Consider the following 56,639-nt stretch of genomic DNA (forward strand, 5'->3'; position numbering starts at 1 on the left):
GATATGTGCTCTCGCATACAAGAACCCTCCCGATGCTTGATGAGCCCATTTTCAAGCAGCAGGAGGGCAAACACCATGTGGGTTTGGTTTGACGCTTACGCGCGAATGACCTCGATATGCCATATCAGCACCAAAAGGCGACCCGTGCGCTTGGGCAGGGTCGCCATCCGTGTATCGTGTACGAAGAGGTTGCGAGACAAGAGTTTGCGAGACGGAATTTAGCGAGACGGCGATGGTGGCGGCACGGCGCGGGTCAAACCGCACCGCAGTTCAGGCCGCCTGCGCTTGGGCCTCGCGCTTCAGCAACGTGACCATCGCGGCTCCAACAGCCGCGCCCACCAGAATGGCGACGGCAAACAGAGCCCAGTGCCCGATTAGCGGGAACACGAAGATGCCTCCATGGGGCGCAGGGTTTGTGACGTGAAACAGCATGCACAGGGCGCCCGTGACCGCCGAACCCACCATGATGGACGGGATCACGCGCAGGGGATCTCGCGTCGCAAACGGAATCGCGCCTTCCGTGATGAAGCACGCCCCCAGAATGACGGCAGCCTTGGCCGCGTCTCGTTCCTCGGGCGAGTACTTGCGAGGAGCAAAAAACGCCGAGAGCGCCATGGCGATGGGCGGCACCATGCCCGCGCCCATGACCGCTGCCATGATGGTCTCCGCCTCCGGCGTTTTTGTCGCCAACAGGCCCACGGCGAAGAAATAGGCGACCTTGTTGAAGGGGCCTCCCATGTCAAAGGCCATCATCAGGCCAAGCAGGGCGCCAAGGCCCAACGAAGCGCTGGCCCCGATGTGCATGAGTCCGTTGGACAATGCGCTCATCAGCGCCGCCACCGGATGGCCGAGCACGTAAATCATCAACAGACCGACGATGCCGACAGAAAGAACCGGAAGAATGAGGACGGTCTTGATGCCTTCCAGAGATCGGGGCACCCGAATCCACTTGCGCAGCGCGAGCGTGATATACCCGGCGAGAAAACCTGCAATGATGCCTCCCAAGTAACCGGCGCTCGCGTTCGGTCCCGCGTGATACATCGGGCCTTGTGTACCAATCCAGCCGCCGACAAGTCCCGCGGCAAACGCCGCTCGGTCGGCGATGGACTGCGCGATGAACGCCGAAAGGATGGGCACAAACAGTTTGAACGCCGATCCGCCGCCGATATTGTCGAACGCTTCAGCGAGCGACGCTTTGCCATTGATATCGATGGCGGTGGAGAGCGCGATGAAGATGCCTCCAGCGATGACCAACGGCAACATGTGCGACACGCCGTTCATCAAGTGGCGATAGACCGCGGGCATGCCCTGATTGCGATTTTGTTTGACCGTTTGAATTTCGTCGTAGGCGCCGTTGGCTTTTGCCGGCTGGAACACCGGTGCCTGCAAGGCCTCCTGCATGAGCTTCTCCGGCTCCTTGATGGCTGCGCTTACGGACGTTTGCAACAAACGCTTTCCTTGAAACCTGTCGAGATCGACTTGCTTGTCCGCCGCGATGATCACAGCGTCTGCCGCCCGAATCTCTTCGTCGGTCAACGTATCCTCGGCGCCCGTCGCGCCCTGCGTCTCGACTCGCACGTCATGCCCCAGTTTCTTGCCCGCTTGCAACAGGGCCTCCTGTGCCATGAACGTGTGCGCGATGCCCGTCGGGCATGCTGTCACGGCTACGAATTTGGCCATGCTTCATCCCTCCATGGTTTCAATCTGAACCTGCGCCACGAACGACAGGACTTGTTCGAGCGTCGGAAACTCCCCCGGTGCCATGCACACCTTGCGGGCCGACATCGCGGCCGCAAACACAAGGCCGTCTTCCAGCGACATGCCGCGCGTCAGCGCGTACACGAGGCCAGCCACCATGCTGTCTCCTGCGCCCACGGGACAAACGGCATCGACGTTCGGCACCCGAATGCGCCAAGCTTTTTCTCCCGTGACGGCCAAAGCGCCGTCGCTGCCGAGCGACACCACGACGAGCGATGCCCAGTCCGCCATGCGGCGCGCACAAGCCAGGGCTTCCCTCACTGAGGAAATTGGCTCGCCCGCCCATTCGGCCAACTCCCTCAAATTGGGCTTGACGAACCACGGCCGTGCCTGAAGCGCCACATGAAATGCCTCGCCGCTTGAGTCCAGCGCCACACGCGCCCCTCGTTCGGCAGCCAACCGGATCCATTGCCGATATCCGTCAGCCGGACAGCCCGCGGGCAACTGACCTCCGACGATGAGCCACGCGCCCGACGTCAGCGCATGCGACAGGCGATCTGTGAGCACCCGCCACATCTCCTCGCCGATGTCCGGCGCAGATCCGTTCAGTTCGGTCAATCGCCCGGCTGGTTCCAGGAGTTTGACGTTCACGCGCGTCTCTCCCGGAATCGGAATCCATTCCGCGCGGAAGCCCTCCTGTTGGGCGGCGAGCCATCGGCCGCGCTGACCTCCGGCAAACCCCAGGGCCACGCTCGGCTGCCCCAGTCGCGCGAGCGCCCTCGACACATTCAGCCCCTTCCCGCCGGGGACCATCACCTGTTCGTCCGCGCGATGCAGTTCGCCGGGGATCAGCGCCTGCACGCGCATATACAGGTCAACGGACGGATTGACGGTCACGGTGACAATGTCCGGATGGTCGTCGCGCTGATCTCGCATTTGTGTCATGACTCATGGACCTCCCGCCGGCTTCTCCCAGATGTACTCCACGCCGTGCCTTTCCCGCCAGGCTTGCCAGTCGCCGTCCGGCAGAGGGCCGTCGCTCACCCAGGCGTCGATCTCGTCCCACGTCGCCACACGCACAAAGCTGGTGCGATTCACCTTGCTTGTGTCCGCCAGAAGCACCACGCGGTCCGCAGAGGACGCCATGGCGCGTTTCACCGCGGCCTCTTGCGGATTGGGTGTGGTGATGCCGCGAAGATCGACGCCGTTTGCGCCGAGAAACGCGAGATCGACATGAAGGTCGGCGAGCATCCGCTCCGTGAAGGGCCCCACAAACGCGCCCGTCTTGGGCCGCAATTCGCCGCCCAGCATGACCAGGTCCACTCCACGATGGGTGGCAAGTTCCGCGGCGATATCGAGGCTGTTGGTGACCACCGTCACGCCTTCATGCCGCCATTGCCGAGCCATTTCGTAGGTCGTGGTTCCGGCGTCGAGCAGCACGACGTGCCCGGGCCGGACGAGATCGAGCGCGAGGGCAGCGATGTGCATCTTGGCTTCCTGATTTTGAACCCGCTTCTCGCTCCACGTGGGCTCAAACGCGGCCACCTCTTTCGCCACCGCGCCCCCGTGCGTGCGATGCAAAACGCCCTGTTCCTCGAGTTCCTGAAGATCCCTTCGAATGGTCGATTCCGAGGTCTGGAACAGTTGGGCAAGCTCGCTGACCGTGGCCCTTTTGTGCGCCAGCACGTGTTGTGCGATGCGCGCCTTCCGCTCGTCCGCAAACACGCTCCCCCACCTCCTTCCCTGGACCACCGCTTTCGATCATAAACGAGCGATTGAATATGCTCATTTGTGATTGATGTTGAACATTGTATGGTGTAGGATAAAGGCTGTCAACGGGGAGGTTTTTCGCGGCGTGAAAACGCTTGTTGCCGCGCTGCGGATGCCAGATGGCAAGTGCGGACATGCGACGAAGGAGGATGTTCAAAGGTGACGGTTCTGATTCGCGAGCATGTGTGTTGGCTGGACGCGTCGGTTGCGAGCCGCGGGGAGGTCATACGGAGGCTGGTGGAGACGGCTCACGCGACGGGCCACGTGGACCTTGTCGATGAAGTGATCCATGCCGTCGAACAGCGCGAAGCGGAAGGCACGACCGGCTTTGGCAAGGGAATCGCCATCCCGCACGGAAAATCGAGCGCAGTGCGCAAACCAGCGCTTCTCTTTGCAAAACTGGCGCAACCGGTGGACTGGAACAGCCTGGACGGCAAACCGGTGAATATGGTGTTCATGATCCTCGTGCCTGAAGGCGCAAATGACGACCACTTGCGGCTGTTGTCGGCGCTTGCTCGGAAGCTGATGCATGACGATTTCGTCGAAGGCCTTCGGGCCGCGCAGGATGAAGAACAACTCGCGTCGTTCGTCAACGGCGCGCTGTCCTGAGCGCGACGGAAAACGCGCAAAGTCCGCCAAAAAGGGCCAGGCGCCGAGCGGCGACTGGCCCTTGGGTTTGCCGTTTGCTCCTTATTGCATCGCGCCGTAGTAGCCCAGATCCTGTTGGATGTGCTGGCGGACCAACTGGGGATCGGTGCCGTACTGCGCAAATGCGCCGCGCGAGGCATGCGACTGCGGACCATAGCCGTACGAGGCTTGCATGGGCTGCTGCATGTGCACCATCTGCTGATACGGCGTGTGGGCTTGAGACGCCGTCATGCCGGACATGGGGCCATAGCCATACCCCATGGGGGACATGCCGTAACCGCCGCCTTGAAGCTGACCGGCCGATTGTTGATACGCCTGACGCCCTTGCATCGAAACAGCGTGTGCCTGCTGTTCCACGCCGTAGCCGGCGTGTCCAGCGCCCTGATACATCCCGATGGGCGCCTGTCCTATCGGCTGCCCGCCGTAGGTCTGCAGATCCTGTTGGATGTGTTGCCGCACCATCTGAGGATTCGATCCAAACTGGCTCAGCATGCTCTGCCCCATGCCCGGCGCGCCCAGCGGAGCGTACCCGTAGGATGGCTGTGCATATTGAGCGTCCTGTTGCATGTGCTGATGAACCGTTTCGGCCGGAGTGGCGAACTGGCGCATCTGCTGGTACACCTGCGCGTTGTAGCCCATCCCCTGGCTCTGCCCTTGGGCACCATACGTCGGTTGCATCGGCTGCATCTAGGCGTCACTCCCTCTGTCAAATGGGTGTTTCGCCTGAAGTATGCGCCAGCGTCATCCCCGACATGCAGACCGCACCGAAGCCACAAACGCCGCCCAGTCCGTCAAGCGTTGAGGGAGACCGACCAGTCGTGCGCCGCCTGTCCCTCCAAAAATTTCTCCGCGTCCATCGCAGCTTTGCATCCCGATCCGGCCGCCGTGATGGCCTGGCGATACCGGGAGTCCATCACGTCCCCACAGGCGAACACGCCCTCCACGCTCGTCTCGGACGTGTTGCCCTTGGTCACGATGTACCCGATGTCGTCGAGTTCGATCTGGCCGCGCAAGAAGTCCGTGTTCGGCTTGTGTCCGATGGCGACGAACACGCCGTCGGCTTCCAGCACCTTTGTCTCTCCCGTCCGGTTGTCCACGACTTCGAGCCCCGTCACCTTGTTCCCGTCCGAGAGCACGCGCTTCGACTGGACGTTCATGACGAATCGAATCTTGGGATTCGCCTTGGCCCGCTCCTGCATGATCTTCGACGCGCGGAACTCTTCGCGGCGATGGACAATGGTCACCTCCGACGCAAACTTGGTCAGGAAGGTCGCCTCTTCCATCGCGGAGTCGCCGCCGCCGACGACAATGACGCGCTTGTTCCGGAAGAAAAATCCGTCGCACGTCGCGCACGTCGAGACGCCCCGGCCAATCATTTCGCTCTCGCCTTCAATGCCGAGCAGCTTGGCCGAGGCGCCCGTCGCCACAATGAGCGCATCCGCCGTGTACTCGGTCTCCTTGTCGATCACGACCTTGAACGGCCGCTGCGACAGATCCACGCCCGTCGCGATGCCTGATTTGAATTCCGCGCCGAACTTTTCCGCCTGCTTCTTCATGGCCTCCATCAGTTCCGGGCCCATGACGCCATCCGGAAAACCAGGAAAGTTTTCAACTTCCGTGGTCATCGTCAACTGACCGCCCGCTTGATCGCCCTCGAAGACGAGCGGCTGCAGATTGGCTCGGGCCGCGTAGATGGCGGCCGTATAACCGGCCGGACCTGTCCCTAGGATGATGAGCCTCCTGTGTTCCATGGCAAGGCCTCCCCTCTTGCATGCTATGTTACCCGTTGCGACGCGCGACTTCCACTCGCCCCGCGACACACACGGCGCGATCGCCCGCGATGACGAAATACAGGTCGGCCTCCGCAATCTCGGGGACATCCTCGACCCACTGCGACATCCGGATCATCGCGTCCATCACGATGTCTTCATGCGGCTTCATCCGCGAAGAGGCGCTGTTGACCAAAGCGTCGCTCCAAAGTTCCCGCGCGTCGGCGTCCGTGAGCGGCAACAGCCGAACTGCGGGCAGCGTCTTGGCGGAACGTCGAAGCGCCGCGGCGCCGCGCTCCTCCGACGAAAGGTACAGGCGCAAAAGCGGGCCAAACAGCGGATCGGTCTCGACCACGATGTTGAAGGTCGCCTGTTCCTCGGCCTGCTCGTTCGGCGCATCTGCCGCGTCGAGGCCGATGGCGGCGAGAACCTCGCGAACGGCCGGCCAATCCAGCGTCACGAGCCCTTGCACATCTTCCTCGCCGCGGTACGATGTCGCTGAAATCTCCTGAAACATGCGGGCTCTCGCCAAATCGGTGTCGATCCCGTCGACAAAGGGAATCACACCCGGATCCTTCTCGCGGTACTCGTGGTAAGCGACCACCTTCGCGAGCGCCCGAACCGCCTGTTCCGGAAACGGATAGATGGGAATCTGACGCTCCGAATCCACCTCGAGCGTCCGCACGCGGTAATCGCCCGTGGTCAGAAAGTTGGCCACGACCGGTTTCTCGTAAGGATGGCGGACGCCGGGGACGGGCGGATCGTTCGCCACTTCGCACAGCGCCGCCGAAATGGCCACGCGCACGGCTTCCTCATTGGAAGGGCCCACGGGGGTGAACAGCACAATGACGGAATCGACGCTTGGGTCTCGCAAGACCTGCGGCAACACCTCGCGGTAGCTCTCGGCCAGCGTCTCGAACCCGACATTGATGACAGGCCCCACGAATTCGAGCCCCTCCCGGACAATGCGGTCGACGGTCATCACGGCGCCTCCGGCCGTATTGGTGACCACCGCCACGCGGCGGCCGCCGCGCGTGGGGCCCGCCTTCAGCAGGATGGCGACGTCAAACAACTCCTGCAGCGTATCCACGCGGATGACGCCCGCCTGCTGAAACATCGCTTCCACGGTGGCGTCCTCCGCCGCCACGGACACCGTGCGCGAATTGGCGACATCATGGCCCACGGGCGTGCGCGCGCTCTTGACGGCCAGAATGGGCTTTTGTCGGGTGATGCGCCGGGCAAGCCTGGAGAAGTTCCGCGGATTGCCAAACGACTCAAGGTACAAAAGGATCATTTCGATGGCCGGATCGTCGCCCCAATACTGAAGCAAATCGTTGCCAGAGACGTCGGCGCGGTTCCCGAGGCTGACGAAGCTCGCGACGCCGAGGCCGATGTACGCGGCGTAGTCCAGAATGGTGATGCCGAGCGCGCCAGAATGGGATGCGATGGCGACGTGCCCGTATTCAGGCACCTTGGGCGCGAAACTTGCATTCAGCCGCGTCTCGCTGTCCATCTGGATGAGGCCGAGGCTGTTGGGGCCGATGAGCCGGCAGCCCGCCGCGCGAAGTTTCTCCGAAATCTCGCGCTCCAGTTCTTCCCCAGGCTTATCCATATCCGAAAACCCAGACGACAGGATCATCACGTGCTTGATGCCCGCGGCGATCACGTCGTCAATCACGGACAACACCTGGGTGGCGGGCACGACGAGCACCGCGAGATCGACCGGTTCCGGAACGTCGCGCAGGCTGGGGTAGGCGCGCACGGCGGCCACGGATTGCGCGGCCGGATTGACAGGATACACCGTCCCGCGAAAATCGCTGTTCAAAATGTGACGAAACAGGACGTGGCCGAGTCGGTCCTTGTTCCTCGACGCGCCCACGACGGCGACCACTTTGGGATGAAAGAAGTGGTGCAACGACGTCATACCGCTCTCTGCCCCTCTCCTGACGCGAACGGCCGCAGGGACGGTGTGCCCGCGGCCGTCATGGCACAAATCAGGCATACGCTTGGTCCAGGAAGGTCTCCACCTGCTCCTTGGACTTGGCATCGCGACTGAACAGCCGCTTCACCTCGCGGCCCTGGTCATAAACGAGGAAGGTCGGAATTCCGAGAATCTGCAACTCTTCAGCCAGGTCCGGTACTTCATCCCGGTTCACCCGAACCATGGCGAACTGGTCACGGTACTTTTCCTCCCATTCCCCGAGATATGGCTCAATGCGACGGCAATCGGGGCACCACGTCGCATAGAATTCCACGACCACGCGGCCAGATTGCACGGCTTGCCGGTACGCTTCACTCGTGCGGATCTCCTGCACGGCTCTCACCCTTTCCGCCTTCATTATACTGCGGAACGGCGCCAAAACCACTCGCGCGCGGAGTTCTGGTTGAGGGCACAAAAAAGAAGACGGATCCATCGATCCGTCCAAGAGAAGGAGTGGCGTGGACAGCCTGAAGCGACCGGCGCGTGGGCCGGGGGCGGCTCCCGCCCGTCTCAGGACGAGAGCCGGCGAAAGGTGACGATCAACTGATCCCGATACCGCCGAATGTCGACGACGCGGATTTGGCTCCGTTCCACCGCTTCCTTGAGCTCCCGCATCATCAACTCGTTGCGCGCCTCATCGGCCTGCGTGAAGATGACCGTTTCGAATGGCGGTTCCATCGAGATCGACCCTCCGCGAGAGAATGCGGACCAGGGCGTGCCCTGTTGTCTGTAGCGTAGCTCATCGGCCGGGGTCGATCAACGCTTTTTGTAAGGATACCTAACAAAATGTGCGGCTTTTTTATCTTCACGTCATGTTTTTTAACGAGAAGGGTGAACCCGCTTGGGCAGGAAGTCTCGCCATTTCCCCGCGGACCAGCGCTCCCCGCACGGATCACACAGGACGATCTCGGCGTCCTCCGCCCCAGCGTGCGCCGTGATGAAATAGCGATCCGCGGCCGCCATCGCGCAGAGCAACGGGCGCGCAAGCCCTAGGGCGCGCTTGCCGCTCACGCCCGGACGCATTGCGTTCAGCGGGTGCCACCGTTCGACCGTCAGCTCAAACATGTGCTCGTTCACCCACGCGCCCACGGCCACGGCGCCTCCGAGCCGTCCGCGCGCTCGGCGAGCCCACGCGGCGACGTCTTCCCCGCATCCAATCCACACCTGATATCTGCCGCCGCGCGGCAGGCGAATGGCGGCGAGTGTCCGCCCGCGCATCGGGCCGTCCGGAAACGCCCCTGGAAGAAAGATGGTTCGCACGCGCCGCAGATGGTTCCGATGGACCGTCGTCATCCTGCATCCTCCACCCCATTCAGCCATTCGCCCATCTGTATGCGGGCAACGGCGCGCGGGTGCCAGAACGCACGCAGGCCCGGCGCACGCCGGGCCCCGCCAACCTATGCATCACTTCGGCGCCTGGGCGAGATCGGCCTGAATTCGCCGCAACAGCGCCTCACACCCGAGCCGGACAAGCCGGTACACCTCTTCGAAACGGCCGTCGTAATACGGATCGGGAACCTCGTCCGGCTCTTCCGGGACGAGATCGAGCAGCCGGAAGACGCGCTCGGACCGCTTGGCGCCGAGGCGCTCCAGGGCGCGCATATTGGACTCGTCCATCGCCACGATGTAATCAAACTGCTCGAGATCCTCTCGGCGGATTTGCCGGCTGACAATCCCCGCGTAGTCGATGCCCTTTTGCTCCAGAACGCGCCGCGTCCCGTGGTGCGGAGGTTCCCCGGCGTGCCAGTCGCCGATCCCGGCGGAATCGATCTCGATCTGGTCCTCGAGCCCCGCCTTGCGCACCATGTCGCGAAATACGGCCTCCGCCATCGGCGAACGGCATATATTCCCAAGACACACAAACAGCACGCGGATCATGCCATACCTCCTCAATCGTCCAACCGGTAGATCCAGTACCGTTCCGTGGCCAGGAGGCGCATCACCTCTTCCCGCGCCTCGCCGCCAGCCGCGAGCGCTTCTTCCACGCGCGCGAAGATGCCCGAAAACTGCGATCGGTGCGCCTTCATCGCCGCGAGCTTCTGCTCCAGGACGCTCGACACGTCGATCACGAAGTCGGGATCGCCGAGGATCTTCTCCGGCTCGTGGACCACCGCCGATCCCCAGATGACCGGCCGTTCCTCCTTGGGCAACCGCTTCACCGCGATCACGGCCGCATTCGACATCGCGTCGTGATCAGGATGAACCCCGAGCTTCGGATAATAGGTCATCAGAATCGAAGGCTTGACCTCGCGGATGACCGCCTCGATCCGATCCGCGATGCGCTCGGGATCCTCGAATTCGATCGTCTTGTCGCGCAGGCCGAGCAGACGGAGATCGCGAATGCCGAGGATCTCGCACGCCTGCTCGAGCTCCTTGCGCCGAATCTTGGGCAGCGTCTCGCGGTTGGCGATAGGCGGGTTCCCCATATTTCGCCCGAGCTCCCCGAGCGTGCCGCAGATGAGGGTGGCCGGCGTGCCTGCGCGAGTGAACAGGATCACGGTCCCCGCCTTGCCGAACGACTCGTCGTCCGGATGGGGATACACGAGCAACAGGTGGCGAGTCTTTTCCACTTGTGCCATCGATCACGCCTCCTCCTCAATCGCGCTCATGGGCCAGGGCGTGCGCGAGAGCTGCAACGCGACCGCGAGCCGCCCTTCATCATCGTGTCCCGCGAGCAGCAACCTGCCCTTCTCGTCCACCTCGTAATCGGTGAGCCCCTCGGCGTAGACCCACCCCTGATCCATTTTCAGCCCGACGCGATAGGGCCGATTCCCTGCAATGGCCGCCCGCTCAAACCGGATCCGACCATTTCGGATGTATGCACAAACCGCCATGGGCTGGCCGAACCGGTGTGCGGCATACGCGCCGTTGGTGGTCTCCAGGTGCAAATACACGTCGTCTCCGACGAAACGGTTCAACGCCGCCTGTACGGCCTGCACGTCGATAGGTTTCACAGCGCAGCACCTGACCTTCTCTCGAGTTTGGCACTTGTGCGATAATCGTTGCGAAACAAACGCCGTCCTCTATCGTGCCAAAACATCGGACGCGATTCAAATCGGCGACACCCGTCATCCCGTGTCGCGACAGGACAAGGAGGTCTCCCGTGCATCCCTCTATCGAGGCTCGCTCCTGGATCGAGCGCCTGCAGCTCGCACCGCACCCGGAAGGCGGCTATTACCGAGAAATCTACCATTCTCCGCGCTATCTCCGCGATCCCGACATCCTCGCGACGCACGGCGGCCCTCGCCGCAGCGCGACCAGCATCTACTTTCTGCTGCCCGAAGGCGATGTCTCCCGCCTGCACCAATTGTTATCCGACGAGATCTGGTATCACCACTTCGGGCGGGCCGTGAGAGTGCACCTGTTTCACCCGGATGGGCGGTATGAAGCTCGCGAACTGGGCCTCCCGGACATCGCCGACAGAGAACCGCAGCTTCTCGTCCCGGCTGGAACAGTGTTTGGCGCGGAACTTGTCCCGGGGGAAGGCGTCGATTTCGCCTTGGTGGGCTGCATGGTGACTCCGGGCTTTGACTTCCGGGACTTTGCGCTCGTCTCTCGCGACGAACTCGTTCCCCGGTTTCCGAATCAACAGGACGTGATCGAGCGCCTCACGTGAGCAGCTTGTGCATGCGCACGTGCGGGATGCCCGCATCGTCGAACACGTCGTCGGACGCGCGCCTGTACCCGAGCCTTTCGTAAAACGGCTCGGCGTGCAGCTGCGCGTCGAGCACAATCTCCCGAAATCCTGCCTCGCGAACGAGCGCCTCCACAGCCTCCATGATGCGCCGACCCAACCCAAGCCCGCGAAGGTGCGCGAGAACCGCCACGCGCTGTACCTTGGCCGTGCGCGCGTCTCCGGGATCGTACGGCCGGAACCGGGCTGTGGCAACGGCCGCGCCGTCGTCGTCGTACAGGACGACGTGCACCGCCCGATCCGGATGGTCGAACTCGTCCACCTCAAGTTCTTCGGGAACGCCCTGCTCCTCGATGAAGACCTTTCGCCGGATGGACAAGCAATCGTGCAACTGATCCGCATCCGTAACCCTCACCGCGCGCATCCTAACACCTCCAACGATTTGGACGATATCTTTCGAGAAGCGTATAATTCATCCGGAGCAAGCAAGGAGGAAGAGGCATGTCCACACCATCGCTGTCGAGCGGAGAGCCGCGCGGGGGGCGGCGCGCCCTCTTCTTGATGACCATCGCGCTCGGGGTGTTGCTCAATCCGCTCAACTCGTCCATGATCTCCGTCGCCATGGCGAAGTTCGAACACGTGTTTCGCATCCATTTTACCACGGCGTCTTGGCTCATCTCCTCCTATTACCTCGCCAGTGCCGTGGCCCAGCCGATCATGGGCAAGGTGGCCGATCTCGTCGGGCGAAAGCCGCTGTTTCTCATCGGCCTCGCGCTCGTCACGCTTTCCTGCGCACTGGCGCCGTTTGCGCCGTCGTTCACGTGGCTGGTGGTCTTTCGACTGATCCAGTCGCTTGGAAGTGGGGCCATTTATCCTGCCGGCATGGGGATCGTGCGGAACGTCATCACGAATCGCCAGGCGCAGGCCCTCGCGTTCCTGTCCATCTTTACGTCCGGCGCGGCTGCATTTGGCCCGTCCATCGGCGGCGTGATCATGCGGTACCTGGATTGGCAGGGCATTTTTCTGGTGAATTTCCCGTTTGTGATCGCGAGCTTTCTCCTCGCCGTCTTCGTCCTGCCCAATCCCCGGCGCGGCGAGCGCCAGAGCGCCCGCGACGTGCTGCGCGAGATCGACCTGCCGGGCATCGGGCTGTTCATCCTCGCCATCGTCACGTCGCTCGTGTTCCTGCTATCCCTCGCCAGCCGGCCCGCTTGGTGGGCGGCAGTTCTCGGGCTCTTGAGCTTTGCGGCGTTCGGTTGGCGAGAACACGCGGCGCGGAGCCCGTTCTTGAGCCTTCGCTTTTTCAAGCGTTACACGTCGCTCACCTGGGTGTTGGTGCAGTTCACCACGGTGAATATCATCTTTTATTCCATCTTCTTCGGCATGCCGACGTATCTGCAGGAAGTCCGAGGCTTCAACTCGCAGGAGACGGGGCTCATCATGCTCGCCGTCGCCGGGTTCAGCCTGATCACGGCTCCCATCACCGGACGCTGGGTGGCGCGTAGCGGCTCCCGGCCGCCCCTCGTGCTCGCCGCCGTGTTCATGACGGCGGGGAGCCTGCTCATGTTGACTCTTCACACGGCGTCTCCCGTGTGGTGGCTCTGCGTGGTCCTGTCAGTCCTCGGCCTCTCCAATGGATTCAACAACGTCGGACTGCAGACAGCGCTGTTTGCGGCGAGCCCTCGGGAGGTCATCAGCACCGCCTCCGGGCTCTTTCAGATGTCGCGCTATATGGGTACCATTCTGTCCACGGTCGTGCTCGGTCTGTTGTTCGGCGCGCGCCTCACGACCTCGGAGCTTCACGTGCTCGCCATCGTGCTCGCCTGCCTCGGCGCGTTGGTTCTCGTCATGAGCCTCCGCCTTCCCCGCCAGGCCTGATCCGTACACAGAAACGGCCACCCGATGAGCCAGTTGCCTGGCGGCTCGGGCGGCCGATGACACTTCGGAATTACGATGGACGCGAGTCCTCTTGCTTGAATCCGCGAGCCTGGCGTATGGCCCTGTCGCGGAACGCCTTCGGCGTCAATCCCACCTGCCGCTTGAACAGTTTGTTGAAATAGGTCGGATCCGGATAGCCCACGTGCGCGCCGACCTCGTACGCTTTCAGGTGAAAATCGCGCAGCAACAGATCCTTGGCCTTGTTCAGCCGGGTTTGCACGATGAACTCGCGGATGGTCATGCCCGTCTCGCTCTTGAACCGTTTGGAGAGGTAGCTGGGGCTCAGAAACACCTGGCTGGCGAGCGTCGCGACATCCAGGTCGGAATCGTAATGGCGCTCGATAATCTCGATGACCTGGCCAATCTGCGCGCTGTGCGCGGTGCGCGCCGCCTCTTCACGACCGAGCACCACCATCAACGCTTGCTTCAACTTATCTCGCCAATCCCACCATTTTGGACATTCTTCTGCCACAAACCGAAGCCATTGACGTGTGGAGATGGGCACCTGAAGCATTCGATCCCGTCCGTCCGCCTGGCGCTGACCCATGGCCGCCATGATGAACTGGGCGCAGAGCTCCGCGACGTCCTCGAGCTTCGTCGGGCGCTCGGCCAACTGCGCGAAGAGATCCTCCACAACCGACGCGATGCCTTCATATCCCCGGTCTCCAAGTTGCATCACGGCCCGCGCGACAAAGCGGATTCTGTCCTCTTCATGAAGCGGCGCCAATTCACGCCTGCCCTGTGAATACGCTGTCGATTCAAACACGTTCCAATGCGAGGCGGCGGTCGCCTCCATCAGCGCCTGCCACCACCGGACGCCGTCCCGCTCATCACACGCCGAACTGACGCCGACCAGCGCCCGATCCGCCCCCAGCCTGGAGAGCGCCGTCTCGAAGCCATCCATCGCCCGCTCGGGATGGTGCGCCGCGAGCGTGATCACGTAAGCGGATGCGTCACAGGACACCAAGTGCACGCAGTCGAAGCCGGACGACTGGATCTGCGTCAAAAACGGATAAATGGGCACCACGCGCGAACTGCGCACGACGACCACCAGCCACGCCTGGCGATCTCGCACGCCTTCGAGCGATCTCTTCAATTCCCGAAAATCCAGTTCCACAGGATGCTGCTGCAACACGTCCCAGGTGACAGCCGGCCAACTGGTTCGCACTTCGCGGATGGCGTGCAGCGAGGATGAAGCATTCGTCTTTTTCGGCATGCGGACGCTCACGTTAGCCCTCCCCTCGCGCCCCACGAGGAATGAAAACGGTTTCTCTCGAAACATTATAAAAGAATCCCTGCGCGCGGGGGAGTCGTAAATCGCAACGTTCTTGTCTTTCTTGGCACTTGTTTGCGAAATCAAGGCGCCGAAACCTCCTGTTTCGGCGCCAAAAGACAAGAATTTAATCGTCCACCGCCCACCGTATGCAGGGCGACGGGCGATCGCAGTAGAACAGCCTCAGCCGATGTAACGCGCGGGTGCAACCCACGTATAACAGTTTGGCATCCCGCTCTTCCAGGCGATAATGCGCTTCGTCCACATCCACGAGGATGACGCTGTCGAACTCGAGCCCCTTCGCGAGATAGACAGGCACAATGCTGACGCCGCCTTCGTAATGCGTCTGCGCCGCCGTGAGCAGATGCGCGTCCAGCCCCGATTCAAGACACATCTGATGATACACATGGGCGTCCTCTTCGGTTCGCGTCAGCACAGCGACCGTGGTCGCGCGCCGGCTCTCTTCCGACAGCCGCTCGATGAGCGCATCGAACCGGCTTTCCCACGCCACCGGCTCGACGACGACGGGATCGCCGCTGCGAAACACCGGTCTGGCCACGACCTTCGGGCGAAAAGGTTCCAGGATCCGGTTGGCGAAGGACACAATCTCATACGTCGACCGGTAAGAGACGGACATCTCGACATACCGGCTTCCATTGGGGAACAGCGCCCGAACCTCATCCCAGTCCCGAAATCCGGCTTCGCTGTGGATGCTCTGCGACAGGTCGCCGAGAATGGTAAAGGACAAACTCGGGCAATAGGCCTGGAGCACACGGAGATGGACAGGCGAAAAGTCCTGCGCTTCGTCGATCACGACATGGTGGAACACGTCCCGCGCATCCACGCCGTACAGCCATTGGTGGATGGCGAGGAGGAGCGGCAGATCCTCGGGTTCGACGAGCGGCCGGGCCCCGTATTTCGCCGGCCGTTGAATGGAGCGAAGCGAGAGCTCGGGATGGTGCCGAAGAAACCCCTCGTAGATGGGAAGTGGCTCAAGCTCCGGCCACTCGCGCTCCAACTCGCGCGCCGCCGATGCAATCTGGCGTTTGACGGCCTTATCCGCCTTGCCGGCGTCCTTCGCCTGCATTTCCCACTGACGCTTGACGCGGGCGATCACGCGATCCCTCCGCTGGCGCACCGGGTAGCGGGCGTACTCCACGTGAAACCACCGCGCGAGGGTCTCCGCCGAAATCGGCGGTCCGACGGGAGACGGGACATCCCGACGCGGCACCATGCTGTTCTCCATGTTGCGCAGGTAGTCCTGAAGCGCCTCCAAGGTCTCGATTCGCCCCTTCACCTCGATCTCGCGCCGCATCGCCTCGTACTCAGACGACGGACGGAGCGCGAACCGCTCCCGCAGCCGCTTGGCGGGATCAGGCAGGAGCACTACGTGATCCAACACCCGGAGGGCGAACGACGCAAACGTGGTCTGTTGCACGTCGCCGACGCCGAGTTCTGGCAAAACCTCCGAAATGTAATCCACGAACATGGCGGAGGGCGCAAAAATCACCATCTTGTCCGCCCGCAGCTTTTCGGGATGTTGATACAGCAGATAGGCGAGCCGATGGAGTGCCACGGTCGTCTTTCCGCTTCCCGCCACGCCCTGAATCAGGATCGGAACGTTTTTGTCCGCCCGGATGACCTCGTTCTGTTCCGCCTGGATGGTGGCTACGATGTCGTGCAGGCGGCTGTCCTTGGAGTCCGCGAGCCGATACAGCAGGAACTCGTCCACGCTGCCCGCCTGCGTCTTTCCTTTCACGTAGCTGTCGACCACGCGGACGAGATCGCCATCGCGCACCACGATGTTCCGCTTGAGCGACACGGTGCCGCGAACCTCGCCGCCAGGCGCCTCGTAGCGCGCCTCGTCGCCCTGGCCCGTAAATGAGTAGAACACGCTCGCCGCCGGGGCGCGCCAGTCGAGGACCACCCGCTCGCCGGTCGACGGATGATCGATCCCCTGCTTGCCGATGTACAGCTTCTGCGGCGCTTCGCCCTCGGGCTGAAAGTCAATGCGGCCAAAATACGGATCGCGCAAAGCGCGGCGGAGCTGGTGGCGGCGCTCCTCCGCCATCTCGGCGACGGCCACATCCGCGACCACGTCGGCCGTCAGCGCCTCGTCGGCATCTTCGTCGTCCTCGTCGCGCACCGGCATCCTGGGCCCAGACGCGAGCGCGCCGCGAATGATCTGAAGCACGTGTTGCAGGTGTTCCCGCTCTTCCTCGTACGGATCGAGCGCCGGGCGAGGCGGTGTCCCCGTCTCGCTCATGAAACCACCTCCCTCTCGGTTCGAACCAGGATCAGCGACCACAGCGCATACCACACCAACGCGCCCACATCGGCGACGGCGATCACGACCCCCATGGGCAGGCTGTCATGCGATCCGCCGAGGCCGACCAACGGCGTGGTCGCTGCGCCGAGCAAAAGCTGGAACACGCCGATGAGACCGGCCGCGCTGCCCGCCTGCTTCGCGTGATGCTGCATGGCGAGCGACGACCCCAACGTGCTCACGACGCCGACGCAGGACACCAGCACGAAGAGCGATGGCAGTATTCCCGCGAGCCCCAGGCCCAAGAGCACGCTCGCCAGAAGCCCCAGTCCGCCGAGCGCTGCCAGGATGACGCCGACGCGAAAGATCCGCCGCCCTTCCACGCGCCGGGCCAAGTGCCCCGAGATCTGCGACGCGATGACAATCCCGATGCCGTTGACCGCGAAACAAGCGCTGAACGCCTGTGGCGAGAGCCCATAGATGTCCTGCAACACGAAGGGCGATCCGGAGATGTACGCAAACATGCCCGCCGACACCAGGCCCTGCGAAATGGCGTAGGCGAGGAAGACGGGATCGCGAAACAGAATGCCGAAGGCGCGAAGGGCTCCGCCGAGCCCCGACCGGTTGCGGCGCTCAGGCTCAAGCGTCTCCCGCAAGCCGCAAAGCGACCAGATCCAGAGCGCGGCGCCGACGCACCCCAGAATGATGAACACCCCGCGCCAGTTGGTGAAGCGAAGCAGCTGGCCGCCGATGACCGGCGCGAGAATGGGCGCCACGCCGTTGACCAGCATGAGCATCGAAAAGAAACGGGTGAGCTCGGCGCCGCTGTATAGATCGCGCGCGATGGCGCGCGCGATGACAATGGCCGCCGAACCGCACAGGCCCTGCACGACGCGGATGGCGACGAGCCCCCAAGCGCTCGGCATCAGGCCACACGCGAAAGACGCCAAGAGGTACAGGCCCAGCCCCACGAGAAGCGGCCGCTTGCGGCCGAGCGCGTCGCTCAGCGGGCCGGCAAACAGTTGGCCGACCGCCAGACCCAGCAGGCACGCCGTGAGGCTCAGCTGCGCCACCGACGCCGCGGCATGCAGATCGCGCGCCATCGAGGGAAGCGCGGGCAAATACATGTCGATGGACAGCGGCGCGATGGCGGTCAGGCTGCCCAACAGCGCGGCCAAGCGAAAGCGGGCGCCGAACGACACGGGCGCATCCGCGAGGGTGTGAGTTCTCATCTCCACATCCGGGTTCACAGAATCCCCCTCCTCTGTTCTCTCTGTGATCGCTCGAATCGGGCGGCTCGCCGGCCCATCAGGGCCGTCTTTGGCCGGAGGCCGTCACCAGGAGCCGCTTGCGAGCACATCGCCGAGCCACTGAAGGATGGCGTTTTGCCCCTGCGGCGTAGCCGCCGCTTGGGCCATCGGCGCCATGTCGAGCGCCTGTTCCCCGGCTTGTGCCAACAGGCGCTGCCCGAGCGCCGTCGGGTGCACGTCGTGCGGAAGAATGTCCACCGAAGGCTGCGTCAGGGTGTCGTACGCGTCCGCCACGGGATCCCCGGCGGCCAGCGCATCGGCCGCGATCGCCGCGTTCGCGCTCACAATCGCAGCTTCCGCCGTCTGATGCAGCCACCGGTCCGTGATGGGAAACGGATTGTACAGGTCGTAGACGATCACGGTCGCGCGCGGATTCAGCTGATGAACGCAGTGGAGAATGGAGGCGAGGTTGCGCTGGATATGTTGGATACCCTGCGCCAGTTCCTCGGACAGCGTCGTCATCTGCGATGTCGTCGGCGTGACCTTCGCCCAGTCGGCGCCCTTCGGCAACATCTCGAGCGCGGGCAGCAGGAGATCGTTGCTGCCGATGTCGATCGTGACGACGTGCGCCGCGGCGACATCGGCCCGCATCGCGGCATCGGTGTTGAGGGCATGCCACAGATCCCCGGATGTCCAGCCCGGCACCCCGAGATCGAGCGCGCGCCACCCTTGCTGCTTGGCCAGCAGATAGGGGAAGGCGAGAGGCGACGGCTGTCGGTCGTCGCCGAGATGATAGCCAAACGTGATGGAATCTCCGAGCGCCACGAGCAGATCGGTTCGCTCGGCGGACAGAGTCGCATGCGCGACGTTCGCAGCCCGCATGGGCGCCGCCTCCCCTGACGGGATGGAAAAGAGCGGTATCCCAATCGACGGGGCGACACACCCAATGGCGCCTAGCGCCGTCAACCATGGTCCAAGTGCTGGCATCGCAGTGCTTCCTCTCCACGTCAATCTTCCAGGTTGCGCTGGCTTGAGTTCCGGCTGCAAAGCGCCTATTGTTCATGATAGATCACATTCGGCCGAGATGCTCGGCGACGCCGGTTCCGCGGCCAAAGGAGGACAAACATGCGCCTCTCTGCGCTCGTGCGTTTGGGACTGGCGGCTGTGGTGATGTCGCTCTCAGGGTGCGACGTCTCCACGCCCTCCCACCCGGATCCGCAAACGGTCCAACCGAACGCGACCGACGGCCACGCGTCCATCGCCCCGGATGCGCGGCTTGCTTCGCGTGCCACCGCGCAAGTTTCCACCCTGTTCTCGAGCCTCCACGCCGTCGACGTGCATATGCGCATGCTCACCGCTCGCAGCGGCCTGTTGTGGGGATACCAGGGATCTCGCTTCGTCATGTATGAGACGGCGGACGGCGGGCACACGTGGAAACCCGTCCATCTGCCAACCCTGCCACCGGATGACATCGCTTCGTATGGCCCGGGCGGTTCCCACGCGATCACGGCCGTGATCGACTCCTCGACCATGTGGTCGCTCGTCTGCGTCAGCGGCGGAGAGGCGCGCGTATGGATCACCAAGGACGCGGGCCAATCGTGGCGCGAGCGCGATCTGCCGCTGCCCAAAGGAACGGTTCAAGTCGCGGCGGGCCAATGGATGGCGGGCCGGTTGGGTTGGCTGCTCTTCGAGAGCGGCGGTTACGGCGGCGTGGCGGCCAAGTACCTGTATCGCACAGAGAACGGTGGCAACTCGTGGCAACTTGTCGCGACATCCTTGGGCGATCTCCCGCACAACGGAACGCGAACGGTCATGGCCTTCGCCCCCAATGGCAAGACGGGAGTGATGGCGGTTGTGGACGACGTGGAAGAAAAGCTGGACGTCGTGGAGACGAACGACGGCGGCGCCCACTGGCAGGCCACGAGCGTCGATTTGCCAAGCGGCATTTCGCAGCCGCCGGTGGTCGAGCTGGCGGATGCCGGGCCTGGCGAATCCCTCGAGCTCGCGGTCCTGGTGCAGATCGGCGCCACATCGCAACTGGCGGTGATGAACGCCACATTCGGCTCGAGTTGGGACGTGTCGGTGATGGGCGTCGACCACCTCGTGGCGATGTGCGCCTCGCCCTCAGGCGATCTCGCCGCGCTGGAAAACAAGTCGGGACAGATGACGTGGATGCTGAGCCCGGATGGAGGTCAGACCTGGTACTCGCGCGCGGCCGCGGGCCTGCCTTCCAGCGTCGCGAGCGCCGTTTCGGTGAGCCTGACGTCTCCCTCACCCAGTGCGTTTTTCCTGGTGGCGCTCGACGCGCACCTCGCTCCCACCCTTTACGCATCCCTGGATGCGGGCGATGCGTGGCAGCCCCTCAGCTGATGACCTCACACGATCTCGGCATGAAACAGCCGCCGCATGTGCTCCAGGAAGATATCGCCGAGATCGGTGAAGGTGGCGCAGCCCTGGCGATGCACACTCGCGTGAAATCCCTCGTCGTAGGCGCCGGCGACCGTCAGGAAGTCGCAGATGTCCGTGCATACGCCGCAGACGTGGACCCGCTCGACCCCCGCATTCCGGAGGCGATCCCCGAGCCCGGTGTGATAAAAGGCGTTGTAGCTTTGCTTCGGGACGTACCACACGTCGGGATGCTGCGCGTGCCGCTCATACCAGCTGGCGAGATCGCCATAAAGCTGTTGCCCCCAGGTGCCTCGCACGTTGTGCGGGGGCCAGTCGCGGAAGTGGCGATCGTCCGGGTCGTGCTCGTCCATGCAGATGGCCACGACGCCTCCCTCGGCGAGCACGCGATCGGCCAGGGAGACGATATAAGGGACAATGGCCTGTCCGGGCTTGCCGACGGTGAGCGTCCCTTCGTCATGGACAAAATCGTTCGACATATCGACAATCAGGAGCGCTTCGCGCATGCGGATTGCCCCCTTTCGCCCTCATTGTACCAGTTCGCGAATTTCGGCGTAAGCTCGCTTGCATTTGGCGTTCCGTCTTTGTACCATCGAGCGAGAAATGAGGGAGATATCATGCGCTTTCGCACTGGACATCGCCTCGAAAAGTGGCTTGAGGGCGGGAAGGAACATCTGTTCGACGGCTATCAGGGCGATCCGGCTGCATGGTACCAGTCCTTGGCCGAGCCCGTGGCGCTGGAAATCGGCTGCGGCCGAGGCGGATTCATTCGCCAGATGGCGCGGCTGCACCCCGAGACCCAGTTTGTCGGCGTCGACAAGGTGCTGGCCGTCGCTGCCAAGGCGGCGTACGGCGCTCACCTCGACGGACTTCGGAACCTCTCGTTTTTCGTCGGAGACGTCGACCAATTTGGACCCCTTTGGACCGAACCGAAGGTGAAATGGCTGTATCTCAACTTCTCGGATCCCTGGCCGAAGAAGCGCCACCACAAACGGCGATTGACCGCGCCGGCCAAGCTGGCCTGGTACGCCCAGTGGATGCTGCCCGAAGCCTGGCTCGAGCAAAAAACCGACAACCCGGAGTTCTTCGAGTGGTCGCTCGAATCGTTTCGGGCAAGCGGCTGGGAAGTCGCAGAAGTCGAGCGGGGATTTCCGCCGGGCGATCCGGCCGATACGCTATCGGGCAAATTCGTGCAGACCGAATACGAGGCGAGATTCCGGCAACAGGGACAGCCCATTTACTATCTCCGCGCGCGCCCGGTTCGGTGACGGCCGCGGGCATCTCCCGCGCGTTTGCGAGGCTGATAGCGTCCCATCGCGAAGTGCGTCCGAGAACGCCAAGCGACGCAGGGCCCGCACGGCATGTACCCGTGCGGGCCCCTTCGCTCCTCAAAAGCTCGTGCGAATGGCGGCGAGCTTCCGCTCCATCATGTCGTACATCGCGTACAGCACGCCTTCCCGCCCGACACCGCTCTCCTTCACGCCGCCATACGGCATGTGATCCACGCGGTACGTCGGAACTTGGTTGATGAGCACGGCGCCAGCCTGAATGACCTCAATCGCCAACATCGCGTGGTCCATGCGCTTCGTAAACACGCCCGCGTTCAGGCCGAATTTGCTGCGATTCGCGAGCTCCAGGCCCTTTTCGAAGCTCGACACGCGCTCCACGATGAGAATTGGCCCGAACGCCTCCTCGGTGCACAGTTTTGCATCGAGCGGCACGCCCGTCACCACCGTCGGCTCCATCCGGTTGCCCTCAATCCGCCCGCCCACGAGCACCTCGGCGCCGCGCTCGACGGCCTCCTCCAGCCAGGCCTTGAGGCGCGCGCCCGCCTGCTCGTTGATGAGCGCCGAGACATCGGTCGCCTCGTCAAGCGGATCGCCCACTTTGAGCGCCTTCGCGCCGGCTGTGATGCGCGCCACCAACTCGTCGTACACCGCATCGTGGATGTACACGCGCTGAATGGAGATGCACACCTGTCCGTTGTACGAAAATCCACCCTGGACGATCTCGGCCGCCAGCTTGTCGAGCTCATGCGCGGTGAAGCCCTCGTCCACCACGAGCGGAGAATTGGAGCCGAGCTCCAGCGTCACGCGCCGCAGCCCCGCCTGTTGGCGGATGATTTTGCCGACCGCCGGGCTCCCCGTGAACGTCACGAACGCCACATCCGGATGCGTGGTCAACACTTCGCTCAGTTCCCTGCCATCGCCAGGAATGATGTTGAGCACCCCCGCGGGGAGACCCGCGTCCTGGAAGATGTGCCCAAGCACCAGAGCCGAGAGGGGCGTCTGCTCCGCGGGCTTCAGCACGATGGCGTTCCCCGCCGCGATGGCCGGCCCGACCTTGTGCGCCACGAGATTCATCGGGAAGTTGAACGGCGTGATGGCCGTCACGACGCCGAGCGGTTCCCAGAGCGTGAACGCCACGTGATGCTCGCCCCGCGGCGCCGCGTCCATGGGTACGGTCTCCCCCCGAATCGACTTGGCCGCCTCCGCCGAAAAGCGATACGTCTCAATGGTCCGATCGATCTCCTGCCGCGCGGCCCGAATGGGTTTGGCCGCCTCGCGCGCGATGGTCTCAGCGAGCTCTTCCTTCCGATCCGCGATGATGTCCGCGGCCTTCCGCAGGATCTGAGCGCGCTGCCAGGCCGGGAGCTTGCGAAACGACTTCTGCGCCCGCGCCGCCACCTCGATGGCCCGCGCCGCCTGCTCCGGCGAAGCGTAGCCGATCTTCGCCAGCAATTCTCCGCTGTACGGGTTCCGCAGTTCGACGTGACGCGCCGCCTCTTCCCAATCGCCGTCGATGAACAGGTGGGTCTTCCCCACTTCGCTCGCTTTGCTCACGGTTTCAGCCTCCCGCATGACATTCTCTGCACAGCGTTTCCAGCCCTACGATCCGGCATTCGCCTTGAGCTGCGCCGTGTACGCCTCGCGCCACACCACGGCGACGCGCGGCACACGGCCCAGATCGAACGCGCGCACCGCCTCGGCCGGGCGCACAGGCTCCGGGCGATCCATCTGGCCGGCGAGCCATAGGAGCATGCCGACGAGCCGTTCGCTCGGCACGCCGAGCTGGCGAAGCGAGCGAAGGGCGAGATCGCCATGGCGTTTCGCCAGTCTGCGCCCGTCCTCATCCACCACCAGAGGCACGTGCGCATAGCGCGGCGTGGCGTACCCAAGGCGTTCGGCGAGATACGCCTGGCGGAACGCGGACGGAAACAAATCGGCACCGCGGATCACGTCCGTGACGCCCATGGCGTGATCGTCGACGACCACGGCCAGGTGATAGGCGATCACGCCGTCAGCCCTCCGGACGACGAAGTCGCCCCCTTCCGACGGCCGCGCTGTCGTGGACCCAAGCAGGCGATCGTCCACGGTCACGAGCGCGTCATCGGCGACGTGGAGCCGAAGCGACGGGGCTTTGGCCGCCGCCAGCGCGGCCCGCTCGGCATCGGAGAGCCGCAGACAGCGGCGGTCGTAGCGAGGTTCGTCGGCAAACAGACCATGCGGTGCAGACGCGATGGACAGCAGCCGGGAACGTGCACAGAAACAAGGATACAGCTCGCGCTTTGCCATCAGGCGCGCGAGCACCTGTTCGTATAGGCCACGCCGCCGTCGCTGTTCATAGGGCGCAGAAGGGCCCCCCACGTCCGGGCCCTCGTCCCAGTCGATGCCTAGCCACCGCAAATCCTCGAGAATGGCTTGGCGATAGGCTGGACGGGATCGCGCCTCGTCCAAATCTTCGATGCGAAGGATGAACGAACCTCCGGCGCGCCGCGCATCGAGCCACGCGAGAAGCGCGACCCAGGCGTTGCCCACGTGGAGGAAGCCCGTGGGACTCGGCGCAAATCGCCCTTTGTAGGAAGGTGTCAAACAGGCGCACCTCGCTTCGCCTTCATGTTAGCAAAACTTGCTGGTCATGTCCTGTGGATGAACGAGCACGATAGCGCAGGAAGGAGGCGCGGACCATGCGAGGGGAATGGTGGGTCGAACAGACATGGCGGAATTTGGTCATGGCACACTGGCGGGCCGACGAACGGATCCTATCTCAGCACATTCCGCGACAGCTCGAGCTGGATCGGTTCGACGGCAGCCCATACGTCAGCGTCGTGGCGTTCTCGGTGGACCCGTTCCGATTGCGCGGCCTGCCGCAAATCCGGGGGATGCGGAGGTTCTGGCAAGTGAACGTCCGCACGTACGTTCGCTTTGGTTCAAGGCGCGGCGTCTTCTTCTTGCGCCTCGAGACAAACCGACCCTGGGCCGCGCGGCTCGGGAAGCTCGCCTACGCCCTTCCGTTCGAACCCGCGTTCATGGCGGTCGTGGAAGAGGGAGAACGGCTCGCTTTGGGGCTCTTGAGCCACGACGACGGCAGGCCGACACTTGCGCTCGGCTTTCGTCGCGCAGGAAGCCGGATGCCGTGGTACGAGCCGGCCGCGGGATCGCTCGAGCACTGGCTTCTGAATCGATACGCGCTGTTCGCGCCCTTGTTCGGCGTGGTGATGGAAACGCGCCTGCGTCACCGACCGTGGATCATCCAACCGGCGGAAGCTCACATCGGCGCGGCCCGGCTCCTCGAACCGTACGGGTGTGAAGACGAGCCTGCGTTTGCCTGTTCGGCGGAGGCGCGCACCGCGCGCATCGGCCTGCCGCGGCCGGCCTCCATCTCACCCTATTCGCCGGACAACTGCTCGTTGGCACGGTGAATGCGCTCGAGCAGCTCTCGCACCTGCAGTCTCAGGCCGACGATTTCGTCGTCGTTTAAACCGTCGATCTGATGTTTGACGCAGTCCGGCACAGCGCCCAATTCTTCGCGCAGCGCTCTCCCTTTGTCCGTCAGAGACACGCACATCTTGCGCTCGTCGTCCGTATCCCGCCGCCGATCGACGAGACCGTTCTCCTGCATTCGCTTCAACAGCGGAGTCAACGTGCCCGAATCGAGATACAGCCGCTCCCCGAGCGCCTTCACTGTGCAAGCGCCGAGTTCGTACAGCGCGACCAGCACCATGTATTGAGGGAATGTGAGGCCGTGCGGTTCCAGAAACGATCGGTAAAGCCGCATCGTCTCGCGCGCGCAGGCGTACACGGCGAAGCACAGGTGTTCGTCCAGACTGAGGAGCGGTCGTTCCGTCATCACGACAAGCCTCCAAGCTCACTTGACTCGGCCCTGGCGAGCCTACCGTCTAGTTTAAGCCTGTTTCGAGTAATACTCCATCAGAACTTCGACGACCTCCGGCCGGCTGAATTCGGGCGGCGGCGCAATCCCTTCCCGCAACATCTGGCGCACCTTGGTGCCGGAGAGCGTGACGTGATCGTCGTCGCCGTGCGGACAGGTCTTGGCGGTCGCCATGCCCTGGCACTTGCGGCAGTAAAACGCGTTGTCGAAGAACAGGGGCGTGATGCCGAGCTCTTGGAGATCAAACTGGTCGAAGATGCGCTGGGCGTCGAACGCGCCGTAGTAATTGCCGACGCCGGCGTGATCGCGCCCGACGATGAAGTGCGTGCAGCCGAAGTTCCGCCGCACGAGCGCGTGCATGACGGCCTCGCGAGGGCCTGCGTAGCGCATGGCGGCCTTGTACACGCCGAAGAACACGCGATCCCGCGGATAATAGTGCTCAAGAATGGCGTGATACGCGCGCAGGCGCACGTCCGCCGGGACGTCGTCCGCCTTGGTGGGCCCGACCAGCGGATTGAGGAACAGGCCATCGACGATCTCGAGCGCCACCTTCTGAATGTACTCGTGCGCCCGGTGGACCGGATTCCGCGTCTGGAACCCGACGACCGTGCGCCACCCTCGCTCGCGGAACGCTGCCCGCGTCTGCCGCGGCGTGTAGGCGTACGGCGTGAACTCGTCCACGCGCTCGTCCGGCAGCACCTCGACCGGCCCGCCCAGGTAGACGCCCCCGCGCTCGTACAGGCGCCTCACGCCGGGATGCTCCACGTCGCGGGTGCGATAGACCTGTTCCGCTTCGTGATGGAGGTTGGGACGGTACATGTGGCGAATGGTCATGCGCCCGCAGATGACCCCGTCCGGGCGAACCAAGGCCACCGTCTCATCGAGGCGCAGGGTGCGCGCCGTTTCTTCCGGCACCGGCAACGTCACCGGAATCGACCAGATGTGGCCGGACGTGAGGCGCATCGTCTCCACAATGGCGTGGTAGTCCTCCTCGGATACGAATCCATCGAGCGGAGAAAAAGCGCCAATCCCCAATTGATACAGGTCTGACACGGCGATCTCGTCCAACTGCACGGCCTTCAAACCCGACCATGACCGCCGCGCATCCTCCGCCTCGTCCGAAGCCACCAGATGTTCCAACACCATGTCTCGTTCCCGTTCTGTCACCGACACGCCAACTCCTCCTGACACGCGATCGCGCGGGATCGCCATGATAGAGTAAACCGATAAACATTATGTACATTGTATCATCGCCACGCCGAAATGGCGAGGGCGGACCTCCATTCGCCGTCAGGCGCGGTACACGAGCCGGCCACCGACCAGCGTGTGCGTCACCTGGCCGTCGTCCGAGAGCACCGCCAGATCCGCGCGGAAGCCGGGCGCGATTCGCCCGCGCCGCTCGCCCAAAAGGCGCGCCGCGTTTCGGGCCGCGAGCAAGGGCACGTCGGGGAGGGCAAACACGCCATGCTCCAGGCCGGTGCGCACGGCGCGCGCCATAGTCAGGGCGCTGCCCGCAAGCGTTCCGTCAAGCCGCCGCACGGCGCCGCCCTGATAGACCACCTCATCCCCGGCGAACGCGTACCGCCCCTCTGGCATGTCCACCACGGGTATGGCGTCCGTCACGAGCATGACGCGATCGCGCCCCTTGACACGGACGGCGAGGCGCGCCATCTCGGGATGGACGTGGATCCCGTCGAGGATGAGCTCCACCATGGCACCGCTGTGCGCGAGCGCCGCGGCCGCCAACCCGGGTTGTCGGTGATGAAGCCCCGTCATGGCGTTGAACAGATGCGTCACGCTCTGGGCGCCGAGATCGAACGCGCGCATCGACTCAGCCCAAGTCGCCGCGGAGTGGCCCAGCGAGACGACGACGCCCATCGCACGGGCGGCCGCCAGCGTCTCTTCGGCGCCCGGCAACTCCGGCGCGAGCGTGAGGATGCGCACGGGCCCTGCCGCTGCGTATTTCCGCAGGCGCTCCGGCGCCGGCATGCAGAGACATTCGGCCGGATGGGCCCCGCGCCTGTCGGGGTGGATGAACGGCCCCTCCAAGTGGAACCCCAGCACATCGGCGCCGCGCCAACTCGCGGGCATCCGCCACGCCGAAAGGACCCTCAGGATGGCCTCGTCGGGCGCGGAGACGGTGGTCAAGACGAGCGCGGTGGTCCCGTGCCGGGCGTGCGTCCACGCAATTTGTTCAAACGCGTCCATCGATCCGTCCATCACGTCCGCACCGCCGCCGCCGTGCACGTGCACGTCGATGAACCCAGGAAACAGGTGCCCGCCCGCCTCGATCAGCCGGGCGCCCGTCACATCGCCGGCACCCGCCTGGGCGACGGCCGTAATCCAGCCGTCCTCCGCGATCACGTCCTTGACTTCGCCGTCGAGGAGTCCTCGGACAATCACGCGCACCGATGCCACCTCCAGCGTGTCCAACAGGTTCGATGCGAAGTCCCGCCCTTCGCAGGCGACCCCGCCCACATGCCGTTCATCGCTGTGGCTCCTGCTGTGCTCGCTCGGCCTTGCGGCGCAAGTGCTCAAGTCCCCATGCATGCATGAGATCGAGAATGGGGCGCAAGGATTGCCCATACGGCGTGATGGCGTACTCCACCCGCGGCGGGACCTCCGGATACACCGTCCGCTGAACGATGCCCTCGTCTTCCAGCTCGCGCAGCTGTTTGGTGAGCACGCGCTGTGTAATGCCGGGGATCATGCGCATCAATTCGGAGAACCGAAGCGACGGATGTTGAAACAGGTGGTACAGAATGAGCCATTTCCACTTGCCGCTCAGGACTTGCAGCGTGGAAACAGCCGAACACGGCGAGTCTGTGCGATGGCCGGACGACATCGGCACGAACGCCTGCCTTTCGCGTTGCCTAAGTTACCTCAAGTATACCAAACCACTTCGATGTGCCTACTTATCATTTTTTCATCGCTGATAAATAATAAGAACGTGAATCCCGCGCTCGGCAGCGGGCGCACACTGACGACCGGGAGGTTGAGGTATGGCAAAGGTAACTTGGAATGTGGATCCGAGCCACAGCACCATTGGCTTCAGCGTCAAACATATGATGTTCACCACGGTTCGCGGCCATTTCAAGTCGTTTTCCGCGAAGGTCATTGCGGATCCGGAAGACTTGACCACGGCCGAGATCGATTTCACGGTGGACGTCGCCAGCATCGATACGCGCGACGAAAACCGGGACAACCATCTGCGCGGCGCCGATTTCTTCGACGTGGAAAAGTACCCCCATATGACGTTCAAAGCCACGAAAACGGTCAAGACCGGCCCCAACACCTACGACATGACGGGCGATCTCACCATCCGCGACGTCACCAAGCCCGTGACGTTCCATGTGACGTACGAAGGGATGGGCAAGAACCCGTGGGGTCAAGAGGTGGCAGGCTTTACGGCGCAAACGAAGATCAACCGAAAGGACTTCGGCCTGACCTGGAACGCGGCGCTCGAGACGGGCGGCGTGCTCGTGAGCGACGAGGTAAAAATCGAGCTCGAAATCCAGGCCAGCAAGGCTGCGGAGTGAAGACGAGGCGGAGAGAATCAGCGGAACCGGTCGCAGGATGTCCCTGCGACCGATTTTGTGCTAGGATAGGAAGACAGCAAGGAGGCGGAAGACGTGGCGATTCTCTCCGTTTCAAACGTGACGTGGATTCGAAATGGACGAACGATTCTGGATGATGTGTCGTTTGAGGTCCGCGAAGGTGAACACTGGGGCCTCATTGGTCTGAACGGTTCGGGCAAGACCTCGCTTCTGCAGATCATCACGGGATATCAGTGGCCGACGCGGGGGCAGGTCACGGTCCTCGGAAATCGGTACGGCCGGGTGGACCTCCGAGAAGTGCGGCGGAACATCGGCTGGGTCAGCTACGCCCTGCTTCAGCGCGTCGAACAGGACGCAGGAAGCGACGCCGCGCTGGACGTGATCGTGAGCGGAGCCTTCTCGTCCATTGGCCTTTGGGAGAAGCCGAATTCCGACCACTGGGACCGCGCTCGCGGGCTCGCACGCGATCTCGGCGTGGGACACGTCGCCGACAGCCCGTTTCAATCGCTGTCCCAAGGCGAAAAACAGCGCGTGCTCATCGCGCGTGCGCTCATGGCGAACCCTTCGCTTCTCATCCTCGACGAACCCTGCACGGCGCTCGACGTGCGCGCACGCGAGGAACTGCTGACAGCCTTGGACGCCATGGTCACGGCGCCCGACGCGCCCGCGCTGCTGTACGTCACGCATCACATCGAGGAAATGATTCCGGCCATCACGCACGTGCTTGCGCTCGACGCAGGGCGGGTGGCAGCATGCGGCGAAAAAAAGGCCGTGCTCACGGATGACGTGCTGTCCCGAACGTTTCACGTCCCCGTGCACACGGTCTGGCAGGGCGAGCGCGCCTTTCTGACGGTTCTCTCTACCGGAGTCACGCCCGAGGCGCCTCGGGCTCATGCCCCCAGTGGGTGGCAATGAACGCGTCCCGCCCGGACGCCCGCCGATAGCGTTCATAATGCGCCGGCTGTTTGCGATAAAAATCCTGATGGTACTCCTCCGCCGGATAAAACGGACCCGCAGGCAAAATCTCCGTCACAATGGGCTTCTGGAAGCGGCCCGAAGCTTCCAGCTCGGCCTTCGACGCCTCCGCCAAGCAGCGCTGCTCCTCGGAGTGGTAGAAAATCGCCGTCTTGTAGGACGGACCTCGATCATAAAACTGACCGCCAGGATCCGTCGGGTCGATCTGCCGCCAAAAGATGTCCAGGAGCTGCGCGTACGTGATCTGGCTGGGATCATACGTGATCTGCACGGCTTCGACGTGTCCCGTGGTGCCGGAACACACCTGTTCGTACGTCGGGTTGGGAACGTGGCCTCCGGTGTAGCCGGAGACCACGGACACGACCCCCGGCCACGTGTCAAAGGGCTTGACCATGCACCAGAAACAGCCGCCGGCAAAGGTGGCGCGTTCCAGCCTGGGCTGCGGTTCGGCAGCGGATGTCATGGCATCCGCCCCTCCCTCATTGCAAAACGTCCGCGAGCTGAGCTTCGAGCTGTTCCTTCGGCTGATACCCGATGAGCTGTTTCACCGGGCGCCCGCCCTTGAACAGGATGAGCGTCGGAATGCTCATGATGCCGAACTGGCTGGTGATCTCCGGGTTTTCATCGACGTTCAACTTGGCGACGGTCACCTTGTCGGCGTGCGCCTCGGCAAATTCCTCAAGGACCGGCGCCATCATGCGGCAAGGACCGCACCACGCCGCCCAGAAATCCACCAGCACGGGTTTATCGCCTTGAATCGCCTGTTGGAAGTTGGCGTCTGTCAACGTCATCGTGGCCATTCGGAATACCCCCCAAGGTACTTACTTGCATTTTTATAGTACCATTTTCGTGGGCCGCTGGTCAAACGCTGCCTTGGACGGCGCGCCCTGCCGCGGCATGGATCATGGCGCGGAGTTCCTCAAGGATTCAGCGATGGCGCGAAGCGGTTCATAACGGAAGCACGTGGTCACATGATCCAGGACCAAACCGACGGCCTGCAGATACGAATACACCATCACCGGCCCCACAAACCGAAAGCCAAGCGAGCGCATCTCCCGGCTGATGCGCTCGGCGAGCGGGGATGTGGCTGGCACGTCCTCCTCGCGGCAAAACGCGTGCACCTCGGGCCGCCCGTCGACAAATCCCCACAGCCAGCGCGCAAACGATCCGTGTTTGGCCTGCACCTCGAGAAAGACCCTCGCGTTGTGAACGGCAGCTTCGACTTTGGCCCTGTTGCGAATGATGCCCGACTCCGGCGCCATCAGGCGCGACACCTCCGCCTCCCCATAACGTGCCACAATCTCCGGCTGAAAATCCGCGAACGCCTTCCGATAAGCGTCCCTGCGCGTCAGAATGAGATACCACTGCAGCCCCGCCTGTGCCGCCTCGAGCGTCAGAAATTCAAACAGGACGCGATCGTCAAATTGGGGCACACCCCACTCCTCGTCGTGATAGCGAACGTATCGTTCTCGCGATCCCGCCCATGCGCAGCGGCGCATCCCAAGCCCCCCTCGCCTCCTGGTGCTCCCACACCCATTTTGCCGCACGGAGGCGCCATCGTCCATGGCGCGTGCGATCAGGAGGACGTACGAAAGGAGAACGAAACGATGTCCCCTCCCGCGGCAGCCGAAGCGGTATAATCCGTCATGGGAGGCGATCGCGTGAGCGAACAACAGCGCTGGGATCTCGAATCCCTGTACGCGGGCGGAAGCGAATCTCCCGCGTTCCGCCACTTTCTCGACGACCTCGAAACCAACGTCACGGCCTTCTCCATGGTGATGCAAAACACGCCGGGCGCCATGCAGAGTCCCGACATGGGACTCAAGGCCGTGATCCTCACGATGCAGGATCTGAGCAAGCGCCTGAGGGAAGCGGGCGCCTTCGTATCGTGCCTCACGGCGCAGAACGTCCACGATGCCGGCGCGAAAGCGCTGCAGGCTCGCGTCAACCGCATTCGTTCCACGTTCACGAGCGCGCTCGCGCTCTTGGATGAGCGCATGCGACAAGCTGGGGAACCCAGTATGGAGGAGATTCTCGCCGATCCGGAGCTGGCTCCTGTCGCGTTCGCGGTGCGGGAACGAGTGGAGCGCTCGAAGCGGCGCTTGCCCGCGGAACAGGAGCGGCTCATCGCGAAGCTGTCGGCGGACGGCTACGTGGCCTGGGGAGAACTGTACGACGCCATCGTCGGACGCATGGCGGCCGAGATCGAGATGGAGGGGCGCAAAGAGAAAGTCTCGATGGGACAGCTGGCCAACCGCATGACGCAGGCGTCCCAGCGCGATCGCGACCGGCTGTTCGACGTCTGGGAAGCGGCGTGGGCTGGCGAGGCGGATCTCTTGGCGGATGCGCTCAACCATCTGGCCGGGTTCCGACTGCAGACGTACGAGGCGCGGGGCTGGCACTCCGTGCTGGAGGAACCTCTCGAGATGAACCGGATGTCTCGGGAGACGCTTGAGGCCATGTGGGACGCGGTGGTTCGCAACCAGGAACGGCTGATCGTGTACTTTACCGCGAAGGCGCGGCTCTTGGGCGTCGACCAACTCTCATTCCAGGACGTCGAAGCGCCGCTCGCCCTCGGCGCAAAGCGCCGCGCCATCTCGTTCGATGAGGCGCGCCGCTTCATCGTGGATCAGTTCGCCGCGTTCAGTCCCGACATGGCCGCATTTGCAAATGCATGTTTCGAACGGCGGTGGATCGAGGCCGAAGATCGCCCCGGTAAGCGGCCCGGCGGGTTTTGCACGAGTTTTCCGGTACATGGGGAATCGCGCATTTTTGTCACGTTTTCCGGCACCCCGGGGAACGTCGCGACGCTCGCGCACGAGATCGGCCACGCGTATCATCAGCACGTCATGCGCGATCTCCCGTACCTCGCAACACAGTACGCGATGAACGTCGCGGAGACCGCGTCGACGTTCGCGGAAGCACTCGTCTCCGACGCCGCGATTCGCTCGGCTGCGGACGATCGCGAACGGCTGGAGTTGCTGAACGACAAACTGCAGCGCGCCGCGGCCATGTTGATGAACATACACGCCCGGTTCCTGTTCGAGACGAGATTTTACGAGGAACGAAAACGCGGCTACGTGGGCGTGGAGCGGTTGAACGAACTGATGATCGAGGCGCAGCGAGAAGCCTATCGCGGGTCCCTGCGACGGTATCACCCGCACTTCTGGGCGTCCAAGCTCCACTTTTACATCACCGGCACGCCCTTTTACAACTTTCCGTACACGTTCGGGTTCCTGTTTTCCACTGGCATCCAGGCCGCGGCGTCCGCGGAGCCCGGTGATTTCGCGCGCCGCTACGTCGAACTCCTTCGGGACACCGGACGCATGCGCGTGGAGGACCTCGCGCGCCAACACCTTGGCGCCGATCTCACGAAGCCCGATTTCTGGCAGGCCGCGATCGACTTCTCCCTGCGCGATCTCGACGCGTTCGTGGAGCTGGCGAATCGGCTCGCCTGACGCGCGCCAGCCGCGGCCTTAGCTCCGCGGCTGGCGCATCATCTGCAGACGCCCTGCCTCGATCCAATACCAATCCACTTCGTTGGACAGGACGACGCAAACCCCTTGCGCCCTGGGGTAGCTGTGCAGGCCCGCGTAGAACGCCCGCGCTTGGCGCGGCGGATCGCCGGACTGCGGCAGAGGCCCCACGAGAACGTACCACCTCGAGTTAGGTTGAAAGGCCACCAGCGCGAGAGGTGATCCGGCCCGTGCCTTGGCCGGTCCAGAAAACACGGTGGCCGCCACCTTGCAGGCGCTGTCCAAACAAATCTCGCCCTGCGAAGGGTTATCCATCTCCGCGAGCTGCCGGTCAAGAAGCCAGTTGTACAGATCCGCCGTGCTTCTCACGCCGCGCGGCAGAGGGTAAACCAGGATATGGTGATTTTGTACAGACGACCCCGCAGGCGCCGGTGCGTGACCGTGGACCGGTGTCGACGTGTGGTTTGCGCCCTGATTCCCGGCGCTCCCACATCCCGCGGCGAGGCAGAGCGATGCGGCCAAGGCGATACCCCACGCGCCGAAGCGCTTCGCTTTCACGCTCATCACGCCCCTTTCGGCTCAAGATGTGCCGAGCGCCCCGTATCCATACATGACCGGGGGATGAAAGAAGAGCGGTCGGTCGTCGGCATCGACCGCGCGGGACACCTCGTCTTTTTGACGATTCACAAGGCCAATGTGTGGCAGGAAGCCTCCATCGCGAAGGCGCTGGGACTTTGGGACGCCATGAACCTCGACGGCGGATCGTCGACAGGGCTGTGGTACGCGGGGCGATACCTCACGCCGCCCAAGCGGGCGCTTGCCACAGCCATCGTCGTCGTCGAGCACTGACGTCTGCGTCGGGCGATCACGCCACGGGCTGTCCCTCGATCAAGCCGAGATCGACGAGCGCGGCGAAAATGCCGCCTTCGTCGACCGGCGCCGTCACCTGGCGCGCCGCGCGCTTGGCTGCCTCCGACGCGTTGCCCATCGCGACCCCGATGCCGACATAGGCCAACATCTCGACGTCGTTCTCGCTGTCCCCAAACGCCAGCGCCTCCTCGCGGCTGCAACCGGCGCGGTTCAGCATGGCCTCGACACCCTTCGCCTTGGAAACGCCAGCGGGAAACACGTCCAAGTAGAAGCGGTGAGGGCGGATGAAGCGCAGGGAATCGCGGTAGCCTTCCACGAACGGTTTTTCTTCTCCCGGTTTGCAGAAGAGATAGAGTTGGTACACGTCCTCTCGGGTCCAGGCGGCGGGATCGTAGACCGGTTCAGTGGACAATCCGAGAAACCGGTACGCCTCGCGGATTTCGGGACGATGAGGCTGATTGGCGTAGCAAGCGTCGGCGCCCGCCACGACGACCGGGTAACCGTAGAATTCGGCGCGCTCGATGAATGATGCAATGACGTCGCGCGGCACCGCCGTCGTCAGGACCTTCTCACCGCGATAAACCGCCAGGGAGCCATTGCAACACACGTAAGATTCGAAACCGAGCCGCTCAGCGATGGGCCGGAGTTGATCGGGTGCGCGGCCGGTGGCGATGGCGGTCTCGATTTCTCGCTGTCTGAGCGCCGCGATGGCCTCCTCGACGCGCGGAGAAAGCTCTCGCCGCTCGTCGATGAGCGTGCCGTCGATGTCAAAAAACGCGAAACGAATGGCCATGCCTCTCCCTCCTAGCTCTCTCTGTTTTCATGGTAACATACGGAGCGAGTTCGGGCGTGATCGCAAAAGAGGGCATCAAAAAGCACCCACGCGTTGCGTGAGTGCTCGCTTCGCAGATTCGAAAGCGCGTGAGAACCTTAGTCGGACAGCGCATGCGCCCCGCGGGCAGCCTCCCGGCGCGGACGCCACACGCGGACGTACTGCGCGCCAAAGTAGGAACCAAGCACGATGACGGCCGCGATGGCCTGTGCGACGACGCTCTGGAGGTTGTTGAACAAGGAGAACCAGAGTCCCGCCCAGTCCGGCAATCCGAGGTTGAGCGGCGTGGACGGCAGCCAGCCCGCCTGCTGCATCTCCTGAACCTGCTCGCCCACCATCACGAGCAGCACCACGCCCAGCATCACGCCCGTCAGCACCAGCATGCGCTTGTAGGGCAGCTTTCTGTGCGCAAAGAACGTGAGCACGGCCACCATCAGGGTGAGAGCCAAGCCGATGCTCGCGCCGACGACCACCACGCCGGACCCGAGTTGCATGCGCGTGTTCTGCAGGAACAAGACCACTTCGAAGCCTTCCCGGTACACCGAGGTGAATCCCAAGATGACAAGCCCGCGATAGGCCAGCGACTTGGCCTGCGACCCGCGTTCGGCCTGATCGATGATTTCCTTCTTTTTGCGGTTGTGAAAGCTGATCCAGCCGGTCCAGTAGATGCGATGGAAAAACCAGTTCATGACGATGAGCAGCACGATGATGGCCAACAGCCCTGTTGCCGCCTGAATGGACAATTCCGGCGCCGTCTGTCCGACGAGCGCGATGATGCCCACCACGACAAACCAAGTCAAAAGCGTCGCGGCGAAAGCGAGACCTGCGCCGGCCGAGATGGGCCGCCAGTAGCCCTGGCCCGTGCGCATCAGGCTGGCCGTAATGGCGCTCAATACGAGAATCGTCTCGAGCCCCTCGCGGAAGACGAGGATCCCGGTATCGACGATGGCCGCGCCCCGCCCGATGTTATGACTCGTCGGGTCCGGGTTGCCGCCAGCGGTCACACCTTGCCAGACCAACGCGGCGATCACGGCCGCAGCGCAGGCCCACACGACGGCTCTCTTCCAACCAATCTTCTGAAACGCGATGGACATTTCCAACATCCTCCTAGATGTGCGGCGCCGCATACTTGACTATCGGAGTCAACATTCTAGGAGGTATTCTACAAGTTAGACGACCCTAATCGCAAGAGTTTAGCTCAAAAAATTTGTTTCGTGTTGCGGCACAAATCCACCGTCCTCGCGGGGAGCCGCGAGTGAAGCATCAGTTCCTGTGTCCGTTCCTCGTCCACCTCTTCGCGTACGCGTCGATGGCCGCGATAAGCTCCCGCCCAATCACGTCGTACGCGTCGTCGGGCAGATTCGCGAGCGACACCCGCACGGACCAAGCGGGCGCACGAAATCCACCTCCGTTCAACAACACGATACCCGATGACTCAGCGAGGCGAAAGAGCACGTCGACCGGTTCGTACTCGGACTGGAGGTGCGCCGCAAACGCCTCCCCGTGCCGCCGCCGCGCCAATGCGACGAGATCGATCTCGGTGTAATACTCGGCCCAAAGCGGAATGTTGGGCATGTCCATCCCTAGCGCCCGATACAGCCTCGCCATCCGCCTTTGGCAGATAGCCCGCACCTGATGCTTGTAGCGCTGTCCGCGCGGAGTCATGGCATAGAGCGCGAAAAGCGCCATCTGCACCTGTTGCGGCGTGGACAAGCCCGCGGTGTGGTTGAGCGCGACCTGCCGGCTGTCCGCCACCAACCGGTCGATGAAACGCAGCCGATCCGGCTGACGAGAGAGAATCCGATAACGGTCGCCGATACGGTCGCGCGCCTCGCGGTTCATCGATTGCAGGCGCCTGTCAAACACGTTCTCGCGATGAAGAGCGATGACGCCGAGCCGCCAGCCCGTGACGCCGAAGTGCTTCGACAGCGAGTACACGAGCAGCGTGTTTTTCGGCAACACAGCCGCCAGCGAGCGAAACCCTTCCACGAAGGTCCCATACACGTCGTCGGTGATGATCATCAGATCGGGATGATGGCGACGGACGAGATCGGCCAACGTTTGAAGCGTCTGCTCGGTCATCGCGACGGACGGCGGATTCGACGGATGGACGAGAAACAGCGCCTGCACGGACGGATCGGCGAGCTTGCGCAATTCCTCGGCAGGATACTGCCACGCGGACTCCGGCGATTCGCCGCCCGCAGACGCCCGGATTTCCACGACGTCAAACCGATACCGATCGAGCGCCGGGATCTCCACGTAAGGAGGAAAGATGGGCACCATGACCGCAATCTTCGCGCCCGGGGAAAGGAGTTCATTCGCCGCAAGCGAATCGAAGACGTAACACATGGCGGCCGTTGCGCCCTCGGTCGCAAACAGCTGCCAGTGGGCCGGATCGACGCGGGACCCGCAGATTTCCTCGCTGAGATAGTGGGCCATGACCCGCTCCACAAAGGGCAGGATTCGGTCGGGCGTCGGATAGTTGTCGCCGATGGCACCGTCGACGAATTCGTACAGGATCCCTTCGCGATTTATGCCCCGCGCGACAGCCTCCTCAAGGCATTCGAGGAGCGCGCGACAACCGGCTTCGTCGGGGTGATCGCGGACAAAGGATTCGAAGCGGGTGGCGATCCCGTCTGGGTGCGGCATGCCGGCGAGATCGCCATCCCGCCAAACGCGGCGTGCCTCTTCCAAGGCGAACCGACTCAGAAATAAAAAGGCGTCCCGCGGTGCGGCCGCAATCCAGTTGGGATTGCCGCGCCCGGCATCCAGCATCACCCGGGCGCGCTTGCGATCGTGCCGCGATGCGAGCGCCAATAGCTCGTTGCGCAGCTCAAAGGGGCTTTCTTGCTCGTACGATTGCTCGAGTTGCCGGCGCGACTCCGCATCGAGCGGCAGTCGAAGAGACTCGGGACGGTCGTTCGTTCGGCCCATCGGTAACCTCCCTCAAGCGACGTTCCCCCGTTGAGACATCCCCATTCATTTCCTCTTCCAGACTGCCCGAAAGGGCATACCCCTATGCGCCTGAATGCGCCTCGTCGCCGTCTCGCCACTCCGGCACCCGCCAGCGAACCCACACAAAATTTGCGAGATAGAGGAAGATGACCGCAGACAGCATGACGCGAATGCCGAACCCTGCGGACACGGCGCCTCCAATCAGCGGCCCGGCGAAGCTGCCGAGGAACGTCGAACTCGCCGTGAGCCCGTACACGCGCCCTCGCATTTCCTTGGGCGTCATGCGGCCGACGAGCGCATTCGCCGTGGGCAGGATGCCCCCGATGAACGCACCGAGCAGGAATCTGCCGAGCATGAATACCCACACGTTTGGCGCCAGCGCCTGCGGAATGTAGCAGAGTGCGGCGCCGATGAGAGCAATGGACAGCACCTTGCGGTAACCGATGCGATCGCTTCGTTTGCCGAGAAACGGGGAGAAGATGAGGTCCGCAATCCCGGTCACGGCGAAGCAGGCGCCTGAGAGCGTGCCGAGTGCGCCGAGAAGCTGCGAATCCCGTCCGACGAGCTCGCGGATGTAGAGCGGCAGCACCGGCTGGACGCTCATGACCGAGAACTGGGCCGCGAAAAGGACGAAAAACATCACTTGTACGGTTCGGAGTTCGCGCAACGCCTTGAACTGTCCGATGAGCCCCATGCGGCGATGCCCGCCATTCGATTCGCGGAGCGATGTTTTCGGTTCTCGAATCATCAGCCACGTCAATACGAAAGCGGTCGTGGCGAACGCTGCCGTGAGATAAAACACGATGCGATAGTTGTGGTGAAACGCGTCGACCAACACCCCGCCGAGCAAGGGACCGACGAGACTCCCGACCATCGCAAAGGTCGAAAGCCATCCGAGCGCGAAGCCGAGCCTCTCTTCCGGGATGGTGCTGGCCACGAGCGCGTTCGCCGAGGCCGAAAATCCACTGAATGCCCCTTGCAGCATGCGAATGAACAGGAGTTCGTACACGTTGCGCGACAACCCCATGAGACTGGTGGCGATGGCGATGGCCAAGGTGGTCCGCATCACCATCAGCTTTTTGCCGCGCCTGTCCGCGACCGATCCCCATATCGGCGACATGATGGCCGACATCAGAAAATTGGCGCTCGCAACGACACCCGCCCAGAGGTCGACGGCATGCGGATTGCGGACGCCGAGTTGTCCGATGAAAAGCGCCAAAAACGGGTTCATGCTCGAAAATGCCATCATCATGATGGCTTGCACAGCGCACATCGTCCAGAGCGTCCTTCTCCACGAGACCGGGCGTCCCAGGCGGTCCAGCGCGAGCTCAGCCTGTGATCTTTCCACTGGCAACACCCTCGTTCATGGCGGAGCGCCGGGGGCTTAGGCCCGGCGCTCCGCACATATGTCGCTCATCGCCTTCCATTCTCGCTCTGATCCGCATGTGTTTCAAGCTTCGACGAGCGTGCGGCTCGGCACCACGAGCGCCAGATAGTACTGGATGCTGTCCACGAGCGCTTCCCAGCTCGCCGCGATCACATTTTCCGACACGCCCACCGTGCGCCAGACGTGATCGCCGTCCGTCGATTCGATCAACACGCGTACCCGCGCCGCCGTGGCGTCTTTTTCGTCCAGGACGCGCACCTTGTAGTCGGTCAGATGCATGCGCCGGATCTCAGGGCGATGCGGCGCGAGCGCCTTCCGCAACACCGCGTCGAGCGCGTTGACCGGCCCATTGCCTTCCGACACGGTGTGCACGATTTCTCCGTCGACCTCCAATTTGATGATGGCCTGAGACGTCGCCTCCCCTTGCCGTTGCACATCGGTGTCCACGCGGACCGAGAGAACGTTGAAGGGCGGCGTGAAATCGTTCAAGACCCGCCTGAACAGAAGTTCTTGGGACGCTTCCGCCCCTTCAAACTGATAGCCCACGTGCTCCATCTGCTTGATACGCTCGAGCAGACGCCGGAGCTCTGCCTCTCGCCCTTCCGTCGGAATGCCGAAGGCCTCCGCCTGGGCCAGGACGTTTGACACCCCGGACAACTCGGAGAGAAGCACGCGGCGCTCGTTGCCCACCAGTTCGGGCGGGATGTGCTCGTAGGTCTCGGGATTGCGCTGAATGGCGCTCACGTGGATACCGCCCTTGTGGGCGAACGCGCTGTGGCCGACGAAAGGCTGGTAGCTATGGGCCACGAGATTGCAGACTTCACCGACGAACCGCGCCACCGGTGTCAGCTGGCGCAGATGGTCGGGCGATGGGAGACAGCGGTATCCCAGTTTCAACTCCAGATTCGGAATGATGGACGCCAGGTTGGCGTTCCCGCAACGTTCGCCAATGCCATTGATGGTCCCGTGCACCATGCGCGCCCCGGCCTGGACCGCCGCGAGGCTGTTCGCAACGGCCAGTTCGCAGTCGTTATGCGTGTGGATGCCGACTTGTACCGGCACCTCCTGAATCACCTGCGCGACGATGTCGCGGATCTCATGAGGCATGCTGCCTCCATTCGTGTCGCAGAGCGCCACCCAGTCCACACCAGCCTCCCAGGCCGCCCGGACGGTCGCCAGCGCGTACGAGCGATTTCGCTTGAAGCCGTCAAAGAAGTGTTCTGCGTCAAAAATCACCTCGCGCCCGTGGCGTTTCAAGTACTGCACAGTATCGGAAATCATCGCGAGATTCTCGTCGAGATCGATCCGAAGGGCGTCCGTCACGTGGAAATCCCATGCTTTTCCGACGATCGCGACGGCAGGCGTCGATGCCTCCAACAGCGCCCGCACGCCCGCGTCGTCCTCGACTCGAACTCCCGGGCGGCGCGTCGAACCGAATGCGGTGAGCTTCGCGTGCTTCAACCGAAGCGATTGTGCGACGCGGAAAAATTCTTCATCTTTCGGATTCGCCCCCGGAAAGCCGCCTTCGATATAGGCGACGCCGAGATCGTCCAATTTTTCGGCGATTTTGATTTTGTCGGCGACGGTGAGGCTGATCCCCTCTCCCTGGGTGCCGTCCCGCAGCGTGGTATCGAGCAAATAGACGTAACTCATGGGTTCATCTCCTCGCCACTCCTTCAATCTCTATCTCACCCGTCGAAGGGATGCTATGTTTCACTATGAACGGAATCTTGGGAAATGTCCAGATGGCAATCGACGCAGTGCGAGAATGGAGAGACGAACCGTCCACGCCCCGGGCTACCGTCAAGCGAGTGCAATCGCCACACCGGTCGCCGCGGCCAGTCCGCAGATCACCGGCAAGAAGTTGCGCCGGGTCAGGGCCTCGGGATTGCATCCCGTGACGCCGGCGATATCCAGAACCCCCCAAGGAACCAAGGTCCCTCCCCCGCTCCACACGGATCCCATCTGGCCCAGGGCCGCAAGCATGGCGACGTTCGCGCCGATGGGCTGTCCGAGGGCCTGAGCAAGGGTGCCCACCAACACCAGCCCGGAAAAACCGGATCCATCGAGCCCTGCGATGACGCCCACCAACACGATGATCACGGCGACGGGAGCCACGGACAGCGGAACGTGTTCGGCCAGAGCGCGGCCGAGATCGAACAGGAAGCCTGGCGCACCGGGGCCGAGAATCTGCGGCGCAATCTCCGGAGATCCCATGAGGAAAAAGCCCGCAATAGGGATCACCGGTGCAAAGACGCGGACGGAAAAGACCAGTCCTTCCTGAAGGCACGACATCACCTCGGCCGCTGCGGTGCGTCGGTACTCGGCAAACGAGACGAGGATGAGCAACAGAAAGGCCACGCCTCCTATCAGCGCGGTGGCATCTCCGCCGCGCAAGGGAATCAGAACGGTCGCCAGGATGGTGGACAGGAACGACAGGGGAACGAGCACGGCCGCGAGCCATGCGGCAAAGCTGAACCGAGTCTTTTCCACAGTCGATGTGGGAATTTCCGCGACGAGTTTTCCTTTCGCCATGTCTCGACGCAACAGGAGATAGCCAAGGCCTGTGCTCACGGCGCCCGTCGTAAGAACAAGCGGAATGCTGGCCATGAGGACACTTGAGACCGAAACGCCTGCGCCCGAACTCGTCAGTTTCGGGGCGCCTTGAATCACAAAATCGCCCGACAGCGCGATGCCATGGCCGAACAAGTTCATGGTCATGGCGGCTCCAAGCAACGGTAGACCCGCCCGCAGCGCAATCGGCGTCATGAGCGGAGCGACCATCATGGTCGCTGGCGTCGGCCATACGAAGAGTGAAACCACTCCCTTGACGAGGCCAAGCCCCCAAAACGCAACGCCGGGGCTCTGGACGGCGTGTCGGAACGGGCGCAGGATCAGCCTGTCGGCGCCGATTCGCTCCATGAGGCGGAGCAACGCCACCATGAGGCCAATGATCACCATGATCCCGAGCAGGTTTTCCGCGCTCGCCAGATTTGCGTTGTAGATCACCTGCATGCCCTTGATCCAGCTGTGAGTGTACACACAGCCAATGACAAAGGTTCCGAGGACGCAAATGGGGATAATGCCTCGGCGTAACGCCATGAAGACGATCACCAACACGACCACGGCGAGATACAACCCATGCGAAGCGGTCAAGGCCATGTTCCTACCTCCAAGCTGATGCGTGTTGGAGCATTCTATGGCCTTCGCCCATGGGCGGTCACCGCTTCTCCAATTGCTTTCGATATAATGGGGATTGGCAGTCTCGAGGCAGCCCAACGGAGGAGGGTTTCCATGGTCGCACAACACGTTCAGGACACCGTGACATTGAACAACGGAGTGAAGATGCCCTGGCTCGGACTTGGCGTCTACAAGGCCCAGGCCGGTGAAGAAGTCGAACAAGCCATTCGCTTCGCTTTCGAGGCTGGCTATCGCCACATCGACACTGCGGCCTTCTACGCCAACGAGGAAAGCGTGGGCAAAGCCGTTCGGGAATCCGGTTTGCCGCGCAGCGAAGTCTTTGTCACCACCAAGGTATGGAATACGGACCAGGGTTACGACGAAACCCTTCGCGCTTTTGAAGCTAGCTTGAAGCGCTTGGGCTTCGACTACGTGGACTTGTATCTCGTCCACTGGCCCGTCAGCGGCAAGTACAGGGACACATGGCGTGCACTCGAGCGCATCTACGACGAAAAGCTCGCAAGGGCCATTGGCGTAAGCAACTTCCAAATCCATCACCTGGAGGACATCCTCGCACACGGAAACGTGGTACCGGCAGTCAATCAGGTCGAATATCACCCTCTGTTGACGCAGGAACCGCTCAGGCAGTTTTGTCGTGAGCATCAGATTCAGTTGGAAGCTTGGAGTCCCATCATGCGCGGTAATCTCGATCTTCCGGTTCTTCAGGAACTCGCCCAGAAGTACAACAAGACGCCCGCGCAGATCGTTCTGCGGTGGGATCTGCAAAACGAAGTGGTCACCATCCCAAAATCGGTGCGGAGGGAGCGCATTTTCGAGAACGCGGCGCTGTTCGACTTTTCGTTGTCTGACGAGGACATGCAGCGCATCCATGCGCTCAACCGCAACCATCGTTTCGGCCCCGATCCCGACACGTTCTGAACCGAGGACAAAGGAGGCGTCTCGCCTCCGTCCTCGTTTCCTAGCGATGGCCCTTCGGTGAGTGCTCACGTCATGTGGAGCGCCTTGACCGTGAAAAAAGCGCCCCGTGGGGGCGCTTTTGGTCTTCGCCGTGAACTCAGTGCACGACCTCGTAACCGGCTTGTTTCCAAGCGGCCGTCCCGCCTTCAATGTAGGCGACGTTCGTAAAGCCCATCAGTTTGAGGACGTACGCCGCAAGCGCCGCTTGTCCACCCGCTCCACAAGTCGTGATGATGGGCCGGTTGCGATCCGCCAGGCGCTCATCCCGCAGCTCTTTTGGAAGTTCAAGGTCTGCTCGAATCGGAAGCATGCCGAGCGAGATGTTGACACTCGAAGGGATGAGCCCGCATGCGCCTGCATCCGCCGCGTCCTGCACGTCGATCACGAGCGTGTTCGGATCCTCCTCAATGCGCTTCTTCGCCTCTGCTGCACTCAATCCCGGCACGTTTTCCTTTGCCTTTTGAACCATCTGCATGAAGGTCAACGCCACAACGATCCGACCTCCTCCAAAGATATCCTTGCTTGTTCATTATACGCCTTTGCTTGGGGCATCCGTCCACCCATCCGCGTCACTGCGTACATAGAGTGAACCATCGAATGACGAGGAGGTGTTGAGACGATGTACGGTGTCTTCGGTGGCTACACCCGCTGGGCTGTCGTGTTTCTCATCATCTTCGTGCTGTTCATTCTTCTCGTTCCCTACGGCGCCTATGCCAACTGAACGCCATGGCTGCGTGAGCCGCGCGTCAGTCGCGGCTCGCCCCTTTTCCGGGGCGCCACCTTTGCGCCGAACTTCGCTGCGCTCTGCCTCTCCAATCGTGTATCATCAGAACGAGAGGAGAGAGCGCATGAATGGTATCGTGATTCTGGGAGCTGGATACGCGGGTCTCGCCGCGGCCCTAGAACTGGATCGGCATGGTATCCCCTTTACCCTCGTCAATCGCGAACCTTATCACACGTTCAAGACCCTGTTGCACGAGGTGGCTGGCGCGCGGCACGATCCACACACGTACGCGTTGTCGCTGGAAGACCTCTTTCGCAACCAGACGAGCCGGGTCCTCGTCGCAGAGGTGAAGGGACTCCGGCTGTCGGACAAGCTTGTGGAAACCCATCGAGGTCCCGTGGGGTATGAATCGCTGATCATCGCGTTGGGCAGCCGCACCTCCACGTTTGGCCTGCCTGGCATCGCGGATTACACGTTCCGGCTGGACTCGCTGCGCTCTGCCATGGAGCTGCACCACCATCTCGAACGCGAACTGGAGCTTTACGAGCAATCCGGCGATCCGGTGCACCTGCGCGTCCTGATCGCGGGCGGAGGACTGACCGGCGTTGAGCTGATGGGCGAATGGGCGGACTGGCTGCCCAAGCGACTGCACGAGAAAGGGCTTTCTCTCAAGGACTTGTACCTCGGACTGATTCACGCGCACTCCGAAATTCTACCTGACGTCGACCACCAACTCCGAGCCATCGCGGAACAAAAGCTCATCGAGCGCGGCGTGGAACTGATTCTCAATGAGCGCGTCGCGGGCGCGGAGCCGCGGGCTTACGTGCTCGCCTCCGGGCGAAGAATCGAAGCCGGCACCCTGGTGTGGACGGGAGGTGTCGAAGCGCCCGCCTTTCTGAAAGAGGCGGGGCTTTCGGTCGACGCGCGCAACCGGGTGGATGTCGACGAATTTCTCGCGGCCAAAGGCTTCCCGGACGTGTACGTCATCGGCGACTGCGCGCGTTTCACCGATGCCGAGGGCCGTGTCCTGCCCCCGACCGGCCAGGTGGCCGAACAGATGGGACACCATCTCGGCGCCAATCTGGTTCGATTGGCGAACCGCCACTCACCCCTTCCTTTTCAATATCGCGATCACGGCATGGTCGCGTCGCTCGGTCCGAGATTCGGCGTCGCGGAGATCGGCAGGCACCACGCCACAGGCGCGACCGCACTGGTTCTCAAAGATGGTTCCAAACTGAAATATCTGATGCATTTAGGAGGACCGGTAACCGTTCTCAAAAAATATCGGCAGTGGCTCGAGATTTAAGCACAAAGGCCGCGAAAGCCCGCGGCCTCTGTTCCATTCGACATTTCCCGAGAAATTGTGCAGTCACACCTCGGACGATGGCTCAGATCGCAGCATTTGTCCCATGCCCGACAGAAAACGCAACATGAATCGAATCGCATAAGATACATTTGGATCCTTAAGCAACGCAAGCAGCTCGAAAAGGCCGAGCGGCTTGTCGTCCTTCTGTGCCTCCTGTTTCGCCTTGCCCAACCCCGCTGAAGCGCTGTCGACGAGCTTCATCAGCATGTCGGGATCGAACTTTCCCAATGCCTGCGCCAGTCCGATGGCGTTTTGAAGCGCGGACGCGTACTCCTCTCGCGCGAGGAGATCCACGAGGTGCGCCAACACGCGGTCCCCTCGTTCGAGAAGCGCCGTCAGCATCGGCAGCAGACCCTTTTCTTCGGCCAACGCGACAAGGTGAATCAGGCGTTCCGCGGCCTGTTCTTCTTGAATCACGGCGTCGGTCAGACGCTCGAGGGCGCGCTGCCGCCGCTCCTCGGGCGTCTCCTCCCGGCGCTCGATGATGCGGATGGGTTCAGCCAACGATCATCCCTCCCTGACCCGCGCGCCCTCGGTCACCAACGGTACATAATCCGGGCGAGCCCACTTCTTCTCCACGTTCACGCCGGGCTGCGGATTCGGCTTGCCAAGGCGGAAGTTGCCGCGCTTGACGGGCGGCTCGCCGCACGTCTGAATGACTTCCATGCGCACGCGCATCTCCTTATATGCGGGTGTGTAAGTCGCAGTGTCGTGATCGCTGGACGTCAGGCGATTGACCGCCTCCTCATCCCTGTGCGACAGGAGCGGGACGTAGATGCGCTTGCCCGAGACGCGATCGGTCACGGCCACGCGCACCTTGATGCTGCCATACGGCGAGATGAGGCGCACCAAAGCACCGTCCTGGATGCCGCGTTCCTTGGCGAGCTCGGGCGCAATTTCGACAAACGTCTCCGGAACCTTCTCGTGGATTCCGGGCACGCGGCTCGTCATGTTGCCCTCGTGGAAATGCTCGAGCAGTCGCCCGTTGTTCAGTTCGAGATCGTACTCCTCGCCGACTTCGATGGGCGGCGTCCAATCCACCGGATACAGACGCGCCTTTTGGTCCGGGAATGCAAACCCGTCGGTGTAGAGGAGCGGCGTGTCGGTGCCGTCGGGACGCACGGGCCACTGCAGGCTCTGATAGCCCTCCAGGCGGTCGTACGACGCGCCGCGGAACAGATCGGCCGCGCTGGCCATCTCCTCGAAAATCTCGCGCGGTGACGAATAGTTCCAATTGGCTCCAAACCGGTTGGCGACCATTTGAATGATCTCCCAATCCGGCTTCGAGTCGCCCAACGGCTCAAGTACCCGATACAGGCGCTGGATGCGCCGCTCCGTATTGGTGAACGTACCCTCCTTTTCGAGGCTCGGACATGCCGGAAGAACCACGTCCGCGAACTGCGCGGTCTTCGACAGAAACACGTCCTGGACCACGAAGAATTCGAGCTTGCGGAAGGCGTCCTCGACGTAGTTCGCGTTCGAATCCACGACCGCCATGTCTTCGCCGCACAGATACATGGCCTTGAGACGCCCCTCGTGGATGGCGTCGACCATCTGATGGTTGTTGAGCCCCGGCGTGGTCGGAAGTTCGACACCCCACAACCGCTCCCATTTGCGGCGCTGCTCGTCGTTGTCCACGCGCTCGTAACCCGGAAGGAACGGAGGTGCACAGCCCATGTCGCCCGCGCCCTGCACGTTGTTGTGGCCGCGAAGCGGATACGCGCCGGTGCCTGGGCGAGCGACGTTGCCCGTGACGAGAAGCAAGTTGCAGATGGCGGTCGACGTGTCGCTGCCTCCGCGATGCTGCGTGACACCCATGGCCCAACAGATCGCAACGCGCTCGGCTTCCATGATCATCTCGGCGACGCGGATGAGATCTTCCTTGCGCAGGCCGCACATCTCGCTCGCATAGTCCAGCGTAAACTTCTCGAGCGACCGGACATATTCGTCAAATCCGTTCACGCGCTCGCGCAGGAACGCCTCGTCATGACGACCTTGATCGATGATGTACTTGGTCACCGCGGACAACCAGATGAGATCCGTACCCTGGCGGGGCTGGATGAACAGATTCGCGCGCTCCGCCATGATGTTGCGCCGGACGTCCGCCACGATGTGCTTCTGCCCGCGCTTCTTCTGTGCCCGGCGCAGGCGCGTCGAGAGCACAGGATGCGCTTCGGCGGGATTCGCGCCCACGATGATGACGAGATCGGCCAGCTCGAGGTCGCGAATGGAGCCGGTGTCGCCGCCGAGACCCATGGTGCGCCTCAGCGCTTCGGTGGCCGGGGACTGGCAGTAACGCGAGCAGTTGTCGATGTTATTCGTGTGCATCACAGCGCGCGCCAGCTTCTGCATCAAATAGTTCTCTTCGTTTGTCGTCTTGGACGAAGAGATGAACGCCACGGCATCATAGCCGTACTTGGCCTGAATCTCCTTGATACGCCGCTCGATCACGTCCAGTGCCTCGTCCCAACTCACTTCCACGAACCGGTCGCCCTTGCGCACCAGCGGCTTCGTCAGGCGATCGGGGCTGTTCACAAAATCCCAGCCAAACTTGCCCTTGACGCACGTGGAGATCTGATTTACAGGTGATTCCATCTGTGGTTCGACCTTCAGAATGTGCCGATCCTTCGTCCACACGTCAAAGGCGCAGCCCACGCCACAGTACGTGCAGACCGTCTTCGTCTTGCGGATGCGAGCCTCCCGCATCTCGTGCTCGATCTCGGAGATCACGAAGATGGACGAGTAGCCCGGTTCCACCTTCTTGGTGAGGTCGATCATTTTGTCAAGCGTCGGCTTCTCAATGGAAGTCAGAAATCCCGCCTCGCCAAGCATGGACTTTTCCATCAGCGCGTTGGTCGGGCAGACGGTCACGCAGTGACCGCATGAAACGCACGATGATTCGTTGATGGGCACGTCGTCGTCCCAGATGACGCGCGGAACCTCGCGATCCCATGCGATCGACAGCACTTCGCTGACCTGAAGGTTCTGGCACGCCTCTACACATCGCCCGCAGAGAATGCATTGCTGCGGATCGTAGCGGTAAAACGGGTTCGACATGTCGACTTCGTACGGCTTCGGCGTGAACGGGTACGCCTGGTGCTCGACGCCCATCTGCATGACGGTGTTGTGCAACACGCAGTTGCCGTTGTTGTTGTCACACACCGTGCAGTACAGCTCGTGGTTCTTCAGAATGCGGTCCATCGCCTCTTTACGCGCATACCGCGCGGCGACCGATTTGGTGCGGACCACCATGCCTGCCTGCGCCGGCGTGGAACAAGCGCGCACGAGTTTGCCATCGATCTCGACAATGCAGGTATCGCATGTCTCAATGGGGCCGAGCGCCGGATGATAACACACGTGCGGATGGTCCTGCCCCGTGGACAGAATGGCGTCGAGCACCGACGCGCCGCTTTCCACGGCGACCTCCTTGCCGTCGATCTCGAGCTCAACGGTCCGGGCCTCGGCCTGAGCTTCGGTCCTGATATCGATCATGCCGACATCCCCCTTGTCTTACAGTTTGCGCGCGAGAGGAGACAGACGGCCGCGTACACGCGCCGCGCCCCACGGCGAGGGCGCGGCCGATGGCGGGCGGGTCGGTGGAGTGGACGCCTCAAGCCTCCCGGCGAGACTTCGTCAAGTACACGAGGTAGTAGGCAAGCGCCGTGAAGATCCATCCGCCGATGGCGTTGCCGATGAAGGCGCCACACCACTCCTCGATGATCTTGCTCCAGGAATAGTCCGCGCCCACCCAGAGCCCGGCTGGCAACACGAACATATTCGCGACGACGTGCTGGAACCCGATGGCCACGAACGCCATAATCGGGAACCAGATGGCGAAGATCTTGCTCACAATGTCCTTGGCTCCGTACGCCATCCAGACCGCGAGGCACACCAGCCAGTTACAGCCGATGGCGGACAAAATGGTCGGGCCGAACGCGAGCTTGGCCTTGGCCGTCGCGATGGCAATCACCGTCGCCTTGAACGGATCGGCCGTCAGCAGGTGTGCTCCCACGCCGAACGCGCCCGCCACAAAGAGTGATCCCAAGAGATTCCCGACGAGCACCCAGAACCAGTTGTAGACCAGGCCGCCGAGGCTCGCGCGTCCGGCGTGGACGGCAATCGGGACCGTCATCATGTTGCCCGTCAAAAGCTCGCCGCCGGCGATCACGACCAGCATCAGCCCGACGGGGAACACCGCGCCGCCAACCAGGCTCTTGATGGACGCCAAGCTGTCGGGCAAGCTGGCCGTCACGCGGATGTCGACCAAGAAGCCGAGCGCAATGAAGGCGCCCGCCAAAATGCCGAGAATCAACAGCTTCCACCAGGCTTCCTTGGTCTTCTTTTCTCCGATTTCCACCGCCAGTTGAGCAATCTCCGCAGGACTCAGAGACCCGTTGCTCATCCAACTCCCACCTTTTCTGCTCAGCGCTGTTTGCGAGTCACATCGTTTCTAAAGTTACCTTGCGCATCACGGCGCGCTTCATACCTATGACAAAAGCCATCATGACCCCATCGCCGTGCGCGCAAAAAAAAGACACAAATTGCCGCTCTGCGGTCAACTTGTGCCGATGTGTTCGCCTGCAGCATCTACAGGCCAACCATTCAAGCGCCGAGCCAATTGTTCGTAGCGCGCCCACTCACGCGAATGCACCCGCCACGCGCTCTCATTATATCACGTTCCATCTGAAACCGAATACAACTCATTCTGCGGATTCTTGGCCTTGACTTCCTTGTTTCCCGAAGCGAGGTTCGCCGTCGGGCAGGGGATCCCGCGGAATCGGACGCTCGAAGATGAAAACCGAGACGCCCATGTCCTCTTCCACCTTGAAATCGGAAAACAGGTACAAAAACTTCGACCCGGCCACCTCTTCCAGCCCTTCGGGAACCTTTCGCTTGTACAGTTCCTGAATCATGCTCGTGCGCGCCACGCGTACCATTTCGGCCCCTTCCGGCGTGCGGCTGATGAACTTCTCCGTCGGCGTCAGATTGCCTTGCAACACGGAAATTGCCATGTTGTCCACAAACACCGTGTGAATTCGCTCCGGCCCTTTGCCGAAACACTCCTTGCGCACCCTGCGAACAATCTCGTTGAATGCCTGTTCGCGGCTTTTCGGCATTCCCCATCGCCCCCGGCCGTCTGCCTCTCCTCTGACTCTATTGTAGTCACTTCTCATCCGTGAGCCAAATCTGGTATTCGAGCGAGACTTCGACTACATTGACCTCAGGAGGCGATTGCATGAGCATCGTGTTTGCGGCCATCGCGCCGCATGGACTGCCCATTCTCCCCGAACTCGCGGGCGATCATCCGGATCTGATGTCGAAAACCCGAAACAGCCTCAGAGCCCTCGGCGAGGCGGCGCGCACGGCCGATCCCGACGTGTTCGTCATCATCACGCCGCACGGCATTCGCGCGGAGGGCCAATTCACCATCAGTGCAAGCGCCTACATGGAGGGCGAACTCAACGAACAGACCGCCGCGCTGATGGTGCGGATGCAGCGCCCCGACAAGGGCCACCGCGTGCACATGAGGCGAACCGTCGATCGCGATCTCGCCCTCGCCATCGCACAGGCCGCTTCGCCTGACCTGCCCTTGGCCGTGCTCAACTTCGCCACGGCAGACGGTCCCCTCTCCACCCTGCCGCTCGATTGGGGCAGCATGATCCCGCTCGCGTTCATGCCGGATCGACCGGTGGTGGTGATCCAGACGGCGCGATCCCGCCCGTTCACCGAACATGTCCGCCTTGGGCAAGCCGTCCGGACGGCTTGCGACGCCCTCCGCCGCCGAGCGGCTCTTATCGCGAGCTGCGATTGGGCACACGCGCATGCGGAGGACGGCCCGTACGGATATCACGAGGACGCGGGAAGGCTAGACGCGGAGGTCGAGCAACTCATCGCGGCCGGAGACCTGGAACGCCTGGCGGACTTCCCGGCCGACATGATCGAAAACGCGCGGCCCGATGGCATGTGGCAGGCGCTCGTTCTGGCGGGCGCCGTACCCAAAGCGGAACGCCGCCCGCACGTCTTGTCCTACGAGCGCCCGACGTACTTCGGCATGCTGTGCGCAAAGATGGCGTGACGCTCGCCAATCCCTTGCCAGCCGGACGATCACGGCGCACCGATGACGGGATCCTGAAGCTGACTCGACACGACCAGCGTGTCGAGAACCTTCGCGACCTGCCCCGAATCCGTCATCACGAGGCGAAACGTGCCGACATGCCCCAGCAAAAACCGGCGATGGAGCCCGTCCGCGTGGCCCGGCACGGGTTGAAACACCGCGGTTTCGAGGTCCGCCGTGCGCACCTCGCACCGATTTGCGTCCACACCTTCGACGTCGAGCTCCCAGCCGAGCGGCACGGAGAGCACGAGCGAACCGCGGTTGGACTTCGCTCCGCGGCCCGTGTCCCGGCCGTCCGTGTACGCGCGCGGCGAGACCGGAGCGGTGATCGCCCGGCCATCCGTGTACGCCTCACCCGCCGTGGGCGGGGTGATTCCGCGGCCGTCCGTCGCCTCAAGCGGGGCGGACCCGGGAGGCCCCGCGACGGGCCGGAGATCGACCGTGACCACGTGATGCGCCGTATCGAGGCGAATCGTGTGCACGGTCGGGCCATACACCGCCTGCCGCGCGGACGCGGAGACTGTGGGTCCGTTCGTCAGCAAGTGGCCTAAGATCGTCAAGGAAACGAGAAGAGCGGGCACGCTGGATCATCCTCTCATACAACGGTCGGATGAGCCTAGGTTGCCCGCTGTTTTCCTTTTTCATCCATTCTTTGAACCACTCATCTCCGCCTTGCCTTGAGAAGCCTCCCGCAGGGCTTCGTCGACGCTCGACCCGGCGAACTGGCTCCGGTACAACTCCGCGTAGAAGCCGCCCCGCTCCAACAGCTCGCGATGCGTGCCCTGTTCGATCACGCGGCCGTGGTTCATCACGAGGATCTGGTCGGCATTTTGAATGGTTGACAACCGGTGGGCGATCACGAAGCTCGTCCGCCCCCGCATCAGCCGCTGCATCGCTTCCTGGATCAGAAGCTCCGTGCGCGTATCCACGCTGGAGGTGGCCTCGTCGAGGATCAGGATGGCGGGATCGGCCAGAATGGCGCGCGCGATGGTGATGAGCTGCTTCTGCCCCTGCGACAAGTTGGAGGCTTCTTCGTTGATGACCGTATCGTATCCCTCGGGCAGTGTTCGAATGAAGTGATCCGCGCGAGCCGCGCGAGCCGCCCGAACGATCTCGTCCTCCGTCGCGCCCGGTCGCCCGTAGGCGATGTTGTCGCGGATGGAACCGTGAAACAACCACGTGTCCTGCAGCACCATGCCGAACAAACTGCGGAGCTCCGCCCTTGTCAAGTCGCGAATGTCCACGCCGTCGATGGTGATGGATCCCTCGCGCACGTCGTAGAAGCGCATCAGGAGATTGACGAGCGTGGTTTTGCCTGCGCCCGTCGGTCCCACGATGGCGACGGTCTGGCCCGCGGCGACCTCGAGATTCAGGTCCTCAATCAGCGGCTGATCGTCCCTGTAGCGGAACGAGACGTGATGGAACTTCACGGCGCCGCGAGGTTCCCGAATGCGCACAGGATGCTCAGGATCCGGCACCTCTTCGGGTTCGTCCAACAGCTCGAAGATGCGCTCCGCGGATGCGATGGTGGACTGAATGATGTTCGAGATGCTCGACAGCTGGGTGATGGGCTGCGAAAATTGCCGCGCGTACAGGATGAACGCCTGGATGTCCCCGATGCTGATGGAGCCGCGGGCGACGAGCAGTCCGCCAATCACGCTCACCAGCACGTAACCGAGATTGCCGATGAACGTGTTGAGCGGAAAAATCAGGCCAGACACGAACTGGGCCCGCCACCCGGATTGGTATAGCGCCTCGTTGTGCTGGTCAAACGTCGCGATCGCCCGGCGCTCCATGTTGAACGCCCGCACGATGGCGTGACCCGTGTACATCTCCTCGATATGGCCGTTCAACAGGCCCAGCGATCGCTGCTGTCCGACAAAAAAGCCCTGCGACCGCTTCGTCACAAACCGCGTCACGTAAAACGACAGCGGCAACGTCAGAAACATGACCAGGGTCATCAGCGGGCTGATGGACAGCATGACGGCGATCACGCCGATGAACGTCACGATGCTCGACACGAACTGGAGCAGCGCCTGTTGAAGCGTGTTGCCGATGTTGTCGAAGTCGTTGACGAAGCGGCTCATCACGTCGCCGATGGGGCGGCCGTCGAAGAACGAGAGCGGCAGGCGCTCAAGCTTCGCGTACACGTCCCTGCGGAGCGCGTACACCGTCTTCTGAGCCACCCCCGCCATCATGTACTGTTGCAGATAGCTGAACACGCTTGACAACACGTACAGGCCCGCGAGTTCCTCAAGCACGCGCACGATATCCGCCCAGTCGAACGCGGGGCCCGGCTTGTGCATCCACGTGTGCCTGAGGCCCGCGACGAGATCGTTCGTGATGCCTTTCATCACGTCCGGGCCCAGGATCGAGAACAGCGTTCCGAGCACGGTCAAAACGAACACCAGCCCGATCCGCCACGCGTGCGGCCGCAGGTAGCGCATCAATCTGCGAGCCGTGCCGCCGAAGTCCTTCGGCTTCTGCACAGGCATCCCCGGGCGCATGGCCGGCATCTCCCGCCGATCCTGACTCATGCCGTGACCTCCTCTCCGAGCTGGGATCGCACAATTTCTCGATACACCTGGCATGTGGCGAGGAGCGACTCGTGCGTGCCAATGCCCGCAATCCGCCCTTCGTCCAGCACCACGATTTGGTCGGCATCGCGAATGGTGTTCACACGCTGAGCCACGAGGATGACGGTCGCGCCGCTCACGGCCTCGCGCAGCGCCTGGCGGAGCCGCGCATCGGTTCGAAAGTCGAGGGCCGAGAAGCTGTCGTCAAAGATGTAGATGGGCGCCCGCCGAACGAGCGCCCGAGCGATGCAAAGGCGCTGCTTCTGGCCGCCGGAAAGGTTCCTCCCACCTTGCTCCACCACCGCCTGAAAGCCGCCTGGCATCGCTTCGATGAACTCCAGCGCCTGTGCGATCCGCGCCGCTTCTCGCAGCTCCTCGTCCGTCGCGTCGGCCTTGCCCACGCGAATGTTGTCCGCAATCGTGCCGCTGAACAGGACGGACTTCTGCGGCACGTAACCGATTTGCATGCGCAGCGCTTCCGCGTCCCATTCCCGCACATCGACGCCGCCGACGAGCACGCTTCCGGACTCCACGTCGTAGAAGCGCGGGATCAGGCTGGCCAGCGTCGATTTGCCCGATCCCGTGCCGCCAATGATGGCCGTGACCTCGCCGGGCCTTGCGATGAACGAAATGTCGGACAGCGCGGGCGCCTCCGCGCCGGGGTATCGAAACGTGACGCCGCGAAACTCCACGAGCCCAGGGGCCACAGCCTCCGCCTTCGGCCGTTCGGGATCTCGAATTTGGGTTTCGGTCGAAAGAACCTCCCAAATGCGATTGGCCGACGCGTTCGCGCGCGGGATCATGAAGAACATCATGGACACCATCATGATGGCAAACAGCAGTTGCGTCACGTACTGGATAAACGCCATGAGCGAACCGATTTCCATCTGGCCGTGCGCCACGCGCACGCCTCCAAACCACAGGATGGCGATCACGGCCATGTTGATGACGAGCATGAGCGCCGGTGACAACGCAGCCATGATCTTCTGCACCCGCGTGGTAGTGCCCGTGAGATCTGCATTGGCGCGATCGAATCGCTCCGCTTCGCGAGCCACCTGGTTAAACGAGCGGATGACGCGGATGCCCGTCAGGTTTTCGCGCAGCACGCGGTTCAGCACGTCGATTTTGCCCTGCATGATGCGAAAGAGTCGGCTGGCCCGGCCAAACACAAGCACGATCACGCCCGCGAGGACCGGCAACATCACCCAGACCACCAGGGACAGCCGGGCGTCGGTATAGACCGCCATGAGTACGCCGCCGATGCAATTGAGCGGCGCCATGATCATCATGCGCAACATCATGTTGACGAGCTGCTGCACCTGCGTAATGTCGTTTGTCGTGCGCGTGATGAGGGACGCCGTCGAAAACCGGTCGATCTCCTCCAGGGAAAACGTCTGCACATGGGCGAACAAATCTCGCCGGAGATGCTTGCCGAAGCTCGCGGCGGTCTGCGAAGACAGGTAGCTCGCCGTGATGGAAAAGCCCGCAGCGGCGATGGAGACGAGAAGCATGAAACCGCCCATCCGGACGATGTACGGCAGGTTGCCCTTGAGCACCCCATTGTCGACAATCTCGGACATGAGCGTCGGAAGATAGAGGTTGCCGAGCACCTGCAGGAAGATGAACGTGACAATCACAACGATGCGCAGCCGGTACGGCCGCAGATAAGGAAACAGTTTGCGCACGCCGCCCACCCCCTTCTGCGCTGGCGAGAGGCGCCAGCAAACGCCGCATGATATGATACGTGTGAAGCCTTGAAATCGCGTTGAAACCGCCAGTAACGTTGAAGAGGAGTGACCCCATGGAAGCGCCGAAGGCCAAAGCGATTCCCAAAGTGCTCGAG

56 protein-coding genes (1 of these 56 running past the window's edge) are annotated in these 56,639 nt (G+C 62.7%); 14 read left to right on the forward strand and 42 right to left on the reverse strand.

Going from position 1 to position 56,639, the window contains the following annotated elements; genetic code table 11:
* Positions 1 to 270: 270 nt before the first annotated feature.
* Genes J3481_RS10270 through J3481_RS10280 form a run of 3 tightly spaced genes read right to left on the reverse strand, consistent with a single transcriptional unit; the run spans position 271 to position 3,423 of the window.
* Positions 271 to 1,680 (reverse strand): PTS fructose transporter subunit IIC, encoded by a 1,410-nt coding sequence (locus J3481_RS10270; protein ID WP_206832013.1) that lies wholly within the window; start codon positions 1,678 to 1,680, stop codon positions 271 to 273.
* Positions 1,681 to 1,683: 3 nt separating this feature from the next.
* Positions 1,684 to 2,643, reverse strand: a complete 960-nt coding sequence (locus J3481_RS10275; RefSeq protein WP_236011536.1) for a 1-phosphofructokinase family hexose kinase — start codon at positions 2,641 to 2,643, stop codon at positions 1,684 to 1,686.
* Between the two features lie 3 nt (positions 2,644 to 2,646).
* Positions 2,647 to 3,423, reverse strand: coding sequence for a DeoR/GlpR family DNA-binding transcription regulator (locus J3481_RS10280; RefSeq protein ID WP_206832014.1), 777 nt, complete (start codon positions 3,421 to 3,423; stop codon positions 2,647 to 2,649).
* 204 nt (positions 3,424 to 3,627) lie between these two features.
* Between J3481_RS10280 and J3481_RS10285 the strand changes: the two genes are divergently transcribed.
* The gene (locus tag J3481_RS10285; RefSeq protein WP_206832015.1) at positions 3,628 to 4,077 is read left to right on the forward strand and encodes a PTS sugar transporter subunit IIA; all 450 of its coding nucleotides are present in this window, start codon (positions 3,628 to 3,630) and stop codon (positions 4,075 to 4,077) included.
* A gap of 81 nt (positions 4,078 to 4,158) precedes the next feature.
* Here J3481_RS10285 and J3481_RS10290 read toward each other — a convergent pair whose 3' ends face one another.
* The 9 genes from J3481_RS10290 to J3481_RS10330 form a co-directional block, all read right to left on the reverse strand.
* Positions 4,159 to 4,803 (reverse strand): hypothetical protein, encoded by a 645-nt coding sequence (locus tag J3481_RS10290; protein WP_206832016.1) that lies wholly within the window; start codon positions 4,801 to 4,803, stop codon positions 4,159 to 4,161.
* 104 nt (positions 4,804 to 4,907) lie between these two features.
* Positions 4,908 to 5,867 (reverse strand): thioredoxin-disulfide reductase, encoded by a 960-nt coding sequence (gene trxB, locus J3481_RS10295; protein WP_206832017.1) that lies wholly within the window; start codon positions 5,865 to 5,867, stop codon positions 4,908 to 4,910.
* A 28-nt stretch (positions 5,868 to 5,895) separates the two neighbouring features.
* Entirely contained in the window at positions 5,896 to 7,809 is a 1,914-nt protein-coding gene (locus J3481_RS10300) for an acetate--CoA ligase family protein (protein WP_206832018.1), read from the reverse strand.
* 70 nt (positions 7,810 to 7,879) lie between these two features.
* The gene (locus J3481_RS10305) at positions 7,880 to 8,209 is read right to left on the reverse strand and encodes a thioredoxin family protein (protein WP_328702105.1); all 330 of its coding nucleotides are present in this window, start codon (positions 8,207 to 8,209) and stop codon (positions 7,880 to 7,882) included.
* A 167-nt stretch (positions 8,210 to 8,376) separates the two neighbouring features.
* Complete coding sequence (locus tag J3481_RS10310; RefSeq protein ID WP_014463746.1) at positions 8,377 to 8,544, reverse strand: hypothetical protein; 168 nt, start codon at positions 8,542 to 8,544, stop codon at positions 8,377 to 8,379.
* Between the two features lie 141 nt (positions 8,545 to 8,685).
* Positions 8,686 to 9,159 carry a hypothetical protein gene (locus tag J3481_RS10315; RefSeq protein WP_206832019.1) on the reverse strand — a complete coding sequence of 158 codons (474 nt, stop codon included), beginning with the start codon at positions 9,157 to 9,159 and terminating at the stop codon, positions 8,686 to 8,688.
* Between the two features lie 111 nt (positions 9,160 to 9,270).
* Positions 9,271 to 9,744: a low molecular weight protein-tyrosine-phosphatase gene (locus J3481_RS10320; protein WP_206832020.1), complete on the reverse strand. Its 474-nt coding sequence runs from the start codon at positions 9,742 to 9,744 to the stop codon at positions 9,271 to 9,273.
* Positions 9,745 to 9,755: 11 nt separating this feature from the next.
* The gene (bshB2, locus tag J3481_RS10325) at positions 9,756 to 10,445 is read right to left on the reverse strand and encodes a bacillithiol biosynthesis deacetylase BshB2 (RefSeq protein ID WP_206832021.1); all 690 of its coding nucleotides are present in this window, start codon (positions 10,443 to 10,445) and stop codon (positions 9,756 to 9,758) included.
* Between the two features lie 3 nt (positions 10,446 to 10,448).
* Positions 10,449 to 10,820, reverse strand: a complete 372-nt coding sequence (locus J3481_RS10330; protein WP_206832022.1) for a YojF family protein — start codon at positions 10,818 to 10,820, stop codon at positions 10,449 to 10,451.
* A gap of 149 nt (positions 10,821 to 10,969) precedes the next feature.
* Here J3481_RS10330 and J3481_RS10335 point away from each other — a divergent pair, with 149 nt between their 5' ends.
* A complete protein-coding gene (locus tag J3481_RS10335) occupies positions 10,970 to 11,482 on the forward strand; it encodes a cupin domain-containing protein (RefSeq protein ID WP_206832023.1) in 513 nt (170 codons plus the stop codon).
* Here J3481_RS10335 and J3481_RS10340 read toward each other — a convergent pair.
* The gene (locus J3481_RS10340) at positions 11,475 to 11,924 is read right to left on the reverse strand and encodes a GNAT family N-acetyltransferase (protein ID WP_206832024.1); all 450 of its coding nucleotides are present in this window, start codon (positions 11,922 to 11,924) and stop codon (positions 11,475 to 11,477) included. The two genes, J3481_RS10335 and J3481_RS10340, sit on opposite strands and share 8 nt — an antisense overlap.
* Positions 11,925 to 12,001: 77 nt before the next feature.
* Between J3481_RS10340 and J3481_RS10345 the strand changes: the two genes are divergently transcribed.
* Positions 12,002 to 13,378: an MFS transporter gene (locus J3481_RS10345; RefSeq protein ID WP_206832025.1), complete on the forward strand. Its 1,377-nt coding sequence runs from the start codon at positions 12,002 to 12,004 to the stop codon at positions 13,376 to 13,378.
* A 70-nt stretch (positions 13,379 to 13,448) separates the two neighbouring features.
* On the opposite strand, the gene J3481_RS10350 is transcribed toward J3481_RS10345, so the two are convergent.
* The 4 genes from J3481_RS10350 to J3481_RS10365 all read right to left on the reverse strand — a co-directional run bounded on the left by J3481_RS10350 (position 13,449) and on the right by J3481_RS10365 (position 19,109).
* Positions 13,449 to 14,666 (reverse strand): helix-turn-helix transcriptional regulator, encoded by a 1,218-nt coding sequence (locus tag J3481_RS10350; protein ID WP_328702106.1) that lies wholly within the window; start codon positions 14,664 to 14,666, stop codon positions 13,449 to 13,451.
* 172 nt (positions 14,667 to 14,838) lie between these two features.
* Positions 14,839 to 16,977: a HelD family protein gene (locus J3481_RS10355; protein WP_206832027.1), complete on the reverse strand. Its 2,139-nt coding sequence runs from the start codon at positions 16,975 to 16,977 to the stop codon at positions 14,839 to 14,841.
* Entirely contained in the window at positions 16,974 to 18,227 is a 1,254-nt protein-coding gene (locus tag J3481_RS10360; protein WP_206832028.1) for a multidrug effflux MFS transporter, read from the reverse strand. The genes J3481_RS10355 and J3481_RS10360 overlap by 4 nt, the downstream gene beginning before the upstream one ends.
* A gap of 84 nt (positions 18,228 to 18,311) precedes the next feature.
* A complete protein-coding gene (locus tag J3481_RS10365; RefSeq protein WP_236011537.1) occupies positions 18,312 to 19,109 on the reverse strand; it encodes an SGNH/GDSL hydrolase family protein in 798 nt (265 codons plus the stop codon).
* A gap of 243 nt (positions 19,110 to 19,352) precedes the next feature.
* Here J3481_RS10365 and J3481_RS10370 point away from each other — a divergent pair, with 243 nt between their 5' ends.
* Positions 19,353 to 20,597, forward strand: coding sequence for a WD40/YVTN/BNR-like repeat-containing protein (locus J3481_RS10370; protein WP_206832030.1), 1,245 nt, complete (start codon positions 19,353 to 19,355; stop codon positions 20,595 to 20,597).
* Between the two features lie 5 nt (positions 20,598 to 20,602).
* Here the strand turns inward: J3481_RS10370 and J3481_RS10375 are convergent, their stop codons facing one another.
* A complete protein-coding gene (locus J3481_RS10375) occupies positions 20,603 to 21,139 on the reverse strand; it encodes a cysteine hydrolase family protein (RefSeq protein ID WP_206832031.1) in 537 nt (178 codons plus the stop codon).
* Positions 21,140 to 21,250: 111 nt separating this feature from the next.
* On the opposite strand from J3481_RS10375, the gene trmB reads away from it, so the two are divergent.
* Positions 21,251 to 21,901, forward strand: coding sequence for a tRNA (guanosine(46)-N7)-methyltransferase TrmB (gene trmB, locus J3481_RS10380; protein WP_206832032.1), 651 nt, complete (start codon positions 21,251 to 21,253; stop codon positions 21,899 to 21,901).
* Between the two features lie 120 nt (positions 21,902 to 22,021).
* Here trmB and J3481_RS10385 read toward each other — a convergent pair whose 3' ends face one another.
* The gene (locus tag J3481_RS10385; protein ID WP_206832033.1) at positions 22,022 to 23,476 is read right to left on the reverse strand and encodes an aldehyde dehydrogenase family protein; all 1,455 of its coding nucleotides are present in this window, start codon (positions 23,474 to 23,476) and stop codon (positions 22,022 to 22,024) included.
* A gap of 45 nt (positions 23,477 to 23,521) precedes the next feature.
* The gene (gene gluQRS, locus J3481_RS10390; RefSeq protein WP_206832034.1) at positions 23,522 to 24,505 is read right to left on the reverse strand and encodes a tRNA glutamyl-Q(34) synthetase GluQRS; all 984 of its coding nucleotides are present in this window, start codon (positions 24,503 to 24,505) and stop codon (positions 23,522 to 23,524) included.
* 95 nt (positions 24,506 to 24,600) lie between these two features.
* On the opposite strand from gluQRS, the gene J3481_RS10395 reads away from it, so the two are divergent.
* The gene (locus J3481_RS10395; RefSeq protein ID WP_206832035.1) at positions 24,601 to 25,335 is read left to right on the forward strand and encodes a YqjF family protein; all 735 of its coding nucleotides are present in this window, start codon (positions 24,601 to 24,603) and stop codon (positions 25,333 to 25,335) included.
* On the opposite strand, the gene J3481_RS10400 is transcribed toward J3481_RS10395, so the two are convergent.
* From J3481_RS10400 to J3481_RS10415, 4 genes are all read right to left on the reverse strand, one after another.
* Positions 25,302 to 25,763, reverse strand: a complete 462-nt coding sequence (locus J3481_RS10400) for a MarR family winged helix-turn-helix transcriptional regulator (RefSeq protein WP_206832036.1) — start codon at positions 25,761 to 25,763, stop codon at positions 25,302 to 25,304. The genes J3481_RS10395 and J3481_RS10400 overlap by 34 nt on opposite strands.
* Before the next feature lie 54 nt (positions 25,764 to 25,817).
* Positions 25,818 to 26,978, reverse strand: a complete 1,161-nt coding sequence (gene sat, locus J3481_RS10405; protein ID WP_328702107.1) for a sulfate adenylyltransferase — start codon at positions 26,976 to 26,978, stop codon at positions 25,818 to 25,820.
* A 117-nt stretch (positions 26,979 to 27,095) separates the two neighbouring features.
* Positions 27,096 to 28,214, reverse strand: coding sequence for an N-acetylglucosamine-6-phosphate deacetylase (gene nagA / locus J3481_RS10410; protein ID WP_206832037.1), 1,119 nt, complete (start codon positions 28,212 to 28,214; stop codon positions 27,096 to 27,098).
* Between the two features lie 76 nt (positions 28,215 to 28,290).
* On the reverse strand, positions 28,291 to 28,650 hold the full coding sequence (locus J3481_RS10415) for a winged helix-turn-helix transcriptional regulator (RefSeq protein WP_206832038.1): 360 nt from the start codon (positions 28,648 to 28,650) through the stop codon (positions 28,291 to 28,293).
* A 157-nt stretch (positions 28,651 to 28,807) separates the two neighbouring features.
* Between J3481_RS10415 and J3481_RS10420 the strand changes: the two genes are divergently transcribed.
* Both J3481_RS10420 and J3481_RS10425 read left to right on the forward strand, forming a co-directional pair.
* The gene (locus tag J3481_RS10420; RefSeq protein WP_206832039.1) at positions 28,808 to 29,344 is read left to right on the forward strand and encodes a YceI family protein; all 537 of its coding nucleotides are present in this window, start codon (positions 28,808 to 28,810) and stop codon (positions 29,342 to 29,344) included.
* A gap of 93 nt (positions 29,345 to 29,437) precedes the next feature.
* Complete coding sequence (locus tag J3481_RS10425; RefSeq protein WP_206832040.1) at positions 29,438 to 30,277, forward strand: ABC transporter ATP-binding protein; 840 nt, start codon at positions 29,438 to 29,440, stop codon at positions 30,275 to 30,277.
* Here the strand turns inward: J3481_RS10425 and msrA are convergent.
* From msrA to J3481_RS10440, 3 genes are all read right to left on the reverse strand, one after another.
* A complete protein-coding gene (msrA, locus tag J3481_RS10430; protein ID WP_206832041.1) occupies positions 30,231 to 30,800 on the reverse strand; it encodes a peptide-methionine (S)-S-oxide reductase MsrA in 570 nt (189 codons plus the stop codon). The two genes, J3481_RS10425 and msrA, sit on opposite strands and share 47 nt — an antisense overlap.
* A gap of 16 nt (positions 30,801 to 30,816) precedes the next feature.
* Entirely contained in the window at positions 30,817 to 31,137 is a 321-nt protein-coding gene (trxA, locus tag J3481_RS10435) for a thioredoxin (protein WP_206832042.1), read from the reverse strand.
* Between the two features lie 102 nt (positions 31,138 to 31,239).
* A complete protein-coding gene (locus J3481_RS10440; RefSeq protein WP_206832043.1) occupies positions 31,240 to 31,836 on the reverse strand; it encodes a DNA-3-methyladenine glycosylase I in 597 nt (198 codons plus the stop codon).
* Positions 31,837 to 31,983: 147 nt separating this feature from the next.
* On the opposite strand from J3481_RS10440, the gene J3481_RS10445 reads away from it, so the two are divergent.
* A complete protein-coding gene (locus J3481_RS10445; RefSeq protein ID WP_206832044.1) occupies positions 31,984 to 33,795 on the forward strand; it encodes a M3 family oligoendopeptidase in 1,812 nt (603 codons plus the stop codon).
* 18 nt (positions 33,796 to 33,813) lie between these two features.
* On the opposite strand, the gene J3481_RS10450 is transcribed toward J3481_RS10445, so the two are convergent.
* Positions 33,814 to 34,371, reverse strand: coding sequence for a hypothetical protein (locus J3481_RS10450; protein ID WP_328702108.1), 558 nt, complete (start codon positions 34,369 to 34,371; stop codon positions 33,814 to 33,816).
* Between the two features lie 63 nt (positions 34,372 to 34,434).
* Between J3481_RS10450 and J3481_RS10455 the strand changes: the two genes are divergently transcribed.
* Positions 34,435 to 34,662: a phosphodiester glycosidase family protein gene (locus J3481_RS10455; protein WP_236011539.1), complete on the forward strand. Its 228-nt coding sequence runs from the start codon at positions 34,435 to 34,437 to the stop codon at positions 34,660 to 34,662.
* Positions 34,663 to 34,678: 16 nt separating this feature from the next.
* On the opposite strand, the gene J3481_RS10460 is transcribed toward J3481_RS10455, so the two are convergent.
* From J3481_RS10460 to J3481_RS10485, 6 genes are all read right to left on the reverse strand, one after another.
* Positions 34,679 to 35,476, reverse strand: a complete 798-nt coding sequence (locus tag J3481_RS10460; protein WP_206832045.1) for a Cof-type HAD-IIB family hydrolase — start codon at positions 35,474 to 35,476, stop codon at positions 34,679 to 34,681.
* 137 nt (positions 35,477 to 35,613) lie between these two features.
* Positions 35,614 to 36,609, reverse strand: a complete 996-nt coding sequence (locus tag J3481_RS10465) for an FTR1 family iron permease (protein ID WP_206832046.1) — start codon at positions 36,607 to 36,609, stop codon at positions 35,614 to 35,616.
* Positions 36,610 to 36,778: 169 nt separating this feature from the next.
* On the reverse strand, positions 36,779 to 38,449 hold the full coding sequence (locus J3481_RS10470; RefSeq protein WP_206832047.1) for a bifunctional aspartate transaminase/aspartate 4-decarboxylase: 1,671 nt from the start codon (positions 38,447 to 38,449) through the stop codon (positions 36,779 to 36,781).
* An 82-nt stretch (positions 38,450 to 38,531) separates the two neighbouring features.
* Positions 38,532 to 39,818: an MFS transporter gene (locus J3481_RS10475; RefSeq protein WP_328702109.1), complete on the reverse strand. Its 1,287-nt coding sequence runs from the start codon at positions 39,816 to 39,818 to the stop codon at positions 38,532 to 38,534.
* A 102-nt stretch (positions 39,819 to 39,920) separates the two neighbouring features.
* Positions 39,921 to 41,510 (reverse strand): citramalate synthase, encoded by a 1,590-nt coding sequence (cimA, locus tag J3481_RS10480; protein WP_206832048.1) that lies wholly within the window; start codon positions 41,508 to 41,510, stop codon positions 39,921 to 39,923.
* A gap of 150 nt (positions 41,511 to 41,660) precedes the next feature.
* A complete protein-coding gene (locus J3481_RS10485; RefSeq protein ID WP_206832049.1) occupies positions 41,661 to 43,019 on the reverse strand; it encodes a hypothetical protein in 1,359 nt (452 codons plus the stop codon).
* Positions 43,020 to 43,151: 132 nt separating this feature from the next.
* On the opposite strand from J3481_RS10485, the gene J3481_RS10490 reads away from it, so the two are divergent.
* The gene (locus J3481_RS10490; RefSeq protein WP_206832050.1) at positions 43,152 to 43,976 is read left to right on the forward strand and encodes an aldo/keto reductase; all 825 of its coding nucleotides are present in this window, start codon (positions 43,152 to 43,154) and stop codon (positions 43,974 to 43,976) included.
* A 136-nt stretch (positions 43,977 to 44,112) separates the two neighbouring features.
* On the opposite strand, the gene J3481_RS10495 is transcribed toward J3481_RS10490, so the two are convergent.
* Positions 44,113 to 44,505 (reverse strand): rhodanese-like domain-containing protein, encoded by a 393-nt coding sequence (locus J3481_RS10495; protein ID WP_206832051.1) that lies wholly within the window; start codon positions 44,503 to 44,505, stop codon positions 44,113 to 44,115.
* A 358-nt stretch (positions 44,506 to 44,863) separates the two neighbouring features.
* Here J3481_RS10495 and J3481_RS10500 point away from each other — a divergent pair, with 358 nt between their 5' ends.
* Positions 44,864 to 46,045, forward strand: a complete 1,182-nt coding sequence (locus J3481_RS10500; RefSeq protein ID WP_206832052.1) for an NAD(P)/FAD-dependent oxidoreductase — start codon at positions 44,864 to 44,866, stop codon at positions 46,043 to 46,045.
* Positions 46,046 to 46,108: 63 nt separating this feature from the next.
* On the opposite strand, the gene J3481_RS10505 is transcribed toward J3481_RS10500, so the two are convergent.
* The 4 genes from J3481_RS10505 to J3481_RS10520 form a co-directional block, all read right to left on the reverse strand.
* Entirely contained in the window at positions 46,109 to 46,609 is a 501-nt protein-coding gene (locus J3481_RS10505; RefSeq protein WP_206832053.1) for a DUF1641 domain-containing protein, read from the reverse strand.
* Between the two features lie 3 nt (positions 46,610 to 46,612).
* Positions 46,613 to 49,597 (reverse strand): formate dehydrogenase subunit alpha, encoded by a 2,985-nt coding sequence (gene fdhF / locus J3481_RS10510; RefSeq protein ID WP_206832054.1) that lies wholly within the window; start codon positions 49,595 to 49,597, stop codon positions 46,613 to 46,615.
* Between the two features lie 118 nt (positions 49,598 to 49,715).
* The gene (locus J3481_RS10515; protein ID WP_206832055.1) at positions 49,716 to 50,507 is read right to left on the reverse strand and encodes a formate/nitrite transporter family protein; all 792 of its coding nucleotides are present in this window, start codon (positions 50,505 to 50,507) and stop codon (positions 49,716 to 49,718) included.
* A 298-nt stretch (positions 50,508 to 50,805) separates the two neighbouring features.
* On the reverse strand, positions 50,806 to 51,222 hold the full coding sequence (locus J3481_RS10520; RefSeq protein WP_206832056.1) for a DUF2294 domain-containing protein: 417 nt from the start codon (positions 51,220 to 51,222) through the stop codon (positions 50,806 to 50,808).
* A gap of 119 nt (positions 51,223 to 51,341) precedes the next feature.
* Between J3481_RS10520 and J3481_RS10525 the strand changes: the two genes are divergently transcribed.
* Entirely contained in the window at positions 51,342 to 52,181 is an 840-nt protein-coding gene (locus J3481_RS10525; RefSeq protein ID WP_206832057.1) for a DODA-type extradiol aromatic ring-opening family dioxygenase, read from the forward strand.
* 29 nt (positions 52,182 to 52,210) lie between these two features.
* Here the strand turns inward: J3481_RS10525 and J3481_RS10530 are convergent, their stop codons facing one another.
* Genes J3481_RS10530 through J3481_RS10540 form a run of 3 tightly spaced genes read right to left on the reverse strand, consistent with a single transcriptional unit; the run spans position 52,211 to position 56,481 of the window.
* On the reverse strand, positions 52,211 to 52,801 hold the full coding sequence (locus J3481_RS10530) for a hypothetical protein (RefSeq protein ID WP_206832058.1): 591 nt from the start codon (positions 52,799 to 52,801) through the stop codon (positions 52,211 to 52,213).
* 60 nt (positions 52,802 to 52,861) lie between these two features.
* Positions 52,862 to 54,757: an ABC transporter ATP-binding protein gene (locus J3481_RS10535; RefSeq protein WP_206832059.1), complete on the reverse strand. Its 1,896-nt coding sequence runs from the start codon at positions 54,755 to 54,757 to the stop codon at positions 52,862 to 52,864.
* Positions 54,754 to 56,481, reverse strand: a complete 1,728-nt coding sequence (locus J3481_RS10540; RefSeq protein ID WP_206832060.1) for an ABC transporter ATP-binding protein — start codon at positions 56,479 to 56,481, stop codon at positions 54,754 to 54,756. The genes J3481_RS10535 and J3481_RS10540 overlap by 4 nt, the downstream gene beginning before the upstream one ends.
* A gap of 116 nt (positions 56,482 to 56,597) precedes the next feature.
* On the opposite strand from J3481_RS10540, the gene J3481_RS10545 reads away from it, so the two are divergent.
* On the forward strand, positions 56,598 to 56,639 hold the beginning of the coding sequence (locus J3481_RS10545) for a S9 family peptidase (protein WP_206832061.1). It continues 2,031 nt past the right edge of the window; the window shows 42 of its 2,073 coding nt (coding positions 1–42); the start codon lies at positions 56,598 to 56,600; its stop codon lies off the right edge, out of view.

Origin of the sequence: Alicyclobacillus fructus, from assembly GCF_017329605.1 — a bacterium.
Classification (GTDB): Bacteria; Bacillota; Bacilli; order Alicyclobacillales; family Alicyclobacillaceae; genus Alicyclobacillus; species Alicyclobacillus fructus.

What these genes read in the sequence shown, in the direction of transcription:
- J3481_RS10270 (WP_206832013.1), bottom strand. Translation starts at nt 1,680, where the DNA reads ATGGCCAAATTCGTAGCCGTGACAGCATGCCCGACGGGCATCGCGCAC.
- J3481_RS10275 (WP_236011536.1), bottom strand. Translation starts at nt 2,643, where the DNA reads ATGACACAAATGCGAGATCAGCGCGACGACCATCCGGACATTGTCACC.
- J3481_RS10290 (WP_206832016.1), bottom strand. Translation starts at nt 4,803, where the DNA reads ATGCAGCCGATGCAACCGACGTATGGTGCCCAAGGGCAGAGCCAGGGG.
- trxB (WP_206832017.1), bottom strand. Translation starts at nt 5,867, where the DNA reads ATGGAACACAGGAGGCTCATCATCCTAGGGACAGGTCCGGCCGGTTAT.
- J3481_RS10300 (WP_206832018.1), bottom strand. Translation starts at nt 7,809, where the DNA reads ATGACGTCGTTGCACCACTTCTTTCATCCCAAAGTGGTCGCCGTCGTG.
- J3481_RS10310 (WP_014463746.1), bottom strand. Translation starts at nt 8,544, where the DNA reads ATGGAACCGCCATTCGAAACGGTCATCTTCACGCAGGCCGATGAGGCG.
- J3481_RS10315 (WP_206832019.1), bottom strand. Translation starts at nt 9,159, where the DNA reads ATGACGACGGTCCATCGGAACCATCTGCGGCGCGTGCGAACCATCTTT.
- J3481_RS10320 (WP_206832020.1), bottom strand. Translation starts at nt 9,744, where the DNA reads ATGATCCGCGTGCTGTTTGTGTGTCTTGGGAATATATGCCGTTCGCCG.
- bshB2 (WP_206832021.1), bottom strand. Translation starts at nt 10,445, where the DNA reads ATGGCACAAGTGGAAAAGACTCGCCACCTGTTGCTCGTGTATCCCCAT.
- J3481_RS10340 (WP_206832024.1), bottom strand. Translation starts at nt 11,924, where the DNA reads ATGCGCGCGGTGAGGGTTACGGATGCGGATCAGTTGCACGATTGCTTG.
- J3481_RS10345 (WP_206832025.1), top strand. Translation starts at nt 12,002, where the DNA reads ATGTCCACACCATCGCTGTCGAGCGGAGAGCCGCGCGGGGGGCGGCGC.
- J3481_RS10355 (WP_206832027.1), bottom strand. Translation starts at nt 16,977, where the DNA reads ATGAGCGAGACGGGGACACCGCCTCGCCCGGCGCTCGATCCGTACGAG.
- J3481_RS10365 (WP_236011537.1), bottom strand. Translation starts at nt 19,109, where the DNA reads ATGCGGGCTGCGAACGTCGCGCATGCGACTCTGTCCGCCGAGCGAACC.
- J3481_RS10370 (WP_206832030.1), top strand. Translation starts at nt 19,353, where the DNA reads ATGCGCCTCTCTGCGCTCGTGCGTTTGGGACTGGCGGCTGTGGTGATG.
- J3481_RS10375 (WP_206832031.1), bottom strand. Translation starts at nt 21,139, where the DNA reads ATGCGCGAAGCGCTCCTGATTGTCGATATGTCGAACGATTTTGTCCAT.
- trmB (WP_206832032.1), top strand. Translation starts at nt 21,251, where the DNA reads ATGCGCTTTCGCACTGGACATCGCCTCGAAAAGTGGCTTGAGGGCGGG.
- J3481_RS10395 (WP_206832035.1), top strand. Translation starts at nt 24,601, where the DNA reads ATGCGAGGGGAATGGTGGGTCGAACAGACATGGCGGAATTTGGTCATG.
- J3481_RS10400 (WP_206832036.1), bottom strand. Translation starts at nt 25,763, where the DNA reads ATGACGGAACGACCGCTCCTCAGTCTGGACGAACACCTGTGCTTCGCC.
- J3481_RS10415 (WP_206832038.1), bottom strand. Translation starts at nt 28,650, where the DNA reads ATGTCGTCCGGCCATCGCACAGACTCGCCGTGTTCGGCTGTTTCCACG.
- J3481_RS10420 (WP_206832039.1), top strand. Translation starts at nt 28,808, where the DNA reads ATGGCAAAGGTAACTTGGAATGTGGATCCGAGCCACAGCACCATTGGC.
- msrA (WP_206832041.1), bottom strand. Translation starts at nt 30,800, where the DNA reads ATGACATCCGCTGCCGAACCGCAGCCCAGGCTGGAACGCGCCACCTTT.
- trxA (WP_206832042.1), bottom strand. Translation starts at nt 31,137, where the DNA reads ATGGCCACGATGACGTTGACAGACGCCAACTTCCAACAGGCGATTCAA.
- J3481_RS10440 (WP_206832043.1), bottom strand. Translation starts at nt 31,836, where the DNA reads ATGCGCCGCTGCGCATGGGCGGGATCGCGAGAACGATACGTTCGCTAT.
- J3481_RS10445 (WP_206832044.1), top strand. Translation starts at nt 31,984, where the DNA reads ATGGGAGGCGATCGCGTGAGCGAACAACAGCGCTGGGATCTCGAATCC.
- J3481_RS10455 (WP_236011539.1), top strand. Translation starts at nt 34,435, where the DNA reads ATGAAAGAAGAGCGGTCGGTCGTCGGCATCGACCGCGCGGGACACCTC.
- J3481_RS10460 (WP_206832045.1), bottom strand. Translation starts at nt 35,476, where the DNA reads ATGGCCATTCGTTTCGCGTTTTTTGACATCGACGGCACGCTCATCGAC.
- J3481_RS10465 (WP_206832046.1), bottom strand. Translation starts at nt 36,609, where the DNA reads ATGTCCATCGCGTTTCAGAAGATTGGTTGGAAGAGAGCCGTCGTGTGG.
- J3481_RS10470 (WP_206832047.1), bottom strand. Translation starts at nt 38,449, where the DNA reads ATGGGCCGAACGAACGACCGTCCCGAGTCTCTTCGACTGCCGCTCGAT.
- cimA (WP_206832048.1), bottom strand. Translation starts at nt 41,510, where the DNA reads ATGAGTTACGTCTATTTGCTCGATACCACGCTGCGGGACGGCACCCAG.
- J3481_RS10485 (WP_206832049.1), bottom strand. Translation starts at nt 43,019, where the DNA reads ATGGCCTTGACCGCTTCGCATGGGTTGTATCTCGCCGTGGTCGTGTTG.
- J3481_RS10490 (WP_206832050.1), top strand. Translation starts at nt 43,152, where the DNA reads ATGGTCGCACAACACGTTCAGGACACCGTGACATTGAACAACGGAGTG.
- J3481_RS10500 (WP_206832052.1), top strand. Translation starts at nt 44,864, where the DNA reads ATGAATGGTATCGTGATTCTGGGAGCTGGATACGCGGGTCTCGCCGCG.
- fdhF (WP_206832054.1), bottom strand. Translation starts at nt 49,597, where the DNA reads ATGATCGATATCAGGACCGAAGCTCAGGCCGAGGCCCGGACCGTTGAG.
- J3481_RS10515 (WP_206832055.1), bottom strand. Translation starts at nt 50,507, where the DNA reads ATGAGCAACGGGTCTCTGAGTCCTGCGGAGATTGCTCAACTGGCGGTG.
- J3481_RS10520 (WP_206832056.1), bottom strand. Translation starts at nt 51,222, where the DNA reads ATGCCGAAAAGCCGCGAACAGGCATTCAACGAGATTGTTCGCAGGGTG.
- J3481_RS10525 (WP_206832057.1), top strand. Translation starts at nt 51,342, where the DNA reads ATGAGCATCGTGTTTGCGGCCATCGCGCCGCATGGACTGCCCATTCTC.
- J3481_RS10535 (WP_206832059.1), bottom strand. Translation starts at nt 54,757, where the DNA reads ATGAGTCAGGATCGGCGGGAGATGCCGGCCATGCGCCCGGGGATGCCT.